Origin of the sequence: Marasmitruncus massiliensis, from assembly GCF_900186535.1 — a bacterium.
In the GTDB taxonomy this organism is placed as follows: Bacteria; Bacillota; Clostridia; order Oscillospirales; family Ruminococcaceae; genus Anaerotruncus; species Anaerotruncus massiliensis_A.
On record NZ_FYDE01000005.1, the window covers coordinates 1 to 57,671 of the forward strand.

The following is a 57,671-nucleotide window of genomic DNA, read 5'->3' on the forward strand; positions in this document are numbered from 1 at the left end:
TAGACCAGTGGCTCGTCCACTATAACACCCAACGACCTCACAGGGGTTACAGAAACCGTGGGAAACGCCCTTTTGATACCGTGTTGGAATTCGCTTCATCTGTTAGACATGACTCTTAGTTATACACACAGATGTCACACCCATATGGGAATTATGTCCCGGAGGGTGTTACTACCCCACCGGCAAATCTGAAAGACTGGATTTTACATGCCAAAATGAAAATCTGTGATACAGTTTTTTGGTTTGCAGATGAAATAGCAGAGCCGGTGGTTGATTAACGCTAAAGCTACAATACAACGCCGAGCCGACCTGTACGGTCCGCCCGGCGTTGTTAATTATCGGCTATTCTATATCCAGCAATCCTTACGCGAATGGTTTAAAAAAGGCATTCATTGATCGATGCGGGGAACGGTTTTATTTAAGCCGTTTCCCGCATAACTGTTGTAAAAATATCCTGCCGGGATATCCCACAACTAAGCGTTGTACCTCGGGGATTTCCCATATATATCCGCCTGATGCTTTAACCCAATCGTACTTTAACCACTGCTTTCACAATGGGTTCCCTGACCTCGTCAATAGCACGTTCCGGCATATGCCCGTCGTCTGGAAGGACAAGGGCAAACAGATCGCCGGTCAGCGTGATCGGCTCACATCCACCTTCAAAGTAATATACATCGTTTTCAGGGTGGGGATCGATCATTTTGAGATTATCGAGGGGGGCATAACAGAAATATTCTTTTCCACTTACCACCATTTGAATATCGGCATAGAGGTGATGGTTCTCCAGTTTACACTCCGCCAGAGGGAAAGAATCATAACGCTTCACAAGAATATATACATCATCCCCGTCAATCGGGTATTTGCCGGTTTCCATTTTGGAGATGTCGTTTTCCTGCAGATATTTCAGCCCGATTTCAAATCTTGCTCCCAGCCCATAATACAAATGGGCATTCTTTAAATGGTCAATAATCATCGTATTTGCTCCTTTTATCCAATTTGTGTACCGGTTAGCTTCTCATAGAATTTTGCAAGCGCACTGTGATCATCCTGCCCGCATCCATCCGCATGCAATGTTTGCAGCATTTCCATTACCGCCGCGGTCAGCGGTACCGGTGCTCCAACTTTATGGGCAGTTTCCAGAGCATTGGTCAGGTCCTTGATATGTAAATCCACCTTAAATCCAGGGATATAATTGTGTGCCAGCATCATGGGGCCTTTGGCGTTCATCACGGTAGAGCCGGCCAGCCCACCCTGAATGGCCTGCAGGACCAATGCCGGATCCACCTTGGCCTTCGCAGCCAACATCAACGCTTCCGCCAGGGCTGCGATGTTTAGCGCAACAATAACCTGATTGGAAAGTTTGGTCGTATTGCCGGCGCCGAGCCCTCCGCAATAAACGGCAGAGGCCCCCATTTTCAGCAAGATATCCTCCTTAACGCGATCAAACACGGCTTCATCACCGCCCACCATAATCGACAAGGTCCCGTCGATCGCTTTCGGCTCGCCCCCGGACACCGGCGCATCAATCATTTTAACACCCAATTTTTCGCACTCCGCTCCGATTTCCTGCGAAACCAGCGGCGCGATGGAAGACATATCAATCAAAATATCGCCTTCCTCAGCACCTTCCGATATCCCGTTTTCGCCGCAGACGACAGCCTTCACATGAGGCGAGTTTGGCAGCATTGTAATGATTGTCCGGCACTGTGCGGCAACATCTTTTGCCGAAGTTCCCGCTTTTGCTCCATCCGCAACCACGGCCGCCACATTTTCCTGCATAATATCAAACACAACAACCTCGTGGCCCGCTTTCAGCAGATTTCTTACCATTGGCTTGCCCATAATGCCCAGCCCAATAAAACCCAGCTTCATATTTTGTGCTCTCCTTTACGCAATTGACTTCAGGGATTAACAACGTTAATCACACTGCCGTTTATAAACGCCTTGAGGTTATCCACAGCCGTCCCCATCAGCCGGGCACGGGAGGCGTGAGGCGCCCAGGAAAGGTGGGGTGTTATGATGCAGTTTTCAATTCCTAACAGCGGGCTGTCCGCAGGCATGGGCTCAGTCATGATCACATCCAGACCGGCGCCGGCGACCTTGCCGTTTTTAAGCGCCTCCGCCAAATCCTCTTCAACCACCAGAGGGCCGCGGGAATTGTTGATGAGCATCACGCCGTCCTTCATCTTCGCAATTGACTCTTTATTGATCATTCCCTTATTGGCGGGTGTCTGCGGGCAATGGAGCACCACAACGTCGGATTGCGCCAGCAACTCATCCAAAGAGCAGTAACGCAATGTGGCGGATTCCACCGAAGGATCCTGACATTCGTCATAAGCCAGTACTTTCATGCCCAGAGCCTGGGCCAGCCTGGCGGTAGCCTTTCCGATACGCCCAAGGCCGATGATGCCCATGGTCATACCGTCCAGTTCAATCAGCGGATAATTCCAGAAGCAATAATCCCGGCACTTTATCCAATCTCCCTGCTGTACTGCCCGGTTATGTTCGCCCACATGGTGGCACAGCTCCAACAGCAGCGCAATCGCTGTCTGCGCAACGGCAGCGGTCCCGTAGATCGGAACATTGCATACAGGTATCCCCAGTTCTTTGGCGGCAGCCGTGTCCACCACATTGAAGCCGGTGGCCATCACGCCGATAAACCGGATATTGGGGGCCCTGGTTAATATTTCTTTTGTCAGCGGTGTTTTGTTTGTGTACACCGCCTCAGCATCTCCAATGCGTTCCAAAATCAGATCCGCCTGCGCCGGGTCGCTGGTGGTTCTGTCATATACCGTGACGTCGCCCAGCTCCTTCAGCGCATCCCAGCTCAAATCCCCGGGATTCAGCGTATATCCATCCAGTACAACAATCTTCATACTTTTCTCCTTTTCATTTCATACTTATATGTACTACGCCTGCGCCGTCTGCGGGCTATCCGAATGCAGCGCCGCCTGCGTCTCCTGTAACATCCGATCCTTTTCACTCAGCCAGTCCGGATGCTTTATGAGATTGCGCTTGTAAACGTATGTTGTTAAAATCGGGATACAGATGGCGGAGGTAATCATCGAGGCGGCAACGTAAGGGGTGGCCCTGGTGGCAACTTCCATGAGACTCGGGTCCACGGCAGCAATGGCCAGCGGTACGCCAACCGCATTTCCGGCTGTGCTGGAGCAGGCCGCACCCGCAACACCGGTACCGCCCGTAAGCCGGTCCGAAAAGATGTTCAGCGCGCCGCCGATTCCTACCGTAATAAGCCCCAGTACGATGCCCATCGGGCCTGCGGTCAGGATCATACCGAAGTTGAGCCGCGTACCCATGGCCAATGCCATAAATGGAATCATAATGCTTCCGCCGCTGGTAAGGAAATCACGCATATCGGGATCCAGATTTCCAAGGATCATTCCGACGATAATCGGAACGATAACGCCAACCAGTTCCATAAACGGGATGTTGGCAATTCCTGCGGTTCCCAGCGCGATCATGGTGAGGAATGGGCCGTCGTTGATTGATAAAACAGATATGGCGCCGATTTCCTCTTTGGAGCCGAATTCGGCTGTAAGCGCAGCAAATAAACCGCCATTGGTATTGGACACAGCCGAGACAATCGCCAGAGCAGACAGCCCCAATAAGCCGCTGGGGCCCATAAACCGGTCTACGAGAATGCCAAGCGCAACAGCAAAGGCGTATTTTGTCAGAGTGGTTACGGCACCAATTTTAAGCGCTTTCGGTGCAGATTTATAAGTCATACCGGCGCCCATACAAACAAGGAATGCACCAATGAAAACGTTGTGGTTATTCATAATTTCGGTTACAAATCCACCAATCTGAAATACCTGGGGGAAAAAAGTATTGATTGTTGCGGATATAAGCATTGGGACTACCATCATGCCGCCTGGAACTTTTTCAATTGTTTTCTTGATTCGCATGTTAAACCCTCCTGCTCAGTAATGATGTTGATAATTGTAAGGCCCCGGTGCACTCAAGGCCTCTCTAAAATATAAAGCAATTATGATGCCAAAGCATTTTTCTTAAAAATAACAGCCAGATAAGCAAAATTTAAACAAAAATGCTTATCTAGCTGTTCAGAAAATATACGCATGTGTAAATTATTTATCCATCTCCATATCGCAAACAGATAAATGTTTATTCAGGGTGACTCGTGTGATACCCAGCCGATGCGCTGTTTTTGTTTTGTTATAGCCCTCTTCCTTCAGTACGGCAAGGATGACGGAGCGGGATATTTCCTCCAGGGTGCCTTCCAACGGGAGAGAGTCATCCGCAGTTTCCTTATCGCGCATCTCCAGCTGAAGATGCGCAATGTCTTTCTCCCGGAAAATGCCATTTTCCGATGAGAGAACCATCTTCTGTACCGCATTTTCCAGCTGGCGCACATTGCCGGGCCAGTCATAGCCACATAAATGCCGCATGACATTATCCTCCATCTGCAGCGGGGGAAGGCAATATTTGCGGCAGCATTTTTTGGCGAAATGCCGTATCAGCAATGAGATGTCATCCCTCCGCTCCCTGAGGGGCGGGATGTTAATGTTGAGCACACTGATCCGGTAATACAAATCCTCGCGGAACAGGTTGGCATCAACTGCATGGAACAGCTTTTTGTTGGATGCCGCGATTATGCGGACATTTACCGGCACAATGCTGTCCCCACCCAGCCGCATCACCTCCCGCTCCTGCAAAACACGTAGAATTTTAGACTGTATGCTCATATCCATTTCGGTGATTTCATCCAAAAAGAGAGTGCCATTATGCGCAAGCTCAAACATCCCTTTCCGGCCCCCTTTTTTGGCGCCGGTAAACGCTCCCTCATCATAACCGAACAGCGTGCTCTCCAGCAGGCTGGGCGGAAGCGTAGCACAATTGATGGCGATAAACGGGCCGTTTTTTCTTTCGCTATGATTATGTATGGATTGGGCAAACAGCTCTTTGCCGGTACCGCTCTCCCCATAAATCAGTACTGTGATATCCACCCGTGCATATTTTTTAGAAAGGTTAATTGCATCCCGTATGGTCTCGCTGTTCCCTAAAATATCGTCAAACCGGTGTTTCGCCACCAGCCCGCGCTTGGAAAGCGTTTGGCGGATCTTCTGCTCCAGTTCCTGGATTTTAGTTACATCCTCACAGGTTATCGCTACGCCCTTGCATTTTTCCTCTACTATAATTGGGACAGTATTGGCCACAATCATAGTTCCTTGTACCCGCACAATCTGTTTTGATATGCTGCGGCCGCCACTAAGCACCGATTGAATATCAATATCCGGCAGGATGGTGTTCAGGTGTGCCCTCATTACATCCTGTGTGGATCTTTGCAACAGGCTTTCTGCAATGCGGTTAAACATCACAATCCGTGAATGCTCATCGGTGACGATAATCCCTTCATTCAGATGTTCCAAAATTGCATTGATGCGGGAGTTTTTTTCCCGCTCGTGCAAAATTGCGGAGCAAATCTTTTCCGCCTTATCGATACCCTCTTCAACCGATTCTATGCCGGACTTGATAAGTTCCACCGCCAGCCCCTTGCGCTTTGCAACCCGCACGGCCACCGTATCCCCCACAACGACATCAATATCCATTCCCCGGATATTGTCTATCTTTTCCTCAATTTCATGTTCAAAAGTAAAGGGAAAATAGCAAATATCCAGCCCCATGATCTCTTCAATGATCTTAACGCCGGAAATGACATTTTCCGCACCGATCACAGCAATCCGATTATTTTTGTATTTGTATACGGCCCTCAGGATATCGTAGGCGCATACCTCTACCTCGACGACCGGCAGCTTGAAGGATTTCCTGAGCAAGCGTGCTGTGCCGCCCCGGCATATGATTACCTCTTTGTTGGAAAGATCGCATTGTTCAATACGCCGTACCGCTTCATACAGCTCGCCCGATACAATTTCCATGTTTTCGCCCCGCTGCTCTGCCACCAGATGAGCAATCTCAGACATCTCTGTATAGGTAGCCACAAATAAAATTTTATTAAGCATGCTGCTCTCCCTTCCTCCGATGATAGGACATCCTTTCAATCTGCCGGATGGCAAATCTCTGCTGCCTGTTATCTTCTATCTGTATATCTGGAAAGAACTTAATATGATTAAGCATTTTCCCCATTAAATTCAAACATTTAATTGTATTTACGTGATATTATGTTAACATTACAAATTATATATTTCAATATAAATCCTCTAAAGCTATACTTTTTCTAAAAAAGAGCAGGTTTCTTTCCATATAGAAGTTGGTCGGCTTTCAAAGTTGAATTTTGATATTTATACTCTAAAAATTTATAGCAAAAGGGCATAAAAATCGCGGGCTTTCCGATAATGATTACCCGCCTTATTTTCGTAAGTAATCAAGTCTTGAATAAATACGATGTTAAATACTTGTCAAAATGACTTGACAGAAAGAAGAAATCGCGTTAAAATTCAAGTTAGCAATTGCTAACGCTAAATCAGGAGGCATTGTGCGTAAATTTTTATGGATAAACCCGGTCGCATCTGAAATGTATGGCACCCCAGAGTTAAAAGAAGAATTGGCGAAAAAAGGGTTTGAGATCGTCACCTGTCGGCAGGATCATATTGCTGCCGTAAAAAAGAAATATCGGCTCGCTATTGAAACGGCTCACACATGTGTCGCAGATATGAGATGTCCCATGGCTGTAAGCTACATAAAAAAAACCTATGCCCCTGACTTTTTGGAGTATCCCGATATCGAACCGATTCTAATGCATTGTGCGAGGGAGCTGCATGAAAGACTGTCTGGAAAGGGTTTTTTATACATTACCACACCCTGCACAGCACTGCGAGAACTTGGGAACAGTATCGGGCTGCCAAAGGTCAGGTTTTACACTTGGGCAGAGTTTGCACAGCTGGAAGGGATTCCACTGCGCAGAAAAATATTGGATATCAGTCCTATTCCGCCAGGTTTCTTTGCAGAATACGGAAAACAGGCAGGCGTGTTGGACAGCCGGGAAAAGATTGACCTTCACTTTTCCTCCCTGCCAAAGCCTACAGAAAAAAAGGTGCTGGAACTGCTGTACTGCCCCCGCGGCTGCCACAACGGCGACGGAGTATAGGGGGAAGAAATTATGAAGACTTTTTGGAAAGCGGTTTTACCTGTGGCGGTGTTGCTTTTACTATGGCAGGCGGCGTGCAACATGGAAATATGGAGCCAATATGTTTTACCCAGCCCGCAGCGGGTATTCCAATCGTTCGAAGCCATGCTGCGGGACGGAACGCTGTTCCGGCATATTCTTGTCAGCTTGTGGCGCGTGCTTTCCGGTTTTTCCATAGCGTTTGTGCTGGCGTTCCTGCTGGGAATTCTGGCCGGTGTACATCCCGCCTCTGCCCCGTTCTATAAGCACATCGTGGAATTTATGCGCAATGTGCCGCCCCTGAGCCTGATTGCGCTTTTGATCCTGTGGTTTGGCATTGGGGAAACCTCCAAACTGATTATCATTGTGCTGGCCTCGTTCTTTCCGATGTTTTTAAACATCAAAAAAGGGCTGGCTGCCTGCGACGTCAAGCTTCTGGAGGTGGGGCGTTCCCTTAATTTCTCTGAAACGCAGCTTTTTCTGAAAATCAGGCTGCCGAACGCCCTGCCGGACATTCTGGTTGGGATGCGCGTGGGACTTGGCTACAGTTGGCGCGCCATTATTGGCGCGGAGATGATCGCGGCCTCCAGCGGGCTCGGATACCTGATTCTGGATGCGCAGCAGATGTCCCGCTCCGATAAGGTGATCGTTGGGATTTTCGTCATCGGCCTTGTGGGGTTTCTATGTGACCGCCTGTTTTCCTATGCGATACAAAAGGTGCTGCATGGAGGTGTTGACGATAGCTGGAGTTAAGATCGAAACGCTGTGCAAAAATTATCAGGTGGCTGATAAACAGCTGCCGGTGCTCAACGGCCTGACAGCGGAATTTCCGGAGGAAAGCATTACCGTGATTCTCGGCAGGAGCGGCTGCGGCAAGACCACGCTGCTGCGGATTTTGGGCGGGTTGGAAGGATATGACAGCGGTTCTCTCACGGTGCCGCACCACAGCAAAATTGGCATGGTCTTTCAGGAGCCCCGGTTGATGCCATGGCTGACCGTCTGGAAAAACATTGTGTTCGGTCTGCCAAAAGGCCGCGTCTCCGAACAGGCGGTACGTGCACTGATCGAGACGGTAGGTTTATCGGGTTTTGAAAAAGCCTATCCCGCACAGTTGTCCGGCGGAATGCAGCAGCGGGCCGCTTTAGCGCGCGCACTGGCCTATGATCCCGAGCTTATCTTAATGGACGAGCCTTTCGCCGCGCTGGATTACTTTACGAGGGAAACCATGCAGAACGAATTGATCCGCATTTACTCCCTGCAAAAAAAGAGCGTTGTTTTTGTAACGCACAGCATCGACGAGGCGCTTCTGATCGGGCAAAAAATCTTCATTCTGGATCATGGCCGTGCAGAGCGGGAATTTTCCCTGTCCGGTTTTCCTTATCCAAGAGAGCTTCTTTCCCCCGAGTTAATCGGGATAAAGAAGGAGATTATAACCATTATGAAACAAAGGAGCAGTCTATGAAACGCATTTTATCCGTACTGATGTCCACCCTGATCGCCGCTTCCGTATTAACCGCTTGCACCGGTTCCGGCCAGCCGCAGACAGGAGGGGAATCTTCCTCCGCCGTGTCCGAAACTTCCGTACCGGAGACTTCCTCTTCTGAAGTCTCCCCGTCCGGGGATTCACAGGAGACTCCGCAGTTCACTGTGGATAAAATCGGCATCACCTATGTAAAATCCCCGCTCAATGTTCCCTCGATCGTGGAAAAGGAGAAAGGCATCTTCAGTGAAGCATTCTCCGAATACGGACTCCCGGTGGAATATTCCAATCTGACAACCGGCCCGGAACAGACACAGGCACTGGCCTCCGGAGATATTCAGTTTCTCTATGCGGTAGGAGCCACTTCCGTGATCCTGTCCGCAGCAAACGGCGCCGATATCAAGATTCTCAGCATGTACAGCCGTTCCCCGGAAGCCTTCCGTCTGTTTACCGGAAAAGATAGCGCCATCCAGTCTGCAGCGGACCTGAAAGGTAAAAAGATTGCCGGTCCAAAAGGCACTATCCTGCATGAACTTCTGGTCGCCTATCTGGCGACAGCCGGTTTGGCAGAAAGCGATGTAGAATTTGTTTCCATGGGAATTCCGGATGCACAGGCGGCACTGGTCGGCGGCGCAGTGGACTGCGCGCTTCTGGCAGGCCCGACAGCCTACAACATGGCAAAAGACGGTTATCAGATTGTCACGACCGGGGAAGGTCTTGTAGACGCAACTATTGTAGTTGCCGCCAGCGGTGAATTTTACGAAAAAAATCCGCTTCTGGTCAATCGCTTCATCGAAGCGCAGGCGCAAATCCAGCAATACATGAAGCAAAACCCGGAAGAAATTCTTGAAATGACCGCAAAGGAGACCGAACTGAGCATTGACGCGGTCAAAGAGATGTTCCCAATGTACGACTTCAGCACAGAAATTACAGATCAGGACATCGCATCTATGAAAAAGACCGAGCAATTTATGAGGGATAACGCAATGATCGAAAATGCGGTGGATATCGATAGCTTAATCCTGAAAGTAGAATAAGCAGGAGCGTGCAGGAAGAATAACCCTAAGGCATAGGTTCAATCCTGCCCACGCAATCACGAAGAAGTGGCTTAAACACTAGATTTAAGCCACTTCTTTGTTTTTTCTTGAGAATTTTAATCAGAATAAACATCAATACATTCCACAGCGGCTTTATGGGCGGGTCTGTTTTTTTATGCATGTGTTTGTTCATGGCGCAAAACTCCTGCCGTAAAGATAGATGAATAAACACGCACAAAAGATTGGATAGAGGGAAAGTGTGGAAAATAACAAAGGAATAAACCCTCTTAAAAACCGCCCTTTTCGTACGCTGACAATCATAAATACATAAGACCATATAATTGATATAAACGGATAAAGAATAATAACTGTAAAAATGCCCAATGAATTTATAATAGTAGCAAAATCCATATCAAATAGAACCATGGGAAAAACGAAACCACGGGAAACAGCAGCGGAATAAACCCTCTCAGGAACTGCTCTTTTCGTACGCTGACAATCATAAATACGTAAGACCATATGACCGAAATAAACAGATAAAGAACGATCATTTTAAAATTGCCTAGCGATTCTGATACAGTAATAAAAGCCATGCCGCAGAAAACCGAAAAAATGCTCTGCCATAAAACCGCTGTTTTCCACAGCGGTTTTATGGGCGGGGTTGTTTTTTCATGCATGTGTTTTTTCATGCATGTGTTTTTTCATGGCGCGAAACTCCTGCCGTAAAGATAGATGAATAAAAATCCAAAGAAAAGTGGATAGAGGGAAAGTGTAGAAAATAACAACGGGATGAGGCCTCTAAAATATTGTTTTTTACGTATGCTGATGATCATAAAGATAAAAGACCAGACAAAAGAGATTAACGTAAAAATTCCAGCTTCCGGCAATACTTGTGTAGAAAGCAAATGTGCACATGGTAAGGCAAGAATGCTCTGCCATAAAACCGCTGTTTTCCACAGCGGTTTTATGGGTGGGTCTGTTTTTTCATACATGTGTTTGTACATACAGCATTACCCCCTGCAGAATTCTATATTGATCTCTCGGATCGTCGTCAAAAGTACCGCTGAATTCCGGCTTTGAGGTCCCCGCTGTCCGCTGTGCGTAGCCGGCGCCCGCAAATAAGAAACTATCCGGAATTCCCAGATATTTTCCAAAATACCCGTACGTGATGTTTCCGAGCGCATCCTGATCCACAATTTCCCCGTCGAAAATAAAGCCGGAGTTATTTTTGTAGGGTTCACGGTTTTTTAAGTCCAGTTCGCCGCCGTTACTTACAATATCCTTGAAAAAGAAGATGTTTTTAGCCCAGTGCCTTTGGCTTTCCTCCCGGTATTTTTCTTCATACTCTTTCATGAGCTGCAGGATTTCCCCGGTTGTATCCCTGCCAATTTCATAATAGCTGTACGGCTTGAAAAAATCAACAGTAAATTGGGGCACCCCGTTAATCGGAGGATGCTCCATCATGATCTGGTACGCCTGCAGGATAATCGCATTGTACTGGCTGGAAAAATCCGCGCTGTCGCGTATTTTCCTTTCACTTGCAGGGAAAAAGCGGGCTAAATTTGCATTAAAACGGAAAATCCGATTATTTTTAGAACATAATTTATGTTAATATATGCTTTCAAAAAAGCATTCTGTGTATTTGACGTTACTTTCCTGTCTCCCGGGCTCTTTTGTATTCGCGGGGCGTAATCCCCATATACCGCTTAAACACTTCCGTATAGTAACTGGCACTTGTGAACCCTACGGAAAGTGCCGTTTCGGTTATGGTGCCGTCAGGTTTTTCCAGCAAGGCGATGCTTTGTTCAACCCGGTACCGCAGCAGATATTCAAAGGGTGTTTCACGCATGTAATCTTTAAACGAATGGCTGCATTCGCTTTTGGATACGTTCGCCGCCCGCGCCATGTCGTACAAGGTAATTTTTGACCGGTAGTTCCCATGGATATAGGACAGGATACTTTTCATCCTGTCATACTTTTCGGCATGGATGTCCGGACTCAGATGACAGTCTTTTTCATTGATATAAAAGAGTTTCCAAACGGAGAGAAGCAGTGCGGTAATCTCCAGTTCAAAGCCGAGCGGCCGCTCGCGATAAAGCAGCTCCATTCCCCGAATCTTCTCCAAAACCGTGCTCTGCCAATCGCCGTCATCGTGAAATAAAAAAGACGGTAACGACGGGTTCTCCAATATCGGATCAATATACCGCTTCCTGATGATGCCTTCCTCTCGCCCGAACATCGACGGGTCCAGCGTGATGGCAAAATACGAGCAGCTTTGATCGTCAATTGCCCATCCCATGTGCAAAGCGTTCGCATTTGAAAACAAGCACTCGCCGGCTGATACGATATAGTCTTTATGGTTCACCTGAATCTTGATCTTTCCGGAATACACATAGGCTAATTCGATCTCTTTGTGCCAATGGCAGGCAAACCGTTTCCCGTCGTAATAGAGGATATCTTCATAACCGATACTGAAAGGAAACTCCGCCGTTCCGTGCATTTTGACTTCCCGCTGGCTTTCATCCGTAACAATCTCCCGCTCCATTCCCGCGCCCCCAATTTTGCAAGATACTGATATAATAAAGCAAAAAATCGATATCACATAGCAGTTACCTGCATTATACTAGCATTAGGGCAGATGTCAACTGCCTGAACGGAAGCATTAGCGCAGAAGCGGCGGTAAAGGATGGTGTGACAACATGCTGCAATGTATTATTTTTGATATGGACGGTACAATTGCCGATACGCTGCCGTTATGCATCACCTGTTTTCGTAAGTCGATTGAAACCATCTCCAAAAAACGGCTGACAGACAAGGAAATTATCGATACATTCGGGCCTTCTGAAGAAGGAACCATTTCCGCATTGCTGCCTGATCACTTTGAGGAAGGCTTAAACCTCTATTTAAAGTATTATGGGGAACTCCACCCGGTGATGTGCCCCAGACCGTTTTATGGAATCGCCGCTTTGTTCTTTCTGATGAAGCGCGCTGGTGTCAGGATTGCGCTTGTAACCGGGAAAGGCGGAAAGTCCCTGAAGATTACTTTGCGGGTTTTAGGATTAGAGAACTGGTTTGACCTGATGGAAACCGGGAAACCGGAAGGCCCAAGCAAACCGGAAGGCATACAAAGGGTACTGGATGCGCTCAAAATCCTTCCAAGTGAGGCGGTATATATCGGAGACGCGCCCAGCGATATCCTTGCCGCACGAAAAGTTGACGTACCGGTCATTTCCGCCGCATGGGCAGGGACAGCCGACATTGAGGATTTGCGAAAGCAAAAACCCGATCAGATTTGCTTCACGGTAAGAGATTTGATCGTATATTTGCGTTCAGCTTACGGTCTTTGACAGGATGAAATCGCCTCTATTTGAGCCACCCGCCAGTCGGGTGGTTTTTCATATCTCCCGACCTATCCTGCGGGCTCCGTTCGCCTCTTTTTGTTTATTTCAGGCTTCTGTCGTCAGCAACAGGCCCTGCATTTCAGTATTTTAAATCGATAAGGAATTTTTTGTGTGAATTGCTTGTGTATGAAATGAAATTATGATAAAATATATTAAATTTTTTGTTCTCTTTGTGTGTTGTGTTTTACATGCAAATAGCGCAAAAATCAGCGAAAGTGCGTTTGAGGTAAGTCGAATTTTGAGGAGGAGTTGTATTGTTAAAGCAGATTAACAGCTGGATTAATTATGTCGATGGAATTGTTTGGGGCCTTCCGCTGATTTTATTGGTAATGGCAGTGGGCATCCTGTTAACCTTACGCACGGGTGTGCTTCAGGTGCGGCATCTTCCGAAAGCGCTGAAGTTCATGGTGAAAAACGAAGAGGGCGGAACCGGTGAAGTTACAAGCTTTGGAGCTTTGTGCACCGCCCTTTCTGCGACAATTGGAACAGGCAATATCGTCGGAGTCGCTACGGCACTTGTATCCGGCGGCCCCGGGGCATTGTTCTGGATGTGGATGGCCGCATTTTTTGGGATGGCTACAAAATATGCTGAAGGGCTTCTGGCGATCAAGTTTCGTAAAATCGAGCCGGACGGCCATGTTTTGGGCGGGCCATTCTATTACATTGAAAACGGCATGGGGAAAAACTGGAAATGGCTTGCGAAGCTGTTTGCCTTTTTGGGCGCTGCCGCCGGTCTGTTCGGTATTGGTACCTTCGTTCAGGTAAACGGCATTACCTCGTCTATTCAAAACTTTTTTGACGCCGGCAATGTAAATACAGTAAATTTGTTTGGACGTCCCTATTCCTGGGCTGTTATCATCGGAGGCTTAATCGTCACCCTGTGTGCCGGGCTGGTGATCATCGGCGGCATCAAAAGGATTGCAAGCGTCTCTCAGATCGTCGTGCCGTTTATGGCAATTATCTATGTCCTGATTTGCCTGATCATTTTAATCGGCAATCTCTCAAAAATCCCTGCTGCTATTGTTGAGATCTTTCAATCCGCATTTGGTCTCAGAGCGGTTGCCGGAGGAGCGCTTGGCACAATGCTTATAGCGATGCAAAAAGGTGTGGCAAGAGGTATTTTCTCAAACGAATCAGGGCTTGGAAGCGCTCCGATTGCCGCTGCGGCCGCGCAGACAAAGGAGCCCGTCAGACAGGGGCTTGTTTCAATGACCGGTACCTTTATTGATACCATCATCATCTGCACGATGACCGGTTTAAGCATTGTTCTGACCGGTACCTGGAATATTGGTTTGGAAGGTGTTTCCGTCACTACGGCGGCTTTTCAGCAGGGGCTTCCGTTTAACTCCAATATTTCTTCGTTTATTCTTATGATGTGCCTTGTCTTTTTCGCTTTCACCACAATTATCGGCTGGAACTACTATGGCGAACGCTGTCTTGAATACTTTGTGAACGGAAAACAGACTGCCATCCTTATTTACCGCTGGTTATACATTTTCGCTGTGTTTATCGGCCCTTACATGACAGTTGAGGCGGTTTGGAATATTTCCGATATTTTTAACGGAATGATGGCTTTCCCGAATCTGATTGCATTAATTGCTTTGAGCGGTGTTGTTGTCCGGGAAACCAAAGCATATTTCGAGCAGAATACAAAAATCTGACAGCCAAATCTTTTATCAAGTGCCCAGCCGTGACAGGGCAAAATAAAAGCCACAAGGTTTTAGCCTTGTGGCTGATTTTTTTGGCAGGGATCAGTGGGATCGGCCTGCCTGCCCGTTTTAAAGCTGCGATTCGTGTGGGGGTATTGCTCTATCATATAGTTAGCGAATAATGCGGATAACATTTTTGCGTGGTTCGGCGGGGCTCGTGTCTCCTGCTGCATACCCCATAACAACTGAACCATACACGATGTGATCTTCCGGGACATCCAAGTCTGTCAGAAGCTCACGGATTAACGGCATATGCGTAAGCCCCGGCAGTTGGTTCAGCCAACAGGAACCAATGCCAAGGGAGTGTGCCGCCAGCATCATATTGCCGATGGCCAAGGCTGAATCCGGCATTGCATTCCCGCTGTCCTTTAAATTGGTGACAATAATATAGGTAGGTGCATGATACAGGAAGTCTGCGTGCTCATCCTTTGCCTTTTCGATCAGGCTCGCTACATATGGGTGAGTTTCAGGTACCACAGGAATCGTTAAGAGGGTCCTGCGGATAGCCTCATTGACTTTTTTTATCACAGCTGCATTTTGTACCGCAGTAAATTTCCAGCTTTGCATTCCCATACCGTTAGGCGCATAGCTCCCTGCCGTAAGGATGGCGTTCAAGTCTTCACCAGGTATTTGTTCTTCTTTGAAGGCGCGTACGCTTCTCCTCGTTAAGATATTGTCAAGTACTGCATTCATAATTGTTCTCCTTTGCTTATTTTATCTTATTATTCAGCATGATTTCCCGCTATATTACTGATCCAATTCCAAAACTGCAGAAAGAGCAGAACAGTAGGATTTAAATGCAAAGGGCGTTATTACTTAAAACGACGACGCCCTTCCTGTTCACCGGCAGTTTCAATCCTTGTTTTTCATATAGTCAATGTACTCGTTTCCCCAAGCACCCAATACATCCAGTACAGATTGGAACTTTTCCCCTATTTCACTCAAAGAGTATTCGACTTTCGGTGGTATCTGCGCATATTCTTTTCGAATGATCAATCCTTCGTCTTCTAAAGTTTTCAACTGCCTGGACAGCGTGGTATGCGTCATTTCTTCCGGCATTTTTCGTTGCAGTTCATTAAACCTGACAGATCCCTGAGACAACAAATACAAAATATACAGCGACCATTTGCCGGTCAAAACCTTCTGCGATGTCACATAAGGACATAAACCAAATAATTCTTTCTTTGCCATACCGGTATCCTTTCTGATAGTGGTATTATAAATTATCGTACTTGAATATATTCTCTTACGATCTATAATAATACTGAAAATATTGTAACACATCATTCCGAAAGGAGCAACCGTCATGGAAGAAGTATTAAATTATCTGAAAGCCTGCGGAACTTTTTATCTGGCAACAAATCATGGTGATCAGCCTCATGTCCGCCCGTTTGGAGCCGTATGCGAACATAATGGCAGGCTGTATATTGTAACCAATAACCGGAAGAAAGTGTACAGGCAGATGCTGGACAATCCGAAAGTTGAAATCTGTGGAATGAATCAGGACACCTGGATCCGTGTTGAGGGCGAAGCGGTGCACGATGAATCGCGGGAAGCCCGTGCCAAAATGCTGGAAGATAACAAAGCCGCATTAAGCAGCATGTATTCAGCTGATGATGGATTGATGGAAGTGCTGTACTTGAAGAATGCAACAGCAACCATTTACTCATTTACGGCAGAGCCTAAAGTCGTTCGGTTCTAACACTGAAAACAGCTACAAAGTACTACCAAGAAGAAGGAATCCTTACGGAATGCCTCTGAAAAGAAATGGCGGCGTTGTATATACAATGCCGCCATTTCTTTTTGGTATACGCGGCAATCGCTGCCGCACATTCACTATGCATACTGCTGGCGGCAGTCCAGGACACCAAACTACGCCACTGCATGAATCACCATCAGTAATAGAAACAGCCAAATTGCGATCACAGGAACTGCATAATACCATTTCTTAGGCCTTTTGTCTTTCCATAAGCTTTCAGATTTCTGGCGGCAGCCCTCCATAACATCTTGAGGTATAAGAGAAACTGTCCATGCAATTAACGCCGGCAAGATCAAAACGTCGTCCAAATAGCCCAAAACCGGAATAAAATCAGGTATTAAATCGATCGGTGATAATGCGTAAGCTACTGTAACAAAGGCAACTATTTTTGCGGCGGCAGGCGTATCTTTTCTGCTTAAAGCTATAAAAATAGCCGGAATATCGGTCTTGAGTTTCCTGGCTCTTTCTTTTAAATTCACAAATATGTCCCCCGCTTTATATGAAATGATTTGACAAAGGCTCGTATGAAAATCCCGTCTATAAGTTTATCATGAATGAACTTCTTAATCCAGCTGTAAATTGCCTTTCAATTGGACCTGATTCAGCCGTAAAAAAAAGATGGATGAATCATGGGCTTATATTATATAACGCAGCCGTCATGCTGTAAAAGACAAAGCGCCGTCGGAAACCGACGGCGCTTTGTCTAAAACTGATTTTTTTTAACGGAAATCAGGGTTGCTGGAGAGTTACCTGATATCCGCCTTGCGGAGGAAATCCCAAAAGGGATCTTGCAAGCACATTTATCATCCACAGGTCAACACTTATCCTGATGGTAATTATATTTTAAAATATCGCTGTTGAAAACGAATTGATTCTTGATTGTTTTTAGATGTTTCTTTTGTGGAAATTATATGAAGATCGCCTTGTTACCGTGCTTTACCTGAAAAAAATCGGAGCTGTACTCTTTGCTGCTTTGTTTCGTTGACTTCCGGTATTGCTCCATTTATAATAGACATAGCTGGAAAATAACCATCCATTTTTTAACTGGATATATGATTGAATTTTTAGAATTTCCCAGTAGATAAAATGAACAGGAGGTTTCACTATGACCCCAACGATTCTTCTGGCAGCGAACGAAACAGATCCTTTCTCTGCCGAAACCGTACGCCAAAACCGCATCCGATTAACGAGGCGAATGTTCGATGAAGGCTGGCATGTTTTATCTGCCACGTCAAAAGAACAGCTTCTGGCAAAGATCACTGCCGATCAAGGCATTGCCGCCATTGTACTGGATGGAACCGGGCAGATAAATACCCAGCATTACAGCAATTCCAGGTTGATATCTTTGCGGAGCCTCACCGACGTGCCGATTCTGATCATCACTGATTCGTCCGATGAAAGAAGTGACCTGGATATCTTAAACAGCGGCATCGACGGATTTCTGCATCAGCCTGTCAGCGACTCCATGATCATTGCTTACATGAAGAACCTGCTGAAGCGGACAGGCGCCTTTGTACGTAAAAAGATTGAATATGGAGGCCTGTATATCAACCAATCCGAGCATACTGTCGAGGTGGACGGCACTCCTGTCATCCTGACCCCAAAAGAATTTGAACTGCTCTATTATTTCGCGCAAAATCCCAACCTTGCGCTGACGCGATATCAAATTTTGAAAAACGCATGGGGATCCAGCTATGACGGCAGTGAGCGTACCGTTGATAGTCATGTCAAATCACTGCGTGGAAAATTGGGGAAAGTAGGGAATCACATTCTTACCATTCGTTCTGTCGGATATAAATTTACTTATAACAAACCTGTAGAGGCCGAAAAATCAGTATGATTTCGGTTTCTTTTTTATATTCACAAATTTACAATAAAACCGGAACATAAACTCCACTAACAATTCATTGAAAACTCACTTATTTTTTATAAAATAAAGAAAATCCCACCTGTCAAACTGACAGATGGGATTTTTACGTAATGGGCCTGGAGCGAATCCATAAGGCCAGACAATCATTTATGATACAGGAGAGATTTTGACATGTCTACAATATTAGTTGTCGATGATAGCCCCAAAATACGCCGCTTGCTGGAAATATTCTTAAAAGCGGAAGGTTTTGAGGTTCTTTTGGCCGAGGACGGTTCCCAGGTTGCGTCTATTTTAGAAAACCACATTGTCAATCTGATGATTGCAGATATCATGATGCCAAACCTTGACGGATATCAGCTGATAAAAATGATACGGGAAAACCATAACGAAATTCCTGTATTGATCCTGACGGCTAAATGTACCTTCGCCGATAAGAAGCAGGGATTCGATTTCGGAGCCGATGATTATATGACCAAACCTGTTGATATTGAAGAGATGCTGCTGCGCATCAAAGCATTGCTCCGACGCAGCAGAATCTATGCGGAAAACAAAATTGTCATTGGGGACATTGTGGTAGACCAGAGCAAACTGGAAGTGCAGATGCCGGACATCTCTCTGGTCTTACCGCAGAAAGAATTTTATCTGTTATATAAGCTGCTTTCCTATCCGGGGAAAATATTCACACGTCAGGAATTGATGGATGAAATTTGGGGTATGGACAGCGAGTCAACACCCAGAACCGTTGATGTCCATATTAAACGCCTTCGGAAGCACTTTGAAAACGTAAAAAAATTCGAGATTGTCACTGTGCGCGGGATCGGCTATAAATGTATCATCCACACGGAGGAAATGAAATGAAGCGAAGCATCTATCTGGAGCTCGTACTGATGATGACTGTCATCATATTTTTTACGATAGCGATCCCTTCTATCGTGTTACAAAACAGGACGGACTTCGTTATAGAAAATTATCTCCAAGCTGAGGTAATCGATCATGCCAAGAACAGCATTTCCATTATGGAGGATTACGACCTGCCGCCGACCGCTTTTCTAAAAATGGTCGATTTTAATTTTATTCATTCAGAAATCAGGGAGGATATTACATCATTAAATCTCAGTAAGGAGAATTGGCAACAGCTAAGGGATGAACAAATTACGCTTTTGCGGGATCGAAATCCAAATTGCTTCACCGCCGTCGCCAATTATGAAACTTGTTATATGGTCATGCATTGGGATGCTTCCCCCCTTTCCAAGACGGTAAAGCGCCTGGGCTTTTTCTTTATCGGCTGCTCGCTGCTGCTCGGCTTTACCACTATCCTGATTGCAGGGCGCTACGCCACAAAGATATACCGGGATTTAAGGTCCGCTACCCAGAAGATTGCCGGGGGAGATTTTACCCAGATGCTGCCCGTGCGCCGGCATCCCGAAGAACTGGCCTCCCTGATTGACAGCTTCAACAAGATGACGGTTCAGCTGCAAAGTATAGAAATGCTGCGCAGCAGTTTCATATCCGACGTTTCCCACCAGTTCAAAACTCCTCTGACCGTCATTGAAGGGTTCGCCGGGCTGCTAAAGCATACCGGCGATGAATCGGTTCGGATTGAGTGTGCCGAAGCGATCTCCGGTGAAGTCCATCGCCTTTCCCAGCTGACCGACAGCATTCTCCTGCTTAATCGCCTGGACAACGGAACCTTTTCCCTGCAAATGGCTCCCGTATCGATCGACGAGCAAATACGCCTGGCACTGGCCCTGAATGAAGCAAAATGGAGTGCTAAAAATTTGGACATCCATGTTCGGTTAGAGAAATTTACCGCCAATGGAAACGATGCGCTGCTGTCACAGGTCTGGATGAATTTAATTGACAATGCGATCAAATTTTCACCCCCGAATGGCTCCATTTCAGTTACCCTGAAAAAAGTCGTCCCAAACCACTGCTCTGTCAGCGTTAACAACGGCGGCATCCCGATTCCGCGGAAAAAATTATTGCATATTTTTGAAAAATTTTTCAGGGCAGACAGTTCGGGGATAACGGAAGGCAGCGGGCTTGGCCTTTCGATCGTGCAGCGAGTAGTCCAACTGCATCACGGGTCGGTTGAGGTTACCAGCGACGCTGAAACAGGCACGACCTTCACCGTCTTCCTGTAAACGCCGCAAAATGCGTGAATATGGTTATTCTTGTTAGTTACACGAGAAATATATATTTTATACAAAAAAGGTTCACATTATTTTCACATTTGGGTCCCCAAAGTTAACCTTAGTGAAATATTCTTCCTCTATAATAAAAATATTGAAAATTATGGATAAATATTTGACTGTCAGGAGGAACTACCAAGTGGTTGTGACCGCTCTATTGGTAATTAAAGAAAACGAAGACCGAAGAAAGATTGCATCACAGCTGATCGACCGGGGGTTTCGGATTGCGGAGGCTCAGGATGCGGAAACGGCTGCAATCATATTAAGTGAGAACAGCAGCGTTATTTTGACGCTTGCCGAATTTTCCCTGGAAAAAGAGTGCGACTTTCCAATCTGCAAGACAGCCTGCGGCAGCAGTCATAAAACATTCGTCCTTTTATTCGGGTGCGAAACCGGTGAGGACGAGCTGCTTTGTTTCCGGCACGGAGCTGACGACTGCGTGCGGGAACCTTTTGACCAATCCCTGCTGCTCATGCGCATCGACAAGCTGACGCGTCCGGAAGGGGCCAACGAACAGGGCGACATCGTTTTGGGCGGGATACGGATCAGCCCCCGGGAGCATCTGGTGGAAATCGACAACCAGCCTGTGATGCTTACACAAAAGGAATTTGACCTCCTTTACTATTTCCTTGTGAACCGGAACCTTGCGCTTTCCCGTGAACAAATCCTGTTTTTTGTCTGGGATGCCGACTACGATGGCGGCGAGCGCATTGTTGACAGCTTTGTGAAATCCCTGCGCGATAAACTGGGACCCTACCGGAAAAACCTGTGTACTGTCCGTAATGTTGGGTATAAGTTCGAATGGCGCATCGCACAATCTGCATAATACCAAAAAGACTCATCAGAAGCGCCGCGGAAAGTTTTCCGCGGCGCTTCTAATTTTGTCAAATAAAGCAAATAGAAAAACCGCTCAGCTGTGGAGGCAGCTGAGCGGTTTTTATTATTTGGTTTTGCTAAAGGTTATTTAGTTACTTTTTTGAATGCAACAGCGCCGGCAGCAGCCAGAGAAACAGCCGCGGCTACAACAGCAACATTCACCATGTCAGAAGAACCGGTATTCGGGATTTCCTTGCCGGTGTCAACGGTAGAATCGGTATCGTCAACGTCTTCTTCGTCAACGTCGTCAGAAACAACATCGAGGTCCAGTTCGGTATCGGAAATCACATAAGTGCCCAGGGTACGGGTCTTGATGCTCCAGCCTTCGATTTCGGTGGTGCCATCATTGTCCTCGTCATAGGTGAACTTGTCAGTCACATCTACCAAGGTGCCGTCTTCCTGTTTCTCATAGATGAAGCAGTCTTCCGGATTGGGGGTGTAATCGTCGTCTTCATCCCACGGAATACCAAGGGTCAGGGTTGCGCGGGAAGTTGCCGGGATCGTGGAAGAACCAACGAAGTCAAAGAACCAGAGGTCAGCGTTTACGGGATCACCGTATTCAGAATAAACTTCGGAATCGGACTTGGTGGACAGACGCGCATAGAACTTGTTGGCATCATCATTCGCCTCAAAGAACAGTCCTGCACGGTCGTCGCCCCAGATCAGGGTATTATCCTCGTTGTCATCCGGGTCAAAGTAGACACGGTCGCCGCTGTCCGGGTTGTCATCATTGGATGCTTTGTCGTTATTGATCCAGAAGGTGTAGTCGATCTTGATTTCTTCCTTTTCACCCCATACCTGAGTCGTATCATTCAGCTTTTTCGAGCCGGATGCTTTTTGGAAATCAGCGGCTGAATCCTTTGCCTTAAAGGTCAGGGTACCGTTGGATTTGATATCGTTCACAGTGGTGGAATCGTTCAGGTCAATTTTCAGATAAGCTGTACGATCCATGTCGCCCAGCTTTTTGTCTTCAACAACTTCGACCTTCTTGACCATACTGCCGTTATCATCCTTGTCAACGTCGAACTTAAAGTAGTCTTCGTTGGTCAAGGATTCGAGAGAGATTTTATAGCTATCATTTGTGCCGCCAGTGGGTTCTGCATCAGTTTTAGCTTTCTCGACGTCCTCTAGAGATGCAGGATAGTAACCTTCAGAGTCTTTATAAGCGCCCTCTAATTTTACTTTAGTCAATTCTGTGACTGCCTTAGATGCGGCATCAGAAGCATTTACAACATAATAATTGGTTCCATCTTGAAGTGCATCGCTAGTAGGTGTTGCAACAGCACCAGAACCATCATCGGCGATTACTTCTGTATCATATGCGCTACCTGTTTTTATTAAAACCCATTTACCGATATCGCCTACTTCTAATGCCTTTTTCGTTGCATTAGCAGCGTCAGCAACGTCTTCCTTTGTCAAATCTGACTCGACTTTTTGAGTAGCTTTGACAACGCCAGTTCCAGCATCATTAAGGTAAGTCGCGTCCTTAATGGGTGTGTCTGTCGGAACTGAACCATTCGCTTTCAGATATTTTGCAATTTCCGCTTTGCCAATTGTACCGGCAGTACCATCAGCAATGATATCTCCGACGCCTGCGCCCAGCGGGATATACATGGTGATGCCCGGAACCACACCATCAATATTGATGCTGTCTCCGCCGTCTTTTAAAAAGCTAAATTTGACATCACCATAAACGTCGTCATCATCGTTTGAGCTGATGTCCTCACCGTCAGAGTCGTATACGTGTCCTGCCTGGGCTGGTGTTGCAACTGCAAGCGCAGGAACCGCCATTGTCGCCATCATCGCTCCGGCAAGAACCGCCGAAAGAATTTTTTTCATGGTTTCATAAACCTCCTTAAAAATTGGTTGATCATTTTTATGTCAGGGAGCATCCTCCAATGCCCCGGACTTTTGAGAAAAGAGCTGAAAACAGAAAGGGCGAGTGTGGAGAGTCACCCGCCGACTTTGTCAGAAAGAGATACGATTAGAAACGGCCGGTTCCGGGATTGGGTTTTTCCTCATCTTCCGGAGCGGGCTCCGCAATCTCTTCGTCCGGGCTGGAAGCGGGGGCTTCCGCAAAGATGTAGGTGCCGAGGGTGCGGGTCTTGATAGTGAACACTTCATCGCCGTCGTCGTTCTGTCCGGCAGTGAATTTATCGGTCACATCTACAAGGGAACCGTCAACGACTTCATAGACGACAACGTCTTCCGCTGGTACGGTCAGTTGATCCTCGTCCTCATCATAGAACGGGTTGTAGATGGTGAGCAGCGGACGGCTGGTCGCAGAAATGGTCGGATGGCCGACAAAATCAAAGATGTAAGCGTCCTGTCCGGCAAAGTTTTCTGCATAGTCGCTGTCACTCCACTTGGTGGACAGTTTCGGAAAATACTTGTTGACGTCAGAATCGCCCTCGAATTCGAGCTTTGCAATGTCGTCATTTTCATCCTGCCAGGTAATGGTGTTGTCTTCGTCTTTTTCCGGTTTCACAACAATGCCGTCTGTACCGGCGTCAAAGGATTCATCATCCGTGTGACGGGTTTCATTGCTGACATGAGCGGTAAAATCAATGGTGAATTTACTGCCCTTTGCAATCGTAACGGTTTCTCCTTCTTTAGCTTCCTTGCCGTCCTTGGTAAGGTCTTCTTTGGCGGTAAAAGTGATTTCCGGGCTGATCTTGAAGTCGTCATCGGTGTAGTCGTTGTTCAGCTCGACATGGATGGCGTTTTCGCGTTCATTAGGGAATATAGTAGTATCTTTCACAACATTTTTCTGCTGGAAAGAAATTTTGCTGATGATCTTGGTGTCGTCGTCACCTTTATCAAATTTTTTCTTGAACAGATCATCATCGCTCAACGCAGATGCATCCTTAAGGTTATCAGTTCCAAATACCTTATCCAAAAGTTTGTCCATTGGAATCCAGATATCTCCGGTCGGAGCAAACTCACCATCTGTAACTTGTTTCCCATCTGTGGTTGCCGCATCGACACCATCATCGTTGTAAACATAATCGCTCTCAAAGTCGATGGTATACTTTACATCAACTTCCTCAGCGGCAAACACGCCGAGGCCGCCCATGGTAGCCACACAGGTTCCTGCAAGAAGAGCTGCAATAACTTTCTTCATAGTCTTTTTCCACTCCTAAAAAATCATTTTTTCTCATAAAGAGCTTCTCTCCATCGGCTCCTTTTGATGTCCTAATTATAGATGCCCCAACTGGAAAAGTCAAGCACTTTTGTTACCGTTTTGTAACTATTTTTGTGTAATAGTTCAGATATATGCTTCTAATCAACGCTATATCGCCTTTATTTTTGTCAATATGCATAAACAATGTAAATTAGGTGATCAATTTGTGCTGTTCATATGAATACTTTATGAGTGGTTATTTCTGTATTTTCATTTATATTTTTTATTCATGATATATACATAAATCCATCGCATAAAATGAATAATAATTTTATAAATCCTGCATAATTGTATTGAAAACAGAAAAATAAAAAGGCGGAATTTCCCGCCTTTTTCAGACTAATTTCAGAACATTCGGTTATAGTAGTAGCAAGGCAAAAATCTTTTTCATCTTCTCTCCTCAACAAAAGCGCCGCCGGACATTCCGTCCGACGGCGCTTTCCTGATTACTAACAGCTTATCTGCCCGCCAATTCACTTGTCTGATGGAAGAGCATTGCGGCTCCGATAATCCCCGCCTGATTTCCCAACGTGCACGCTTCAATACGGGTAACACCTGCGTCACACCCGCCAAATGCCTGGGCATACGCTTTTTTGCGCAGAGGTTCGAGCAGCGCATCCCCCTCCTTGCTAATGCCGCCTCCCAAGCTAATCATTTCAGGCTGCAAGATATTGATGATATTGGCGACCCCACAAGCAAGATAATTAATATAGGTCTCCGCCACCTCGCCGGCCGCTGCGTCGCCGCGTCTCATGGCCTCAAAGGCCGTGCGCCCGTCAATTTTGCCGTTTTCAGCGGCAATCTTGCCCATCAGGCTCTCCGGGCAGCGGCCGATTGCCTCCTTTGTAAAAGCGATCAGCGCAGTGGCTGAGGCATATGCTTCCAGACAACCCCGCCGTCCACAGGTACATAAGCGTCCTCCCTGTTCGATCACCATATGCCCGAATTCGGCGGCCCCGTAGCGATGGCCGCTCCAGATCTGCGAATTCAGCACGACACCCGAACCGACGCCTGTTCCCAAGGTAAGAATGACCGCACTTTGCGCGCCCTTGGCGCTGCCCGCGCAGACCTCGCCCAGCGCCGCTACGTTTGCATCATTTCCCACCCGTACAGGCCGTTCTGTACGGCTTTGCAGGTAATCCCGCATAGGAAATTGGTGCCAAGCCAGGTTGTTGGAATATTCCACAATTCCGGACTGGGAGTTGACCGTTCCGGGACAGCCGATACCGATACCGGTTATATCATCCCAGCCTATTTTCGCCTGTTCAAGAGTTGCCGTGCACGCTTTCAGCATATCGTCGCAGACCTCTTCAGCCGGACGCGGCAACGCGGTCGGGCAATCGGACTGTGCCAGAATTCGGCAAACCTCATCAACGATGCCCGCTTTTATATTGGTTCCTCCGAGATCAATTCCGATATAATACTTCATAGCTGCCTCCTAAAGCGTTGTAAACAGAAATGAGCCCTGCCCTGATAGGGTAACTTCTGAAAGGCAGCTGGGGATGAACAGATTGCCGCCCTTGAATATCGTTCTTTCAGCCCCGTTATAACAAATCTTTGCGTCTCCATCGGTGCAAAGAATAAAAACAAAGCTGCCGCCATTCATTTTGCGGGTGTAACTGCCGTCAAGCTCCACTTTCTCCACATTAAAATAATCACACCGGGCCAGCCGCCGGACGTTGTAACCGGCGGTTCTCTCCAAAACCGCCGCATTTGGCGCGTCCGCGCTCGCAGGTCGCAGATCTGCCGCCTCCAGCGCTTTTTCCAGATGCAGCGCCCGCGGTTTTCCGTTTACATCCAGACGTCCATAATCATAGACCCGGTAGGTTGTATTGGAGTTCTGCTGGATTTCGGCAAGCAGAATGCCTGCTCCGATTGCGTGAATGGTTCCCGCGGGAATAAAAAAGACATCCCCCTTTTTCACAGGCATTTTCTGGAGGATTTCGGTGACCGTACCGTCCGAAAGCCTGCACCGCATCTCTTCCTTGGAAACAATATGCCTGCATCCGAAGTATAAAAATGCGCCGGGCTCCGCGCCGAGGATGTACCACATTTCGGTTTTGCCCAGCCCGTTTTCGTTGCGCCGCGCATAAGCGTCATCCGGATGCACCTGAATGGAAAGCGGTTGTTTGGCGTCAATCAATTTAACAAGCACCGGGAATTTTGTATGTATCGAACAGCGGCTGCCAAGTAATTCTGGAAACTGTTTTACAAACTCTGAAAATTTGGCGCCAGAGTATTCCCCATCCGCGATTATGCTGTCCCCGTCTGGATGCGCAGACAATTCCCAGCTTTCCGCAATCCGTCCCAGAGCAGTCTGCTTGTGAAACTCCTCTTTTAATTTCGTTCCACCCCAAAGATAGTCCTTAAACGCAGGGGTCAACCGAAAAGGCAGCATGACGTACCCTCCTTGCAGTTACGTTTTATATCTATAAAGCAAAGTCAGAATTCAAACAGTTCCGACTCCACATACTCACAGATAAAATGATAGATCATCAGGTGGTATTCCTGAATCCGGTAGGTTTCTTCCGCCGGAGCAATTACGTAGCAATCCGCAATCTGCACCAGCTTTCCGCCGCTCTTTCCCGAAAGCGCGGCACATTTTGCCCCTTTTGCCTTTGCCGCCATCAGGGCATACCATACATTTTTTGCATTGCCTGATGTGCTGATTCCCAATACGAAGTCCTCCGGTTTTGCGTATGCCGCCACCTGCTGGGCATAAATCAAATCCGCGTCCACATCATTTCCGAAAGCGGAGTTCAAGGCCGTGTGCGCGTTCAGGGAAATCGCGGGCAACCCCCGTTGCAATTTTACTGCAACTTCATGCCCTTCATTCCCAAACAAAGCCCGGAACCGGTCTTTCAAAGAATCTTCCAGCGGCCTTTTTAGCAAAAACCCCTTCATAAGTTCGCCTACGATATGATCGGAATCCGCGCAGCTGCCCCCATTCCCACAGACGAGAAGCTTGCCGCCGGCAGCATAAGTGTCAAGCAGTATCCCGCAAAGCATGAAAATGGATTGTTTGATTGGCTGAAGATCCGGATGCTGTTCAAAAAAGCGGCGAACCGCCTGTTCTGTTCTGTTTTTCATTCTTTTCCTCTCCAGATGCAATTTGTCCTCATAAAACGCGCTGGAAAAGCGAGCCGGAAATTTCCCGGTCATACCATGCCACCGTCAGCGCGGCAACATCCCCCACCGATTCCGACAATTGGCTGGGAACCACCTCACAGACGGCTCTGGCCGGTTTGAGCGTCTCACGGAGGATGATTTCCTCCGCCGCCGGCCACAGTTCCTCATAGCAGCGCGCAAAAATACTGCCGATCACGATTCTTTGGGGATTGAGCAGATCGATCAGAATCGACAGCCCTTTTCCCAACTGGGCGCCTGTCTGCTTCAAAATTTCTTTCGCCAGTGCATCCCCTGTTTTTGCAGCGAGCCCGATCTTTTCCGCAGTGAGGCTCTCCAGATCAGCAAGGCTTGGGCAGAGCTCCGGCGTTCTTCCCGCCTGCAATTCCTGCATCACAACCGCCTTCGCGAACTGCGCAATGCCTCCCCCGCTGCAAAACCCCTCGAAAGAGCCCATCTTTCCGTATCCAACGGGGCCGTAATCGGACAGCCGGATATGCCCGAGTTCCCCCGCCATATCGCTTGCGCCCGTATAAAGCCGGTTGTTCAGAATCAGTCCGGCGCCCAACCCAGTGCCAAACGTCAGAAAGAGCATGTCCGAACAGCCTTTTCCTGCCCCGAACCGCCATTCCGCAAGCGCGCAGGCATTTGCGTCGTTGCAAAGCGTCGTTTTCCATCCGGTCTGTTTCTCGAAATAATCCGTAACCGCGACATAGTTCCAGCCCGGCAGGTTTGGCGGAGAAAGAATGACCCCCGCCCTGCTGTCCAGCGGCCCTCCGCAGCTGATCCCTATTCGCTCCACCATTTTACCCGCATCCGGAAGCTGTTTCAGGGAAAGCAGGTCCCCGCACAGCGCGTCCAGCATTTCCGCGGGGGCATAGTCTTTGGTTTTTCTGGGAGGGCATCGGTGCAAGATCCGATACTCTTCGCCTGACACCTCACCAATACATACGGCACATTTTGTTCCGCCAATATCAATTCCGGCTGCCAGCATACAGTTTTCTCCTTATCACTGATGGTGTTCAGATTTGATAAAAGGTGGTTCCTACTCCACGTAGAAACCACCTTTGCGTGTTGAAAGCAAAAAGATCAGAGGGCATCCTTATTGATGACAGATACGCCTGTATCAATATTCTTCTCGCCTGTGTCTTCGCCCGAAAGCGCCTTCACAGCTGTTTTCATGCCTTCATAACCCATGACATCCGGGTTTTGCGCCATCGTGCAGAGCAGGTAGCCGTTTTTGATCAGATTGAGGATTGTATCGGATTTATCAAAACCAACGCCGACCACCGTTCCGCCGGCTTCCTGAATCGCATTGCCCGCACCGACAGTGGAACCTTCGTTGGCGCCAAAAACGCCGACACAGCCCTGTGTAATATAGTTCGCCGCGATATCCTTGGACTTTGCCGCGTCGCCTTCGCCGTACTGTGTTTCCAGAATTTCAAATTTACTGCCTTCAAAAGCGGCGCGGAAGCCTTCCTCACGCGCAACGGTGGAAGCAGTCGCCGCGTTGACGTTCACGATACCGATTTTCCCCTCGGTGATGCCGGCGGCTTCCAGCGCTTTGATCATTTCCTTACCCGCGGTTGTGCCTGCCGCTTTGTTATCGGTTGCCAGTGTCTGGATTGCCGGGAAATCGGCGGCGGAGTCAACATAAATAATCTTCACGCCCGCGTCCTCGGCCTCTTTCAGCGCGGCCGTCACAGCGTCCGGACCGTTCGCCGCTAAAAGAATAGCGTTTGCGCCGCCCGCTATCGCATTGTTGATGCATTCAATCTGCTTCACATCGTCTTTCACATCAGGAGCCAGCCAGGTATAATTCACATTGTAGTTCACATTGGCAAGCTCAGAGACTGCCTTTTTGCATCCGGCATCCACATTGACCCAATGCTGGTCCATCTGATCCATGGTGATCAGATAAACATTATAGGATTCAGCGGCAAACGTGGAAGATGCGGATTCCTCGGGGCTTTGCGCCGCTGAGGATGCTTCGGACGGCTGTGCGGCGGAAGAAGCCGCGGGCGCGGGGGTGCTGCCGCAGCCCGCCATTAAACCAAGCGTTAAAACGAGACCCAGTAAAGCCGAGACCAGTTTGCGTTTCATTTCAATTCCTCCTAATTAATTATCATCAAAGCTTACGCTTTAACTTCCATGTTTAAAAGGGCTTTCTTTTTCTTTTTTCTGGGTTTTCCGGTCCTGACGATGACGTCCAGCAGCACGGAGATGACAACGATTACGCCGATTACGATATTCCGGATGGCAACCGGCGCGCCCGCAAACTGCAGGCCATTTTGCAATACGCCCCAGATGGATGCGCCTACAACGGTGCCGATCAGAATGCCCTGCCCGCCGAGCGTGCTGACGCCGCCGATTACAGATGCGGCAACCGCATACATTTCATAGGTGTTGCCCGCGTCCATGGTCCCCATCCCGCTGGTCGCACAGATGATCAGCCCCACCACACAGGAGCAGATCGCACTGACGATATACGCGTTCGTTGTAGTGGATACGATGTTGATGCCGGACAGCCTTGACGCCTCCACATTGCTTCCGATTGCATAGATATGGCGGCCGGTTCTGGTTTTGCTCAGAAGGAAATCGAAGATCAGCCACAGGATTGCCGCAATCCAGATCGTATTAAAGACACCCAGCACCTTTCCGTAATAGAAAAAGTCCCGGAATCCCTGTGCCGCGTCCCCGATCGAGTCGGTATTATAGTTGTTGTTGACAATCTGGGCGATTCCCCGGGCAATGGTCATCGTGCCCAGCGTCGCAATAAAAGGGGGAAGCTTACAGTTTGCCACCAGCTGCCCATTGATGATCCCCACCAAGACGCAGCAGACCAGTGTAATAAGCACCGCGACCCACGGGTTCACGCCTTTTGTCATCAGCGTTGCGGAAATCATACAGCTCATGCCCACAACGGAACCGATGGAAAGGTCGATGTTCCCGGTTATCAGCACATAGGACTGCCCGATGCCGATCAGCAAAATCGGCGCGATCTGGCGCAGCAGGTTTGCCACGTTTTTATCCGAAAAAAATGTGGGGTTCAAAATACCAAAGACGATGCACAGAATGATAAGGCCGACCGTAACCGTAATAACCTGCCCCATGCCTCTGGCGGCAATCAGTCTTTTCAAAGGGTTCTGACGATAGTTCTGTTTCATATTCAACTCTCCCAAGGCAATTTTTATTCTTCAGAGACTGGCCGCCGGGTTCAGTTTCTGATCGAATTTGGTGGCACACTCCAGAATGCGGTTTTGGGTTGCCTCTTCAGCCATAAATTCGCCGGTAATCCTGCCGTCACACATAACAAGTATCCGGTCACTGATTCCCATGATCTCCGGCATTTCGGAAGAAACAAAAAACACGCCGATTCCGCTCTGCTTCAAACGGTTCATCAGATTGTAGATTTCCACCTTGGCGGCAACATCGATCCCGCGCGTCGGCTCGTCGAACATCACGACACGGGAATTGCGCGCCAGCCACTTGCCCACAACCACCTTCTGCTGGTTGCCGCCGGACAGGCTCCCCGCGTCTACTTCCGCGTTGGGCAGCCGGATGGTAAGCTCTTCTACCGTCTGATCCACCATTGCCGTTTCCTTTGCGCGGTTCACAACGCCCGCGCGTCCGCACAGAATGTCCAGATTGGGCAGCGCAATATTTTCGCGGATGCTCAGCTTCGTGCACAGGCCGTCTTTTTTCCGGTCCTCCGGTACAAGAACCAGCCCGTTTTTAATTGCATCCATGGGCTTCTGGATGGAAATGCTTTTTCCGTCCAGAATGATCTCCCCGCTTTCTTTTGGGTCGACGCCAAAAACCGCCCTTGTCATTTCGGTTCTTCCCGCGCCCATCAATCCTGCTATGCCGACAATTTCACCCTCATGCAATTCAAAGTTGATATTTCTGACCAGTTTCCCGGCATTGAGATTTTTTACCTCCAGTATTTTTCTCCCGCGCCTGCTCTCCACTTTCGGGAATTTTTCTTTAATTTCCCGGCCAACCATGTTGGAGATGATCTCCTGCATCGAGGTATCCGCAAAGTCCATGCTGGTCACATACCTGCCGTCGCGCATGATTGTAACGCGGTCGACAATATGCTGCAGTTCTTCCAGCCGGTGAGAAATATAAACAATTCCGCAGCCTTCCTCCCTCAGTTTGCGTATGATCGCAAACAGATCGTCAATTTCTTTCGAAGTCAGCGCTGAGGTGGGTTCATCCATGATCAGGATTCTGGCATTTGTGGAGAGGGCCTTGGCAATCTCCACCATCTGCTGTTTTGAAACAGCAAGGTCGCCGACGATGATCTCCGGCGAAATTGCGATATTCAGCCGGTCAAGAATCTTTTGTGCCTGGCTGTTCATTTCCTTGTTAGAGAGCACACCCGAACGTGTCATTTCACGCCCTAAAAAGATATTTTCCGCGACGGAAAGGTGCGCGCACATATTCAGTTCCTGATGAATGATCGCAACCCCCAACTCCTGCGCCTTTTTGGGGGTCAGATCGGTTACAGTTTCCCCAAAAATCGAAATGTCGCCGCTATCCCGTGTATAGACCCCGCTGAGCACCTTCATCAGCGTCGATTTTCCCGCCCCGTTTTCCCCAAGCAGTGCCATGACTTCGCCGGCTTTTAAGTTGAACGAAACATCGTCCAAAGCTTTGACGCCGGGAAATGATTTCTGAATATGTTCCATCTCAACGATATATTCGAGCATTCCGTTCACCCATCTTCATCATTTGCTACGCATCGATTACAGTTTTCAGTATAGCATTGGCGTCCCCAATGGGTAAGGGGGCAGGATTTGTACTTACAGGGGGTTTTTTTAGAACTTTTTATATCGTTCGTATATTATGCAATGAAAATGTTTATTGATTTTATTGCTTATGCCTAATTACATAAAAAAAGGCCGCCCTGTCTGAGGACAGCCTTTTGGCCTATACATTTTACTGATTCGTCCTAAAAAAGTGAAATTCTTCACTGTGATATTCCCTGCAAAGCCGGCCGTTTTCAATGACCATCAGCCGGTCGGCCACCACAAGGGAATCCGAAATACTGACCGCCAGAATCACCACGGCAATCTTTCTTTCCCGAAGCCGGTTGATCAGCCCGATCAGATGGTGCCGCAGGTACATGTCCGCTCCGGAAAAAGGCTGGACACACAAAACCACCTTGGGATGATAAAGATGCACTTTATAATAGACCAGGTTATATAGGGAAAACGGGGTCAGCTTCGTAATATCGTCCGCGTAAATATCTGTTCCGATCAGCGGTTCATATTCCTGTGCGACACTTTTGCGGATGCTCGGATTTGTCCATAAAAAGGGGCGCTTTTGATCCAGCAGGAAGCAAAGGTTGTCCAGGTAACTCATTTCCTGAAATAGCATGGCCCGAATGGGGTTTTCCTCGATAAAGCAGAGTTCCTTTTTCAGGCGGGAACCATTTTCCTTCCAGTCAGACCCATCCAGCAGGATTTTGCCGGAAAGCGGCAGCATTTCGTTGTTCATCAGGCGCAGGATATCTCCCAGCGCCGTGTTGTTCATATCGAGAAAGACGACACACTCGCCTTTTTCGACGGTAAAACTTATGTCTTTTATCGTTTCGGTAAAAACATGCTCGAATTTCAAAATCCCGTTTTTTCCGGATTTATGGATTGCAGGAGAATCGATCCGACTGAAGTCCAGGGTGTAATGGCTGATAATCTCGTCGTGAAAATTCGTTTGGTCCAGGACTTTCCGGACCTTCCCGTTCTCCATCAAAGAGACGTGGTCACAGATTTTAAACGCTTCCTCGTGATGGTTGCAGATATACAAAAAGGACAGACCCTGCGCGGCATAGTGCCGCAGAAGGTCATGAATGATTTTTAAATCCGAAGCGCTGATAAAGTTGCTGATATCGCGGATCACAATCAGCTTTGCGCCGGTCACGACCGCTTTGAGCAGTTCCACCACACACTTTTCAAAAAACGACAGATTGGCTACCAGCTCATTCGCGTCGATATGGACATTCAGCTCTTCCGTGAACCGGGCAAGCTGCTCCTCGAGAATTCCCGGATGGATCAGATATTGTTTGAACCCCCTGCGCAGGACAAAAATGTTGTCCGCGACCGTCAAGTCCTCAACGAGGCGGCTGCGCTGTTCGATGACGGAAACCCTGTTCACGCTCATGGAGCTGTGCTCATAATTGTTGACAAGATTCCCCTGAAAATAAACGTAGCCATAATGGATGGGGACATTCTGGCAAAGCAGGCGAATCAGGGCCTCCTGCCCCTGCGCGTTGATACATACGAGCCCCATGATTTCGCCCTGAAAAATGTGAAGGTTCAGCTGGTCAAGAAGAGTCACCCCGTCGGCGATCTGGGTAACGCGCTCCAATCGAATGATCTCGTTTTTCATTCAGACCCTCTTTTCCTCCCCCGCAATCAGGGGCAGCGTGATTTCAACATCCGTCCCCACATTGACGGTACTGTACAAAACGATGCCGTATTGTTCCCCGAACAGCAGCTTAATCCGGTTATTGACGTTGATGATCGCAATGCCGCCCTTCTTTTCGCCGTCCGGATTTACATATTCAAGGGACTGGATATTGAGCTTTTCATTCAGCTCCCGCAGCCTGCTTTCCTCCATGCCCATCCCGTCATCCGAAACCGTAATAATCAGGCGTTTAGGCGTGGTCTCAATCTTAATGCGGATATTACCCCGCCCGATTTTTCGCTCAATCCCATGAAAAATCGAATTCTCTACAATCGGCTGCAGCGTGAGCTTGGGCATCCGGTATTTTAATATCTCTTCGCGATCCTCACAGTCGTATACAATGCTCAGGTTCAGTCGTTCCCCGAAACGGTACTGCTGAATAATGTAATAGTTTTCGATATTGGTCAGCTCGTCCTCCAGCGTAACCAGGTTTTCGACGTTGGAAATCGTATAGCGGAAAAACGTCGCCAGAGCCTCCGTCATTTCCGCGACATTGTCCAGCCCTGCCGCGATCGCCTCGCCGCGGATTCCCTCCAGCGTATTGTATAAAAAATGCGGATTGATCTGGTTTTGCAGCGCAAGGTACTGCGCCTGCTTTCTGGTTGCGCTGATCAGCTCGTTGGTATTCAGGTGGGCTTTCAGCTTTTTCAATGTATTTTCCATTTTAGGGCTGAAAGGATAGCGCAGCTCATAGATTCCCTGCAGCGTATATCCGCTCGCAAAAAGCTGGAGCACCTTCTCCGTCTCCTGATAAGGCAGCCAGACCCAACGGTATCCGAAATACAGAAGCCCGGCCAGACACAAAAAGCCAAACAGCAGCAACACGATGTAGTCCTTAGATGAAACAGCTATCAAGAGTAATGCCAAAAGTAAAAGACAGATATAAGTAAACAGCAGCAACAAAAAGAGGGACACTCGCCGGGAAAGAAATCGGCTTTGGTATCTTTTCATAACATTCGTTCCGTTCTACGAATATAGCTTCCGAAACTCATTCGGTTTCAGGCCTGTAAATTTCTTAAAGCCCTGCGTGAAATGCTTGATATCGCTGTAACCGACCTGTTCACAGATGCTGGCAACGCTCAGGTTGGTTTCTTTAAACAACTCTTTCGCCTTGTTCATGCGCACCTCAGACAGATATTCCATAAAGTTCTGCCCGCTCTCCTTTTTAAAAAGCACGCTGAAATAGGAGGCGTTGAAGCCGGCGACGCCGCTCACTTCCTCAAGGCTGATCTGCTTGCTGTAATTTTGCTGGATGTACTGTTTTGCCAACCGAATCGGTTTCTTTTCCGCCTGCTTTTTGTCCTGAATAACGGTTCCCATGGATTCCTGAATAAAATTCAGCAGGCAGCCAAACAACTGCGGCACAGAGGAACAAAGGTCGGCGCGGCTGATAAATTTTTCGTGGAGGGTTTCTTCCCTCTCGTCCGAAAACTGATGGTTTTTCAGCAGTATCAGGTAGTTGAGGCAGGCGCTTGTGACAAGTTGGAAAACCTCCTGCCCTGAAATCTGAGGAATCTGCTGAATCTGCTTTTTCAGCGAATCCACCGCGGACGCCGCAGCATTAATGTCCAGAATTTCAAGCGCCGCTTCGATCTCCTTATTAAACTCCGCGAGCGGGGCACCGCCGACAGGCGGGCAAGCAGGTATTCCAGCCGTTTCGATCATCTTGCCGGTCCCTTCCACCAAACGCTGCGACACTGCCCATTCGGCAGCTTTCAGGGAATCTTCAAGCTGATTCAGATTCTCCACAGCTAACCCCAGGCCGATTGTAAGTTCCACCTTTCCAAAAACACTGTTTTGGACCAGCAATTCATCCATCACTGCTCTTAGCTGCCGCCTGAGCGTTTCTTTTGCGTCTTTACCATAATTTAAGATACAATAGGCCCTGCTTTCCTGAAAGCTGATTTCCAGATCAAAGCATTTTGCTTTCAGCAGTCCCTGCAAGATCTGCTTCATCTTATCTTCCAGAATCTTCATGCCGCTTTCATAGAGAATTCCATATTCGCAGTCGATTTTCACAAGAAAGACCTGAAAATAGCCGGGCTCAAAATGAAAGTGGTATTCATGGTTGAGCTTTTCCATTTGAAGACCATTTGAATTTCCGCCTCGCTGCAAAAGCAGGTTGGTCATCAGATTTGACCGCAGTCTGCTGATATCGCTTTGCAAGCGGATTTTGAGGCGTTCCTCCGCGGAAAGCTGCTGGGTCCGCTGTCTGTATTTTTCGCGCATCCTATGGAGTGTGTCCAGCAGCGCATCCTTCTTGATCGGTTTGAGCAAATAATCGCATACCCCATATTTGATCGCACTTTGGGCATATTCGAAGTGACGATAGCCGCTTACAATAATAAAGTCAATATCCTCTTTGATCTTCTTTCCGCGTCCGATCATCTCCAGGCCGTCATATCCCGGCATGCGTATATCGGTGATCATCAGGTCAGGACGCAGAGTTTCAATCATTTCCAGTGCTTCAATCCCGTTATGCGCAACGCCGACAATTTCCATCTCCAAAGATGCCCAATCAACAAGCCCGGAAATTAATTGGCATACCTTGGCCTCATCATCTGCTATCACAACTTTCATCATTGCAACATTCTCCATCTTCTCGAACTTCGGCAGGATAACGCCGCAGCCGCATACTGCCGAAACAAAGTAAAATTTGATTGTCTATTTATATAAGACTCTGAAATTATATTATATTGTTGATTTGGGAATGTCAACCAAAACATACTATAATATGTCAATTGTTTTTATTCTTTTTGATAATTTAATGGAAGCTGCACGGGAGAAACACAAGCAGAAGAAGTGATGAAAGCTACCAGAAAGGGCCCTGTCCGAAATCGAACAGGGCCCTTTTACATTTTTTATTTTATAATCAAACCTAATAATTTTGCTAATTCGGAAGCCTGAACGCTATTGACAATTGCTCCTTTTAATTCCTCGCCGGACACAAGGATTCCCTCTATTCGGCTTTTTGTAAAGTCAATATCCTTCAATAGCGTTTTAAAAAAATTGGTGCTGATCAGTTTGACACCGTCCAGTTCCAAATTAGATAGCTTGCATTCCGTCACACTTGCATGGCTGATATCACTGTTCACGACGCTTACATTTTTTATTTTGGCGGAATCCGTATTTGCATATTGAAAATTGCAATCCGAGACTGTAAGATTTTGTAAACTCGCGTACTGCAAGTTGACGCCCACCCCTTTGCAGGATACAAGCTCGCACCTGTTAAAATACCCTTCATCCATATCACTATTGGAAAAATCACAGGATCTCATCGTGACGTCAATAAAATCAGTCTTTGAAAAGGAACAGGTTATGAACCTGCAATTTTCAAAAGCAACTTCCTTAAAACACAATTTTGACAGGTCGGCATTTTCAAATGATACATCTTTTATTAATTTCGCGGCAATATCGGTTTCATCCATTTGGGATGCGCGGATAAATTGCAGCGGATCCTCTACAGGTTCTAATTCTTTTACGATGTTCGGTTTCAAGATTTTCATTTTGTTCTCCTGTGATGCCATGCTTTTTACGGCGGTTTTCTTCATCTGCAGCCGTCCCTCCATGCCGGTGACTGTAATCACGCGGCACGAGAACATACTTTCTCTTCAGCATTATATACCTCTCTGAACGTGTAAACAAGTCCTTTCATAAATTTTAAAAGATCAAGTGCACTCACTTGGATATTTTATGATAAAGAATTACCGGGCAGCATAAATGCTGCCCGGTAATTCTTTATAATGATTCCGTAAGAGATACATACTTTTTCTTATGCCCCGTAAATCAGATTGGGCACAACCAGACTGAGCGCCGGAAAAACGGTAATGAGAATCAAAACGACAAACAGCGCAAGCATAAATGCCCAGCACTCGCGCAGGAAGTCACTGATTTTACAATTCGTGATGCCGCAGGTAGTAAACATCATCGAACCAAACGGCGGGGTCAGACCGCCAAGCATGATATTAACGATACAGATCATGCCGAAGTGAACCGGATCGACACCCATTGAAGTGACGACGGGAACCAGCAGAGGCGCAATGATCATCAGAGCAGCTCCGCCCTCGAGGAACATGCCCATAATGAGCAGGATCACGTTGCAGAGCAGCAGCATGACGTAAACATTTGTTGTGAGTGAGGTTAGTGCGCGGGTAACCATCTGCGGAATGCCCTGCCAGGTAAGGTAATAGCCAAACACGCTGGCGGATACCATAATCATCACAACCGAAGCACTGCCGGAGATTGTCTCTTTCATAATGGGGATAAAATGTTCGCGGAAACTCAGCTTTTTATATATAAACTTACCGATTACAATTGTATACAGCACAGCTACAGCGCCGCCTTCTGACGGTGTGAACAAACCGATACGCATGCCAAGGATGATTGCGAACGGGAATGCCAGCCCCCAGAAAGAGATCAGCGCCTGCCTGCCAATTTCACCGATACTTGCACGTTTCGTGCGGGATGGCTGATAATTACGCTTTTTGGATATAATGGCTACCGCAATCATCAAAGACAAACTCATCAGGATGCCGGGCACATAGCCTGCCGCAAACACGCGGCCCAAAGAACAGCTTGCCAACAGGGCATACACAATCAAATTGACTCCCGGCGGGATAACCGGCGTCGCGGCGGACGATGCCGCGGTGATTGCAGCAGAAAACGCCCTCGAGTAACCGCGCTCCTCCATCTGCGGAACCAGCATCTTGCTCTGCATAGCGGCATCAGCGTTTGCGGAGCCGGAGCAGCCGCCCATCAGCATGCTCAGCAGAACATTGACCTGGGCCAGTCCGCCGCGCATGTGGCCGGTAAGCACTTCGGCGAACTCCATCATCTTTTCACTGATGCCGGAGTAATTCATGATGGAACCTGCCATAACAAAAAATGGAATTGCCAGCAGGGAGAACGATTGCGAACTTGTCAGCACCTTTTGCAGGATGAGATCCATCGGCGAAGTGGTGTCGATAAACATAAAATAGAAGAAGGTGGAACCCAGCAGCGAATAGACAATAGGGACGCCTGCAAAATACAGGACAAACACCAGCACAATGGGCAGATAAACAATAAAACCGGACATCACTTCACCTCCTCTTTCTTTTTATTAAGTTTTAAGAAAATTTCCTTGATATTCTGCACCATAAAGAGCACGGCCCATATCAGGGACAGACCGAAGCCTGCCGCCACAGGGAAAGTAGACCACAAAATCGTTTGCTGCAAAACGTTCGAAAGCTTGCCTGCGGAATTGACAGCATACAGAATGCTGTTATAAGTCAGCGCACCAAGAATCAGGATTACTGTGAGATCCATTAAAAACTGGACAACTGCACGCGACCTAGCCGGCAAGTGCTTAATGACGATATCCACACCTAAATGCGCCTTGTTCCGGAAAGTCACGGCGCCGCCAATAAAGATGGTCCATACAAAACAGGTCGTCGCAACCTCTTCCGACCAGGTCAGCGGGCTGTTGAGGAAGTATCGCATAAAAACGTTGATCAATACCAGCGATGTCGTGGCGATCAGCGCGGCACCTGTAATGATGGCGTCCAGATTCATTAAAATCAATTTAGGCCAATTTTTCTTCATAGTGTCAGCTCATTTCCAATTGAGTATCAAAATTTTTCACTTACGCGTTCTTGCGGATCTTAGCCAGTTCGGCCAGCAGCGCGTCATGAATCCCCTCGGTGCAGCCGGAATCTTTCACGAGCCAATCGTAAACCGGTTCGCAGGCTTTGGCGAATGCATCCGCGTCGACTTCGTTGAATGTAACACCTTCGCTCTCCAGTTTGGAGACGGTGGCATCATAGCTGGCCTCGACGGCTTCACGGCACTCTTTTGCGCCGTACGCAAATTCCTCGTCGATTACTTTACGATACTCCTCGGGGATGCTGTTATAAACATTGGAGTTGATATAAACACCGCGGACAGCGATGAAATGGCGGGTCAGGGCAACTCTCTTGCAGACCTCCCATGCTCCGGTATCCTGCAGAGTGGATTCCGAGCCCTCGAAGCCTTCCACCACGCCGGACTGGATCGCTGAGATACACTCGGTGAAGGACATCGGAGTTGCAACGCCGCCCATAGCGTTTACGGTATTGATAAACAGCGGGCTCTCGGTACTGCGCAGCTTGGTTCCCTTGAGATCTGCCGGCGTCTTGATATCCTTGTTAGTGCACAGGCTGCGGAAGCCGAACTCATAATTCATCGAAAGGATGTGGATACCCTTTTCCTCCGCTTTGGCTATCATATCCTTCACAAGATCGGTTTCGACCATCGCTTCCCACTCATCATAGCTCTGATAGAGGCATGGGCCGACCAGTGCGGCAAAATCCGGGACGTAGGCACCCAGATAGGAAGGTTCTTCGACCGAAATAAAATTAGCGCCGCGCTCAACCTGTTCGAGGGCATCCTCGTAAACAGAAAGCTGGCCCTGACCGTAAACTTCCACGGTCACATGTCCATTTGTCTTTTCAGTAATGCGCTTGCCGATTAGCTCCATGGATTTGTAAATCTGCTCGTCCGGCTGGAAAACATGGCTTAACTTCAGGGTGATCTTGTAATCATCACCGGCTGCCGCAGAAGCGGCGCTGCCGGAAGCTTTGGGAGCCGGACTGGTACCTGCCGCGGAACCGCAGCCTACCAGCAGGGCAGCGCCCAGAACAAATGCAACGGTACATTTGATAGCTTTTGCAAGTTTTTTCATGTGATCGTCCCTTCCTTATTCTGTTTCGGCTTTTTGCATACGTCTTTCGGAGATACCTGCGCATCTCCCAGAATTCGACATGCGGAAAACGCAAAAAAAACAAAACGCATCAGCAGGGCATACAAGTGCCATGCCCCCTTTTGCATTTTGCTCGTCTCACGCTCTAAAGCAAACTCCGCATTGATCGTTTTCTGTTATTACGGTTATCATAACACAGTATTTTCCATTACGCAATATATTTTTGTCTGTTTTCCATATTTTGTTTTTGTTGCACAATTTTTTTTTATACATTTTCACTTTTCATTATAAACAGTTCATAATGCACTCATGATTTATTCACGATTTGAGCTGACACATAAAGCAACGAGCATGCAGAACTTCCGGGCTCCGCGCGTTCTTTTGGCAGAAAGGGAAAATGAAATAGGAGCGGATTCATGACAGTTCCAGCAGCATCCGGCCCATCTCGCCAAGAGAGGCATAGACACCATCCGGCTGCACCCTGCTAAGGGGGATATCCTCCGGTTTTGTCTCGCCGGTCAGCACCAGCAGGCCTTTGGCGCCGTTGTTCACGCCGGTTGCCACGTCGGTATAGATGCGGTCACCCACAAAAGCGACCCGCTCGCGCTTTTCGCCGGTTTTGTCCAGCACCATGTCCACCGTCTCGCCAAACGGCTTGCCGAGATATTTGGGCTGCTTGCCGGTGGAAAGCGAAATTGCCGCGCAGAATGCACCGCAGTCCGGGATAAACCCGCCCTCGACGGGGCAGTTGATGTCCAAATGGGTAGCAAGGAAGAGCGCGCCGTTGCGAATATAGGTGCAGGCACGCTCCAGCTTTTCGTAGGTAAGAGTCGTGTCAAACGCCACGACAACAAGATCGGGCATGTCCTTGGTAAGCTTAATCCCGCCTGCGCGAAAACTCTCCGCCAGCGGTTGGGTACCGACAAGGTAAACGGTCTTATCCGGGTGATTGGAATTGAGGTAGCGAATGGTGACATCACCCGACGTCATAATCTGGTCGCGGGTGATGCGGCAGTTCATTTTCGCCAGCTTTTGGATATAGATTTCAGGCGATTTTGAAGAGTTGTTTGTAAAGAAGAGATAATCCCGTCCGGTCTTTCTGACCGCGTCAAGAAATTCCAGCGAGCCGTCCAGAATCCTGTCGCCAAGATAAAAAGTGCCGTCCATGTCCAATACAAAAAGCCGGGTCTCCTGCAAGAGCTCATGTTGTTTGTCCAATCGTTGTTCCTCCCTGCGGGCATCGCCCTGTTAAAGTTCTTCCACAAAGCGCACGCACTCCATGGCACGGATATTATCGAAAATCACAGGACGCTTATAGCGTTCCTCTACCTCAATGGTGGCAATGGCATTCGGGCCCTCGCCCTTGATCTTGCTTTTTCCCAGTTCAAAGCTGGCGATGCGGATATTCTGCTTTCGCATTTCGTCGATGAAAAGGGTCACATTCTTATTATTCTCAAATTCCAGATAAAGGTCAAATACTTTTGAGCGCTTGTGGATCTGTTCGTCCACCTTGGAAAGTACCTTCAGGGTAATAATGACAAGCATAAGGGTGATAAATGCGCCCTCGATAAAGCCAATTCCAACGGCAAGGCCAAGGCAGGCGCAGGCCCACAGGCCTGCGGCGGTCGTCAAGCCGCGCACCTGGTTGCGGCCGGTGACGATGATGGTGCCGACGCCGAGAAAGCCGACACCGCTGATGACCTGTGCGCCAAGCCGGGCAATGTCCATATTGCCCGCAAAGTTCATATGGATGTACTGCCCGGTAAGCATGACAAGTGCGGAGCCCAGACAGACGAGCGTATGCGTTTTGATTCCCGCGCCTCTGCGCTTAATGCCACGATCGATGCCGATGACGAAGCCGATGGCCAACGCAGAGACCAGCCGCAGGGTAATCGCTCCGGTATTCCATTCGGCGGCAACCTCCATAAATTCTTTCCATGGCATGGCAATTCCTCCGCTTCTGCTTGGTTATTCCTTTCGGTTACTTGCAAAAGAGCAGGGCAAACACACGGAAACTCCCGTTCGTGTTTGCCCTGCTCTTACTCTAAGGCTGTCATTCAATTGGAAGCAGACCCACAATCTGCCTTTCGCTGGCTTTATGCTAACACACGAGTATGGGATTGTCAAATGCCAATTTGTAATATCAAAACAATATATGCAGTCCGGCGGCGAGAGGTCCGAAAACTGCGGTTTCTTTTCAGCCGTTCGTTCTTGTGGCACAAACACCGCATGAAATGCCCCGCGCGCTGTGTGTGCACAAACGAACAGGTCTTCGGCAATTTGTACAGAATCCCAAAATCCAAACACCGTTTGTGTGCCATTTGGAGATTTTTAAATGAAGTGTTGATTTTCACCCCCATGCATGGTAAGGTAATAAATGTAAATCGTCTGCTGAAGTTCTCACGCAATAGTCGGTTTTTAAGTTTCAGTTTCAATATGGAAAACCCAGAGTAGAGAGAATGGGTTAAACGGAATCACTGGTCCGTTTAATCGGGTTACTCTTTTTTATTTTGTCTTTTTACCAGGTCAGCGCTTTATCTTGAGAAAGCGGCGGCATGCGTCGTGCAGTAAAGGAGATCTTTTGGGTTTGGATCAGCATTTTTACGATACCGTTGCAGCAAATCCGGTCATCGCGGCCGTAAAGGATTTCGAGGGTCTGGAGCACTGTCTGGCCGAGGAGGATATCCAGGTGGTATTCGTTCTGTTCGGTGATATCTGTAATATCAGTGAAATCATCGAACGGATTAAAACCGCCGGCAAAATGGCCTTGGTGCATGTGGATCTCATCACCGGCCTTTCCAACAAGGAAGTTGCCGTCGACTTTATCCAGCGCAATACTTTGGCCGATGGAATTATTTCCACGCGGCAAAGCTTTATCCGCCGGGCAAGGGATCTCCATCTGTATACGATTCTGCGCGTTTTTGTCATTGATTCGATTGCGCTTTCGAGCCTTGAAAAGCTTGAATCTGTCCGGCCGGACTTCATCGAAATCCTGCCGGGCGTCATGCCCAAGACCATTCGCAAGGTCTGTGCCATAACTTCCATCCCGGTGCTGGCAGGAGGCCTGATCGCGGACAAAGAGGATGTTATGAACGCCCTTGAAGCGGGCGCAACCGCTATTTCCACGACAAATCAGCAGGTCTGGCAGATGTAACCATATTCTAAATCCGATATTTATGATTCCTGACTCTCATTCAGAGTATGAGAAAGCTGTGAGTCAGGCAGTCCCGTTTTTACGCTTTTTGGAGCGTTTAACGGGGGTGCCTGGCTCTTTTTTTATAAAACAGCGATACATTCCATCCTGAAAACTACTGTAAGGAGTGACAGTCTGTGTACGACATTGTAATCATCGGCGCCGGCGTCACCGGCTGTTCCGTCGCGCGCGAGCTTTCCCGCTACAAGGCGAAGGTCTGCGTGGTGGAAAAGTGCGAGGACGTTTGCTGCGGTACCTCCAAGGCAAACAGCGCCATTGTGCATGCAGGCTACGACGCTGCGGCCGGCAGCCTCATGGCAAAACTTAACGTTGAGGGCAACCGGCTGATGGGGTCCCTCAGTGAGGAACTGGATTTTTCCTTCCGGCGCAACGGCTCACTGGTTGTCTGCATGAGCGAGGCCGACATGCCCGGACTCAACAGGCTTTACCAAAACGGTCTGGAAAACGGTGTGGAGCGGCTGCGTATCCTCAGTCAGGAAGAACTGCGTGCCATGGAGCCGAACATCAGCCCGGATGCAGTGGCCGCCCTCTACGCGCCTACCGGCGGAATCGTCTGCCCGTTCGGCTTGACCATTGCGCTGGCCGAGAATGCATATACCAACGGTGTGGAATTCAAATTTGATACCGAGGTTTCCGGCCTGAGCCCTACCGCCGGGGGATGGAGCATCGAAACAAACCGCGGCAGGATCGAAACAAAGTATGCGGTCAATGCCGCCGGTGTTTACGCCGACGTGTTCCATAATATGGTCTCCGCAAAAAAGATTCACATCACCCCGCGCCGCGGAGATTACTGCCTGCTCGACAAATCCACCGGTGGTTTCGTGGAAAAGACCATCTTCCAGCTGCCCGGCAGATACGGCAAGGGTGTGCTGGTCAGCCCCACGGTACACGGCAACCTCATTGTCGGCCCCACCGCCATCGACATTGAAGACCGCGAGGGTACCAACACCACCGCAGGGGGCATCAACGAACTGATCGGCAAAGCGGGCGCCACCGTCAGGAACCTGCCCATCCGGCAGGTCATCACGAGCTTCGCGGGCCTGCGTGCCCACGAAGACGGGCACGAATTTATTATAGGCGAAGCGGAGGATGCGCCTCGTTTCATCGATTGCGCCGGTATTGAGTCCCCCGGCCTCTCCTCCGCCCCCGCCATCGGTATCATGGTCGGCAACCTGCTGCGCGACCGGCTGCGCCTCGGACCAAACCCGGACTTTAGCGGAAAACGCAAGGGCGTATTGAACCCCAAAACGCTCTCAAAAGAGGAACATACAAAGCTCATTCAGGAGCATCCAGCTTACGGCAATATCATCTGCCGCTGTGAGAACGTAACTGAGGGCGAAATTCTGGATGCGATCCACCGTCCGCTCGGCGCAAAGAGCCTTGACGGTGTGAAGCGCCGCATCCGCGCCGGAATGGGCCGCTGTCAGGCAGGCTTCTGCAGCCCGCGCACCCTGGAAATTCTGGCCCGCGAGCTTAACCTGCCGCAGGGTGAGATAACCAAATGCGGCGGCGCTTCGCGGCTCATTGTTGGTACCATCAAAGACCGGGTGTAAGAGGGGTAATGTGATTATGACAAACTACGACATCGTTATCATCGGCGGCGGCCCCGCGGGCCTCGCAGCCGCTGTTTCCGCCTATGACGCGGGTACGCGCAGCATTCTGATCCTCGAGCGTGACACACAACTCGGCGGCATCCTGAACCAGTGTATTCACAACGGCTTCGGTCTGCACACCTTTCACGAAGAACTGACCGGGCCTGAATATGCGGACCGCTTTGTACGGCAGGTTCTTGACCGGGAAATTGTGTATAAACTATCCACGATGGTCATGGACATCAGCGGACAGAAGATCGTCACCGCCATGAACCGTGAAGACGGTCTCTTTGAAATTCAGGCGAAGTCCATTATTCTGGCTATGGGCTGCCGTGAGCGCAGCCGCGGCGCGCTCAATATTCCGGGCTACCGCCCCGCCGGAATCTATTCCGCCGGCACTGCCCAGCGTCTTGTAAACATGGAGGGCTTTATGCCCGGCCGCCGGGTCGTTATCCTCGGCTCCGGGGACATCGGCCTCATTATGGCACGCCGCATGACCCTTGAGGGCGCGAAGGTTCTCGTTGTAGCCGAGCTCATGCCCTATTCAGGCGGCCTTAAACGCAACATTGTGCAGTGTCTTAACGATTTTGACATTCCGCTTAAGCTCAGCCACACCGTGGTGGACATTGAAGGCAAGGAGCGTGTCTCCGGAATCACCCTTGCGGAGGTGGACAGCGGCTGCAAGCCTATTCCGGGCACCGAAGAGCACTACGACTGCGATACCCTTCTGCTCTCCTGTGGCCTTATCCCCGAGAACGAGCTTTCCCGCGAAATGGGGGTATCCCTGAACCCGGTAACGAACGGCCCGGTGGTCAACGAAAGTCTTGAAACGAACATCCCGGGCGTGTTTGCGGCCGGAAACGTACTGCATGTCCATGATCTGGTTGACTTTGTTTCAGAGGAAGCGGCCGCCGCCGGACGCAACGCTTCGGCATATGTTTCGGAAGGCGGATTTGAGGCGGCACGCCATGAAGTACCCATTGTCTGCGAGGGCGGGCCGCGCTATACAGTACCCGGCACCATTGACCCCGCTCATATGCCCGACCGGCTGACCGTCCGCTTCCGGGTAGGCAGTGTGATTAAGAATCATTTTGTCAGTGTTTATTTTGGCGATAAGCAGGTGCTTCACCGCAAGCGCCCCGTCATGGCGCCGGGTGAGATGGAAGAACTATACCTGAGCAAAAAAATGTTCGACGAACGCCCCGGTCTTGACAAGATCACCATCCGGATAGAGGAGGCATAAAGTATGAAAATACGGAATTTCATCTGTATCGGCTGCCCTCTCGGCTGCCCTTTGCAGGTCACGATAGATGATGCCGGCACCGTTGCCAGGGTTTCGGGACACACCTGCCCGCGCGGCGAGGCGTATGCCCGCAAAGAGGCTACAAATCCCACCCGCATCGTCACCAGTACCGTGTGGGTTAGGGGGAGTAAAAGCCATGCTGTCACCGTTTCGGTCAAAACTGCGTCGGATATCCCCAAGGGCAAAATTTTTGACTGTATCAAAGACATCAAAGATGTCACCATTTCCGCCCCCGTTCGGATCGGCGATATTGTAAAAACCAATGTAGACGGTACCGGCGTGGATATGATCGCCACTAAAAATGTTTTTTAGAATTCTCTTCCCGGCCGCTCTGAATCAACCGGCATTTCATCCGACCAAACGGGGAATTCCAGAATAAACGGCCGGCAAGTTTCCCAGAACTCTGCGTTTCACATAAGATTCTCCAACAAAAAAGATGCCGAATGATTTCGGCATCTTTTTGATAGGATCATATAAAGTTCTGTCAGATTTTATTGATTCGGTTACGCAGATTTTGCAGTGTATGCTTCAGCCGCTCATACCGTTCCAGCGAAATGTTTCCGTAGAAGGGCGGCAGAGCCTTTCCAACGCTGATACCGCGCAGTGAAAGTCCCAGTTTCAGCAGCGGCAGGTTTCCATATTCGGTAGCCTCAGCCAATTCATTCACCATCTGCTGGAGCTGCTCAGCAGTATCCCATTGCTGATTTCGCGATGCTTGAGCCAGCCTGACAAACAGTTCCGGCAACACATTGGCATTCCCTGAAATACTTCCCCCTGCCCCCAGCGCAAAAGCCTGTTTGATCAGGTCATCGCTTCCAACCAGAACCCGTCTGTTATTTCCGATCACTTCCAGATAGCGCTGCGTCAATGTGATGTCTCCCTGGCTGTCTTTAATCCCTGCGAAATTGGGATATTTACATAATGTCTGCACGACCCCAAGTGAAATGGAATTGCGGGCAAAGGCAGGGATGTTATAAAGGAACAGCCGTGAATCGGGTTTCAGCTCCTGGAGGATCGTCCGGTAATAGCAGAGCAGATCCGCATCACTGAATGGAAAATAATAAGGAGGGATCGCGCTTAAAAACGTGGCGCCCTGTTCCTGGACTTCCCGGACGAGCGAGCAGCATTCCTCCACCGGCAGCATCCCGACATGCACCATAACGGGGATGCGATTGTCTGCGGCTTTCAGAACCGCTTTTAACATTCCTATCTTCTGCTGCTTATTCAGCAGCATACTCTCTCCTGTCGTGCCAAGCGTATACAGACCATTGACACCCGCATTGACAAAGTAATCTACTAATTCATAAACAGTTTTTTCGTTAATATCGCCATATTCGTCAACCGGCGTCACCATTGCCGGAAAAATTCCTTCTATTTGCTTGACAGTGTCATCCAACTCATTTCCCTCATTTGATGACGCAGGCGCCCCTATTGTAGGCCAATAACGGGCGCCCACATCTAGTTTAAAATTTTACGCAGACCTCTTTGATATTGTCGTAATCCAGTTCCATTCCAAGCCCCGGCTTGTTGGGAAGCTCCAAATAACCGTTTTTCGGCTGAGGAGCATCCTTGAATACCATTGCCGACACGTCCTCAAACATAAACAGACGTTCCAAGAACGGCGCGTTCGGGGCGGCAGACATCAGATGCATATGCATATATTCCATACCGTGCGGCGCAAAGGCCAGGTTCCAGGCCTGCGTCATGCCGATAATTTTCAAAATTTCCGTAAAACCGCCGCAACGTGTCACATCACACTGGACATAATCCACCGCATTCGCAAGGATCAGGTCACGGATTCCGAATTTTGTATATTCATGCTCACCGGTGGCAAGCGGGATATCAGTGCTCTGTTTAAAGTGGGCGAGCCCTGGGATATCGTCCGCAAAGACCGGTTCCTCAAACAGCAGAATATCCAAATCACGCAAGCGGTTTGCCACCTGCACGGCGGTTGCGGAACGCCAGACATTGTTGGCATCCAGCATCAGGCCAATATCCGGGCCGATCGCGTCACGCACGGCGCGAATACGGCGTACATCCTCATTCGGATTATTGCCGCCCTCGACGCCGACTTTGAGTTTGATCTTCGTATAGCCGCGGCGGACCATCTCCCTGGCTTCCTCCACCAGTTCTTCAAGCGAGTAAGAGGTCCAGCCGCCCGACGCATAAATCGGGATCTGCGTTTTGACACCGCCAAGCAGCTTATAAAGAGGCATATTCAAAAGCTTGCCTTTCAGATCCCACATGGCAATATCCACTGTGCTGTATCCGCAGAAAGCCAGCCCCTTGCGGCCTACTCCGCGGATATAATGGAAGCATTCTTCCCAGATTGCTTCCGTTTCAAACGGACTGCGTCCAATCAGTTTGGGTTTGAGCGCTTTCAGGATGAACTCCCGGATAGCTTCGCCGCCAACCTCGTGATAGGTGAGACCAAAACCGTGCAGGCCGTTATCGGTTGTTATATCCGTGATGCAGTATCCGATGGTTTCAACATTACGGGTGGAATCCGCAAAATTGCCTTTTATCGCCTTTTCCACCAAATAAACTTGTACGTCTACTATTTTTGCGTCGTAACTCATACGCTGCCTCCTAATAAAAGATTGGGGATCATAAGCGTTAATGCCGGGACAAAAGTTACCAAGGCCAGAACAAGCAGGCACACGCCTACAAACGGCCATATCTGTTTGAATAATGCCGTCAGTTTGATTTCTCCCACATTGGCGGTAACAAAGAGTGTCATTCCAACCGGCGGGGTGATCAGCCCGACTGTCAGGTTAATGCAGACCAGCAACCCGAAATGCAGCGGATCAATGCCATAGGCAAGAGCGACAGGAAGCAGAATCGGCACCATAATCAGCAGCGCCGGTGACTGGTCAAGGATCATGCCGATCAGCAGCAGCAGAATATTCACAAAGATCAAGAATACGGTTGGGCTGTGAATATAATTCATACAGAACGCAATAATCTGCTGTGGAATCTGCAATGTTGTAATGGCCCAGCCCATTGCAGAGGCAACCGCGATGATGAACAAAACGTTTGCGGTCGTTTTTGCGGTACGGATACAGCAGTTAAAGAGTTCTTTCCAGCTCAATGTCTTCATCATCAGCCCGGCAACCAACATCGCGTACAAAACGGCAACCGCACCGGACTCCGTCGCTGTAAAAACACCGGATGCGATACCGCCCAGAATAATGACCGGCAGCAGCAGGGAAGGCAGCGTTTCAACTGTTGATTTGAGGATTTCTTTCATAGGGGTGCGCTGCATCCTTTTCGGATGGTTGTAGCGTTTCGCCATAAAATAGCAGATCACCATTTCTGACAAGCCAAGCAACACGCCCGGCAAGAACCCGCCAAGAAACATTTTGGATACCGAAACATTGCCTGCCACTACCGCATAGATGATCATAATGCTCGAGGGAGGAATAATCGGCCCGATAATAGCGGAGGCTGCTGTGACTGCCGCGGCATAATCACGAGGATAGCCCGCTTTGTCCATCATATCAATTTCAATACGGCCAAGACCGCTGGCGTCAGCGGTCGCTGAGCCGGAAATCCCCGCAAAAAACATACTTCCCAGAATATTCACATGCGCAAGCCCGCCGGTGACATGCCCGACAAGACAATCACAAAAATGGACGATCTTCTCGGTCAGGCCGCCGCTGGCCATAATTTCGCTCGCCAGAATATACAGCGGAATACAGAGATAGGTGAAATTATCCATGCCTGAAAACAATTTTTGCGGGATAATCAGCATGCTCCCGCCCAGAGCCGCAAAAGACGATATTGTGATAAAGCCCATCGCAAACCCGATCGGCACACCTATCAAAACCACAAGCAGGAAGCCGATTAAAAGTAATAACGCCATTTGGTTCCCTCCTAATTGATTGTACAATTTGTTTTCAGTCTGAATCAGAAATCAATTTGCCTGATTCAGACCATTGTCTTCCGGCCGCTTTACACCCGCTTCAAACGGTTTGAGCTTGCCGCACAGCACTCCCAGCCATTCGGTAATCATTTCATAGGTCATTAGCAGGCATCCTGTGACCGGCGCGCTGTATAGATACAATCCGGGAACCCTGAGAGTAGCCGATTTAAAGATCATATTGTTTTTGGTAACAATCACGCCATAGACCAGCGCGACAATTAAAAAAACGCTCATCAGCAGGCGGGTCAGGCTATAGAGCCACAGTTTTGATTTGGGGCCCAGCCGGTCATAAATAAAATTGACCGAGGCCTGCGAACCTTCTTTCAGGCAGATTCCCAGGCATAAATAGGCAGACCAGATCAATGCGTAACGCGCAAACTCCTCAGTAAATGGAAAAGAGAAAGAAACAAATTTAACAATTACAAAACGATATAACACCTGAAACAGCAACGCTGCCGTGCAAAGCGCGATTAATAATCCCGCGATCGCCTGCAACAGCTTTGCGACTGCGTTCGAAAGCTTATCCATCGCTGCGTACAATCTGCCGATAGCCGCCATAATGAGTCCTCCTATTGGGATTTCCCTCCGGGCAGACCTGCCCGGAGGGAGTTAATTCTGCTATTCTTTTCTATAATGCTGGCTTTATTATTTGCCTCTGTACGCTTCAATTGCGCTGACAAGGTCGTCCATAGCCTGGTCGCCGAGAGTGCTTCTGATGTAAGCCTGGCAAGGCTCCAAAACTGTTTTATGCCAAGCGTCCAGTTCCTCAGCGGTCGGCTCATAAACGCTCATGCCTTTGTCTTTCAGAATCTGAATGCCTTCGGTATTCTTTGTTGCAACAACCTTCTGCGCTTCCACCATCGCTGCGGCGGCCCCGGCATCAATCACACCCTGAAGGTCTTCGGAAAGAGAGGTATAGAACTTATCGTTCATGATATACGCCATGATGCCTGCCATATGTTCATCGAGCACCAGATACTTCTGGACCTCATAAGTCTTGTCCTGGATGATATTCAGAATCGGGTTTTCCTGACCGTCAACAACGTGGTTCTGCATTGCGACATACATTTCGGAGCCAGGCATAGGAACCGCCTTTGCGCCGAGAGCTTCCACCATTTTAATGGAAACCGGGTTTTCCATGACGCGGAACGTAACGCCTTTCGCATCTTCCACGGTTTTCAGTTCCTTATTGCTTGTGGTAAAGTTACGGAATCCCTTTGAATGCATGTTCAGAACATTGACACCTGTTTCTTCGCGAACCAGTGTTCTGAAGGAGGTTCCCCAGTCGCCGTTAATCACCTCGTCGCATTCTTCAACAGAGTTGAAAATACCGGGCGTGGAAAGGACCTGTGCTTCCTCGTAAATATTGTTAATCAGGGAAGCATCGATAATGGACATCTCGATGCTGCCGCCCACAACGCCCTGCAGAGTTTCCGCCGCGCTGCCAAGCTGGCCGGAAGGATAAAGGTCTACCTTGATTGCGCCTTTGGAATTTTCCTCGACATACTGTTTGAAAACTTCCGCATACATAATGTCCGGGCTGTCAGTCGCCGGAAGGCTTCCGGGCGTATACGCCAGTTTAATGGTATACACCTTGTCGGGGGCGGCAGATGCGGCTTCCGAGGAAGCTGCCGCGGAGGAAGCAGCAGAGGATGCGCCGGAAGCCGCAGGCGCGCTGCTTGAAGCCGACGAACCGCATCCGGAGAATGCTGCCAGCCCCATCGCTGCACACATTGCAAATGCTAAAACTTTTTTCATAATTTTACTCTCCCTATTCTTAAAATATAAATGCTCCACAGTGAAGCATTGGGAACGTGTTCATTATAGATGAACAATGTTCATCTATGCAACGTTTTTTTAAATGCAAAGCACTGAGCTTTGCATTTTCGTTTATTCAGATTCTCAGGCTGATCTCATCCGCGCTGCGCTGCAGCATTTCCAAATAAGTCGGTATTTTTTCATCTTCCAACCGGGGCGACGGGGCGGAAATGCTCATTGCCAAATGAATCTGTCCCTTGCTGTTGCGCAGAGGCACCGACATGCAGCGAATCCCGTACTCATGCTCCACATTATCCATCGCATAACCGTGTTCCCGTACCCAGCGGAGTTCTTCACGGAACTTTGCTTCGTCGGTAATCGTATGGGTAGTATGGGCCTCCACTCCTTTACGGAAAGCTTTCTCAAAATAAGCTTCTATGTATTCCGGTGAAGAATGCGACAGCAATACTTTGCCAATTGCCGTGCTGTGAATATCCGTGCGGTAACCGGCTATTGAACGGGTGGAATAGGCACGCGGGGCCGCAGTTGCAATATAAATGACTTCATAATCGGAAAGGCGGGCCAGATGCACGGACTCTCCGATATTGTTGCTCACCTGTTCCATATATCCCCTGATGATTTCATAGCTGTTGTTGGAGCTCAAATAGATGTTTCCCATCTCCAGAGTCTTGATGCCTAAACTGTATTTTCCATTCGCAGGATTTTTTTGTAAGATATCACACATTTCAAGCGTCGACAAAATATTATAAACGGTGCTTTTTAATGTATTGGATTTTTTGGAAAGCTCTGATATGCCCCACTCAGGATGCTTCGCATCAAAATAGGAGAGCAATTGCATTGCTTTATAAAGGGATTTCACTAAAACTTCAGCCATGTTATCACCTGTTTATTGAACAGTTTTTATTATTAATGAATCTTATGCATTTATTATAAACGCATCATCGCACTTTGTATATGCATTTTCCGACTAAAGATTTCCGATGGATTTTGTAAAATGTATAAAAATAATTGACTTCGTTCATCGATAACATACAATTGATCAATAATGATAAACGAAATCGTTAAATTTTTCATTTTTAAAGTAGGGGCAGCCCCTCTGATTGCGGTTCATTTCTTACATTGACAGTCGATTCGTATGGAAAAGAGCGTTTTGCCGATATTCCTTAATTCTTTTGAACAAAGTACTTTGGCTGACACCGCACTGATAAGCGAATTCATTAATTTTGATCTCTTTCCTGCTCCATTGATCATACAGCAGAGTAAAATTTTCCGGCATGGGCTTATATTTGCCACCCCAGCGAACGCCTCTGGCCTTTGCAGCCGCAATGCCTTCTGCCTGACGTCTCCGAATATTTTCACGCTCATTTTCTGATACAAAAGAAAGCAGTTGCAATACGATGTCACTGATAAATGTCCCCAAAAGATCCTTGCTGTTGGTTGTATCGAGCAACGGCATATCAATAATTTTGATATCCGCGCCTTTTTCTTTCGTAATGATTCTCCATTGCTCCATAATGTCCTTATAATTTCTGCCAAGCCGGTCGATGCTTTTTACGATCAGCAGATCTCCCTTTTTAAGCCTCTTAAGCAGCTTTTTATAAGCGGGGCGATTAAAGTCTTTGCCGGACTGTTTATCTATGTAGCAATTATTTCTGGGAATATTCCTTTCCCGCATTGCGATTAACTGCCTGTCTTCGTTTTGATCTTTCGTAGAAACCCGTATATATCCGTATGTATTATGCATGTTTCCTCCTGAATTCTGATATGGGATTTAATTTTCTTTTCGGCATTATGAAGATCTTTTGAAAGTATTCTCAAAATACTTTATCAGGAAATTGTTTCCATAGTTTAAAAAGCCTTTACACAGTCTGTGTAAAGGCTTTTCCGTAAACAATCGTATAATCCTGCTCACATAATGATTTGGTGGATTAGATAACCCTAATTCACAGAGGCAACAATCAATCTTTCATAAAATTTTAAAAACGAGCTATTTCATTACGCTTAATTCATATTTCTCACCCTCAGAAACATTGCCATAATTTGGGGTTGACGGAGCCGAAGTTTCGGCCGCATTTATGCTGTTCCGGAGTTTAAACCCACTTATCAATTGCTTCAGCACCTGCGCCTGACCGCTCAGTTCTTCACTTGCCGCGGCACTTTCCTCCGCTGTGGCGGAGTTCGTCTGAATAACTCCGGAAATCTGGTCTACTCCCGTGGTCGTTTGAACAACCGCTGTGGCCTGATCGTTTGAAGCTGTGGCAATCTCATTCATGATATGTGCCAGACTGTCGGCCTTCTCGACAATCCCGTTTAACGACTTCGCGGTTTTATCTGCCATTTCCATGCCGTTTGAGACCGCCTTAATGGCGTTTTCGATAAGAGTCGTTGTGTCTTTTGCCGCTTCGGCACTTTTCCCCGCCAAATTCCTCACTTCATCTGCAACAACGGCAAACCCCTTTCCTGCCGCTCCGGCGCGGGCCGCTTCGACCGCTGCGTTCAGCGCAAGAATATTGGTTTGGAAAGCGATGTCATCAATTGTTTTAATAATTTTGCTGATCTGATTGGATGTCTGGGAAATTTGATCCATGGCGGATACCAGGTTTTCCATCTGCTGATTGCCGAGCGTAATTTCATGTGTTGTTTCGCTTACCATCAGGTCGGCCTGCTGGGCATTTTGCGCGTTACGCTTCACCTGCTCCGATATTTCGGCAATGCCCGCAGACAGTTCTTCAATCGAACTGGCCTGCTCCGTTGCACCCTGGCTTAAAGCCTGTGCCCCGCTGGAAACCTGCTCTGATCCGCTTGCAACCTGCTCTGACGATGTATTGATTTGAATCAGTGTCTTATTAAGGGACTCCAGTATATGAATCATGGATTCTTTTATTGCAGCGAAGTCCCCGATATAATCCAGATCTATCGAAACAGTCATATCTCCCTGCGCCATTTTTCCCAAAACATGATCAATGTTGTTTACATAGCTGCGCAGGTTATCCATCATCGTTCTCATGCTATCTGCAAGCGTACCCAATTCATCTTTGGAGACATAGGAAATCATGGCGCTCAAGTCGCCTTTAGACATCTTGTCCGCCGCTGCTTCAATTTCAAAGACGGGCTTTGTAATACTTTTGATAATATAAATACAGAATAATAAAATCATAATGGCAGACAGCAGCGTAAATACAGCCAACATTAAGAAAGCTCTTTTCTGTGCGGTTACACCTTGATTATAAAAGTCCTGGGCGTTGTTTTCGGCAGTATCGCCGACCTGTGTCAAAAGATCCCTTGCCTTTTGCGTGATTGCGGAATATTGCTCATTGTAAAGCTTGACAGCGCCCTCATTGTCCCCCTTAAGAGATAATTCATATAATTTCTCTCTGACAGGTGCGCCCTGTGCTAAAGTACTTTCAAACTCTTCAATCAGTTTTTGATCACCGGTGTAGCTTGATTTCAGCGTACTTACATTTTCATTCAGGGCATTAATTGTTGTCGTACACTGGTCGATATACTGCTGGCTTTCCTTGGTGTTTTCGGTTGTGCAGGACAAGACGATATACTTTTCCATTTCCTGAAACCCGCGCCGCATATCCATAGCCTGTTTTGCCGCGACAAACGGGCCATTATAAAAGGTTGTAAAGTTTGAGGAAAGTGTGTTCATCCCGAGTATCCCGGTAATCACTGTGGCAGCGAAAAAAAGAAAGATTACTCCAAAAGCAACGGTCAGCTTTTTACTTATTTTAAAATTCTTCATTCATGGTTTCCTTTCTTGACGATCGCCATAAAATCATTTTCATGAAACAGCTGAGAAGTGTTTAGCAAAAGGATCAATTTATTCAGCAGCATGCCAACCCCCACTAAGTATTGATTATCAGAAACAATTTTGGGCGGTACGGATACATTCTCCAACGGAATATCGGCCACTTCATCAACTTCTTCTACAATCAGGCCAAATAACATGTTCTCAACACTTACCACAATAATGCAGGTTCGATCCCGATAAATGATTTCCGATCTGTTGAATTTTTGGCTTACGTCAATCACCGGAATCACATCACCGCGCAAATGAATAATGCCTTTCACATATGCGGGCAAATCCGGAATCGGCGTGATTTTCTGTATCCCAATTATTTGGACTACATCTTCAATCGGCAATCCAAATAACTGTTCGCCCAGTTTAAATGTCAGGTAGCGCTCATTTAAAGAATCCAAAGTATCACGCAAATTTGTCTACTCTCCTTCACTCTTTTATTGAATGGAACCCCTCTTTATCACCCCGTTCTTTTTTGCACCGTTATCTATCGAAGTACACTAGACTAAAAAATTTTAATTTCAATTTATTCAAGAATTTTGCGGCTATTTTTTGTGCTTTATTGATCAAATGCGAACCAGTTTCTTGTGAATTATCACAACAAAAAAAGGACTCTACCAAAGTGTACTTTGATAGAGTCCTTTTTTAATATAACAAACATTTCCATAAATTACAACATATTTCGACAAAATAAGACCAATCAACCGATTGTGACGACTTTTAAAAGTTGGCGGTTACGCAGCCTGTGAGCTGAATTGGCGGGAGGCCGGGGGATCATTCAGTTTCGCCCTTCCCGTATCTAACGCAGGATTTTCCTATCGAAACCCCCTCACACGCCAAAAGAAGTATGAGGGGTTGAGGGCGCTACAGAAAAAGCACAAGCGGTAGTTCCACAAATAAAACATGCCCTGCATTCATTGCCTTGTTCATTTTTTAATACTTAAATTTCTCAATCAGGTGCTTCAGCGTTTCTGACTGGTTTGTGAGTTCTTCGCTTGCGGCCGCGCTCTCCTCCGCTGTTGCGGAGTTGGTCTGGGTAACGCTGGATATCTGCGACATGCCGCTTTCGACAGCCGAGATCGATTGCGCCTGCTGTTTTGAAGCGGCGGTGATGTTGTCTATCAGGAT

At 48.2% G+C, this 57,671-nt stretch carries 54 protein-coding genes (1 of these 54 running past the window's edge); 15 read left to right on the forward strand and 39 right to left on the reverse strand.

The window, feature by feature from the left end; translation table 11 throughout:
- Positions 1 to 520: 520 nt before the first annotated feature.
- From C1A10_RS08065 to C1A10_RS08085, 5 genes are all read right to left on the reverse strand, one after another.
- The gene (locus C1A10_RS08065; RefSeq protein ID WP_101909798.1) at positions 521 to 973 is read right to left on the reverse strand and encodes a NanQ anomerase/TabA/YiaL family protein; all 453 of its coding nucleotides are present in this window, start codon (positions 971 to 973) and stop codon (positions 521 to 523) included.
- Between the two features lie 14 nt (positions 974 to 987).
- Positions 988 to 1,872, reverse strand: coding sequence for a 2-hydroxy-3-oxopropionate reductase (gene garR / locus C1A10_RS08070; RefSeq protein ID WP_101909799.1), 885 nt, complete (start codon positions 1,870 to 1,872; stop codon positions 988 to 990).
- A 29-nt stretch (positions 1,873 to 1,901) separates the two neighbouring features.
- Entirely contained in the window at positions 1,902 to 2,876 is a 975-nt protein-coding gene (locus tag C1A10_RS08075) for a D-2-hydroxyacid dehydrogenase (RefSeq protein WP_101909800.1), read from the reverse strand.
- A gap of 33 nt (positions 2,877 to 2,909) precedes the next feature.
- Entirely contained in the window at positions 2,910 to 3,926 is a 1,017-nt protein-coding gene (locus C1A10_RS08080) for a 2-keto-3-deoxygluconate permease (protein ID WP_101909801.1), read from the reverse strand.
- Positions 3,927 to 4,106: 180 nt separating this feature from the next.
- Positions 4,107 to 5,999 (reverse strand): sigma 54-interacting transcriptional regulator, encoded by a 1,893-nt coding sequence (locus tag C1A10_RS08085; RefSeq protein WP_101909802.1) that lies wholly within the window; start codon positions 5,997 to 5,999, stop codon positions 4,107 to 4,109.
- A gap of 473 nt (positions 6,000 to 6,472) precedes the next feature.
- Here C1A10_RS08085 and C1A10_RS08090 point away from each other — a divergent pair, with 473 nt between their 5' ends.
- From C1A10_RS08090 to C1A10_RS08105, 4 genes are read left to right on the forward strand one after another with little or no spacing between them, the layout of a single operon-like run.
- A complete protein-coding gene (locus tag C1A10_RS08090; RefSeq protein ID WP_101909803.1) occupies positions 6,473 to 7,084 on the forward strand; it encodes a hypothetical protein in 612 nt (203 codons plus the stop codon).
- 12 nt (positions 7,085 to 7,096) lie between these two features.
- A complete protein-coding gene (locus tag C1A10_RS08095) occupies positions 7,097 to 7,855 on the forward strand; it encodes an ABC transporter permease (RefSeq protein ID WP_101909804.1) in 759 nt (252 codons plus the stop codon).
- Positions 7,827 to 8,564, forward strand: a complete 738-nt coding sequence (locus C1A10_RS08100; protein WP_101909805.1) for an ABC transporter ATP-binding protein — start codon at positions 7,827 to 7,829, stop codon at positions 8,562 to 8,564. The genes C1A10_RS08095 and C1A10_RS08100 overlap by 29 nt, the downstream gene beginning before the upstream one ends.
- A complete protein-coding gene (locus tag C1A10_RS08105; RefSeq protein ID WP_180951057.1) occupies positions 8,561 to 9,619 on the forward strand; it encodes an ABC transporter substrate-binding protein in 1,059 nt (352 codons plus the stop codon). The genes C1A10_RS08100 and C1A10_RS08105 overlap by 4 nt, the downstream gene beginning before the upstream one ends.
- A 701-nt stretch (positions 9,620 to 10,320) precedes the next feature.
- Here C1A10_RS08105 and C1A10_RS08115 read toward each other — a convergent pair.
- The 3 genes from C1A10_RS08115 to C1A10_RS08125 form a co-directional block, all read right to left on the reverse strand.
- Complete coding sequence (locus C1A10_RS08115; protein WP_101909807.1) at positions 10,321 to 10,623, reverse strand: hypothetical protein; 303 nt, start codon at positions 10,621 to 10,623, stop codon at positions 10,321 to 10,323.
- Complete coding sequence (locus C1A10_RS08120) at positions 10,604 to 11,083, reverse strand: polymorphic toxin type 44 domain-containing protein (protein ID WP_145997713.1); 480 nt, start codon at positions 11,081 to 11,083, stop codon at positions 10,604 to 10,606. The genes C1A10_RS08115 and C1A10_RS08120 overlap by 20 nt, the downstream gene beginning before the upstream one ends.
- Positions 11,084 to 11,267: 184 nt before the next feature.
- Positions 11,268 to 12,164, reverse strand: coding sequence for an AraC family transcriptional regulator (locus C1A10_RS08125; RefSeq protein WP_101909808.1), 897 nt, complete (start codon positions 12,162 to 12,164; stop codon positions 11,268 to 11,270).
- 154 nt (positions 12,165 to 12,318) lie between these two features.
- On the opposite strand from C1A10_RS08125, the gene C1A10_RS08130 reads away from it, so the two are divergent.
- Positions 12,319 to 12,966: an HAD family hydrolase gene (locus C1A10_RS08130; RefSeq protein WP_101909809.1), complete on the forward strand. Its 648-nt coding sequence runs from the start codon at positions 12,319 to 12,321 to the stop codon at positions 12,964 to 12,966.
- Between the two features lie 308 nt (positions 12,967 to 13,274).
- A complete protein-coding gene (locus C1A10_RS08135; protein WP_101909810.1) occupies positions 13,275 to 14,681 on the forward strand; it encodes an alanine/glycine:cation symporter family protein in 1,407 nt (468 codons plus the stop codon).
- Positions 14,682 to 14,840: 159 nt separating this feature from the next.
- Here C1A10_RS08135 and C1A10_RS08140 read toward each other — a convergent pair whose 3' ends face one another.
- Together C1A10_RS08140 and C1A10_RS08145 are read right to left on the reverse strand one after the other, a co-directional pair.
- Positions 14,841 to 15,422: a nitroreductase family protein gene (locus tag C1A10_RS08140; RefSeq protein WP_101909811.1), complete on the reverse strand. Its 582-nt coding sequence runs from the start codon at positions 15,420 to 15,422 to the stop codon at positions 14,841 to 14,843.
- Between the two features lie 159 nt (positions 15,423 to 15,581).
- Positions 15,582 to 15,920: a winged helix-turn-helix transcriptional regulator gene (locus tag C1A10_RS08145; protein WP_101911601.1), complete on the reverse strand. Its 339-nt coding sequence runs from the start codon at positions 15,918 to 15,920 to the stop codon at positions 15,582 to 15,584.
- Positions 15,921 to 16,035: 115 nt separating this feature from the next.
- Between C1A10_RS08145 and C1A10_RS08150 the strand changes: the two genes are divergently transcribed.
- Entirely contained in the window at positions 16,036 to 16,431 is a 396-nt protein-coding gene (locus tag C1A10_RS08150; protein ID WP_101909812.1) for a pyridoxamine 5'-phosphate oxidase family protein, read from the forward strand.
- A 170-nt stretch (positions 16,432 to 16,601) separates the two neighbouring features.
- On the opposite strand, the gene C1A10_RS08155 is transcribed toward C1A10_RS08150, so the two are convergent.
- Positions 16,602 to 16,967: a YkvA family protein gene (locus C1A10_RS08155; RefSeq protein ID WP_101909813.1), complete on the reverse strand. Its 366-nt coding sequence runs from the start codon at positions 16,965 to 16,967 to the stop codon at positions 16,602 to 16,604.
- Between the two features lie 626 nt (positions 16,968 to 17,593).
- Between C1A10_RS08155 and C1A10_RS08160 the strand changes: the two genes are divergently transcribed.
- The 4 genes from C1A10_RS08160 (at position 17,594) to C1A10_RS08175 (ending at position 21,376) form a co-directional block, all read left to right on the forward strand.
- Complete coding sequence (locus C1A10_RS08160) at positions 17,594 to 18,328, forward strand: response regulator transcription factor (protein WP_101909814.1); 735 nt, start codon at positions 17,594 to 17,596, stop codon at positions 18,326 to 18,328.
- Between the two features lie 201 nt (positions 18,329 to 18,529).
- On the forward strand, positions 18,530 to 19,216 hold the full coding sequence (locus C1A10_RS08165) for a response regulator transcription factor (RefSeq protein WP_101909815.1): 687 nt from the start codon (positions 18,530 to 18,532) through the stop codon (positions 19,214 to 19,216).
- Entirely contained in the window at positions 19,213 to 20,502 is a 1,290-nt protein-coding gene (locus tag C1A10_RS08170; protein ID WP_180951058.1) for a HAMP domain-containing sensor histidine kinase, read from the forward strand. The genes C1A10_RS08165 and C1A10_RS08170 overlap by 4 nt, the downstream gene beginning before the upstream one ends.
- A 187-nt stretch (positions 20,503 to 20,689) precedes the next feature.
- Positions 20,690 to 21,376: a response regulator transcription factor gene (locus C1A10_RS08175; protein ID WP_180951059.1), complete on the forward strand. Its 687-nt coding sequence runs from the start codon at positions 20,690 to 20,692 to the stop codon at positions 21,374 to 21,376.
- A gap of 134 nt (positions 21,377 to 21,510) precedes the next feature.
- Here the strand turns inward: C1A10_RS08175 and C1A10_RS08180 are convergent, their stop codons facing one another.
- From C1A10_RS08180 to C1A10_RS08265, 18 genes are all read right to left on the reverse strand, one after another.
- Positions 21,511 to 23,265, reverse strand: a complete 1,755-nt coding sequence (locus C1A10_RS08180; protein ID WP_101909818.1) for a hypothetical protein — start codon at positions 23,263 to 23,265, stop codon at positions 21,511 to 21,513.
- A gap of 145 nt (positions 23,266 to 23,410) precedes the next feature.
- Positions 23,411 to 24,550, reverse strand: coding sequence for a hypothetical protein (locus tag C1A10_RS08185; protein ID WP_101909819.1), 1,140 nt, complete (start codon positions 24,548 to 24,550; stop codon positions 23,411 to 23,413).
- A 517-nt stretch (positions 24,551 to 25,067) separates the two neighbouring features.
- On the reverse strand, positions 25,068 to 26,039 hold the full coding sequence (locus C1A10_RS08190) for an ROK family protein (protein WP_101909820.1): 972 nt from the start codon (positions 26,037 to 26,039) through the stop codon (positions 25,068 to 25,070).
- A gap of 9 nt (positions 26,040 to 26,048) precedes the next feature.
- The gene (locus C1A10_RS08195) at positions 26,049 to 27,008 is read right to left on the reverse strand and encodes a type I phosphomannose isomerase catalytic subunit (protein WP_101909821.1); all 960 of its coding nucleotides are present in this window, start codon (positions 27,006 to 27,008) and stop codon (positions 26,049 to 26,051) included.
- A gap of 44 nt (positions 27,009 to 27,052) precedes the next feature.
- Positions 27,053 to 27,700, reverse strand: a complete 648-nt coding sequence (locus tag C1A10_RS08200; protein ID WP_101911602.1) for a D-sedoheptulose-7-phosphate isomerase — start codon at positions 27,698 to 27,700, stop codon at positions 27,053 to 27,055.
- Positions 27,701 to 27,728: 28 nt separating this feature from the next.
- Positions 27,729 to 28,730, reverse strand: a complete 1,002-nt coding sequence (locus tag C1A10_RS08205; RefSeq protein ID WP_101909822.1) for an ROK family protein — start codon at positions 28,728 to 28,730, stop codon at positions 27,729 to 27,731.
- Positions 28,731 to 28,825: 95 nt separating this feature from the next.
- Entirely contained in the window at positions 28,826 to 29,839 is a 1,014-nt protein-coding gene (locus C1A10_RS08210; protein ID WP_101909823.1) for an ABC transporter substrate-binding protein, read from the reverse strand.
- A 32-nt stretch (positions 29,840 to 29,871) separates the two neighbouring features.
- Complete coding sequence (locus C1A10_RS08215; protein ID WP_101909824.1) at positions 29,872 to 30,903, reverse strand: ABC transporter permease; 1,032 nt, start codon at positions 30,901 to 30,903, stop codon at positions 29,872 to 29,874.
- A gap of 30 nt (positions 30,904 to 30,933) precedes the next feature.
- On the reverse strand, positions 30,934 to 32,451 hold the full coding sequence (locus C1A10_RS08220) for a sugar ABC transporter ATP-binding protein (RefSeq protein ID WP_101909825.1): 1,518 nt from the start codon (positions 32,449 to 32,451) through the stop codon (positions 30,934 to 30,936).
- Positions 32,452 to 32,680: 229 nt separating this feature from the next.
- On the reverse strand, positions 32,681 to 34,129 hold the full coding sequence (locus tag C1A10_RS08225) for an ATP-binding cassette domain-containing protein (RefSeq protein ID WP_101909826.1): 1,449 nt from the start codon (positions 34,127 to 34,129) through the stop codon (positions 32,681 to 32,683).
- Positions 34,130 to 35,032 carry a sensor histidine kinase gene (locus tag C1A10_RS08230; protein WP_242968885.1) on the reverse strand — a complete coding sequence of 301 codons (903 nt, stop codon included), beginning with the start codon at positions 35,030 to 35,032 and terminating at the stop codon, positions 34,130 to 34,132.
- A gap of 141 nt (positions 35,033 to 35,173) precedes the next feature.
- Positions 35,174 to 36,790 carry a response regulator transcription factor gene (locus tag C1A10_RS08235; protein ID WP_101909828.1) on the reverse strand — a complete coding sequence of 539 codons (1,617 nt, stop codon included), beginning with the start codon at positions 36,788 to 36,790 and terminating at the stop codon, positions 35,174 to 35,176.
- A gap of 278 nt (positions 36,791 to 37,068) precedes the next feature.
- Positions 37,069 to 37,758 carry a pentapeptide repeat-containing protein gene (locus C1A10_RS08240; RefSeq protein WP_180951060.1) on the reverse strand — a complete coding sequence of 230 codons (690 nt, stop codon included), beginning with the start codon at positions 37,756 to 37,758 and terminating at the stop codon, positions 37,069 to 37,071.
- Between the two features lie 221 nt (positions 37,759 to 37,979).
- Positions 37,980 to 39,284 (reverse strand): TRAP transporter large permease, encoded by a 1,305-nt coding sequence (locus C1A10_RS08245; RefSeq protein ID WP_242968886.1) that lies wholly within the window; start codon positions 39,282 to 39,284, stop codon positions 37,980 to 37,982.
- Positions 39,284 to 39,790, reverse strand: coding sequence for a TRAP transporter small permease (locus C1A10_RS08250; RefSeq protein ID WP_101909830.1), 507 nt, complete (start codon positions 39,788 to 39,790; stop codon positions 39,284 to 39,286). The genes C1A10_RS08245 and C1A10_RS08250 overlap by 1 nt, the downstream gene beginning before the upstream one ends.
- 40 nt (positions 39,791 to 39,830) lie before the next feature.
- A complete protein-coding gene (locus tag C1A10_RS08255; protein ID WP_101909831.1) occupies positions 39,831 to 40,907 on the reverse strand; it encodes a C4-dicarboxylate TRAP transporter substrate-binding protein in 1,077 nt (358 codons plus the stop codon).
- Between the two features lie 432 nt (positions 40,908 to 41,339).
- The gene (locus C1A10_RS08260; protein WP_341456901.1) at positions 41,340 to 42,143 is read right to left on the reverse strand and encodes an HAD-IIA family hydrolase; all 804 of its coding nucleotides are present in this window, start codon (positions 42,141 to 42,143) and stop codon (positions 41,340 to 41,342) included.
- A gap of 30 nt (positions 42,144 to 42,173) precedes the next feature.
- Entirely contained in the window at positions 42,174 to 42,869 is a 696-nt protein-coding gene (locus tag C1A10_RS08265) for an MgtC/SapB family protein (protein ID WP_101909832.1), read from the reverse strand.
- A gap of 643 nt (positions 42,870 to 43,512) precedes the next feature.
- Between C1A10_RS08265 and C1A10_RS08270 the strand changes: the two genes are divergently transcribed.
- The 4 genes from C1A10_RS08270 (at position 43,513) to C1A10_RS08285 (ending at position 47,346) form a co-directional block, all read left to right on the forward strand.
- Complete coding sequence (locus tag C1A10_RS08270) at positions 43,513 to 44,079, forward strand: glycerol-3-phosphate responsive antiterminator (protein ID WP_101909833.1); 567 nt, start codon at positions 43,513 to 43,515, stop codon at positions 44,077 to 44,079.
- A 176-nt stretch (positions 44,080 to 44,255) separates the two neighbouring features.
- Positions 44,256 to 45,692, forward strand: coding sequence for an NAD(P)/FAD-dependent oxidoreductase (locus C1A10_RS08275; protein ID WP_101909834.1), 1,437 nt, complete (start codon positions 44,256 to 44,258; stop codon positions 45,690 to 45,692).
- A gap of 16 nt (positions 45,693 to 45,708) precedes the next feature.
- Positions 45,709 to 46,974: an NAD(P)/FAD-dependent oxidoreductase gene (locus C1A10_RS08280; RefSeq protein WP_101911605.1), complete on the forward strand. Its 1,266-nt coding sequence runs from the start codon at positions 45,709 to 45,711 to the stop codon at positions 46,972 to 46,974.
- Between the two features lie 3 nt (positions 46,975 to 46,977).
- Positions 46,978 to 47,346, forward strand: coding sequence for a DUF1667 domain-containing protein (locus C1A10_RS08285; protein WP_101909835.1), 369 nt, complete (start codon positions 46,978 to 46,980; stop codon positions 47,344 to 47,346).
- Between the two features lie 172 nt (positions 47,347 to 47,518).
- On the opposite strand, the gene C1A10_RS08290 is transcribed toward C1A10_RS08285, so the two are convergent.
- The 10 genes from C1A10_RS08290 to C1A10_RS08335 form a co-directional block, all read right to left on the reverse strand.
- On the reverse strand, positions 47,519 to 48,430 hold the full coding sequence (locus tag C1A10_RS08290; protein WP_101909836.1) for a dihydrodipicolinate synthase family protein: 912 nt from the start codon (positions 48,428 to 48,430) through the stop codon (positions 47,519 to 47,521).
- Between the two features lie 67 nt (positions 48,431 to 48,497).
- A complete protein-coding gene (locus C1A10_RS08295) occupies positions 48,498 to 49,613 on the reverse strand; it encodes a mandelate racemase/muconate lactonizing enzyme family protein (protein ID WP_101909837.1) in 1,116 nt (371 codons plus the stop codon).
- Positions 49,610 to 50,899 (reverse strand): TRAP transporter large permease, encoded by a 1,290-nt coding sequence (locus C1A10_RS08300; protein WP_101909838.1) that lies wholly within the window; start codon positions 50,897 to 50,899, stop codon positions 49,610 to 49,612. Before C1A10_RS08300 ends, C1A10_RS08295 begins: the two co-directional genes overlap by 4 nt.
- A 51-nt stretch (positions 50,900 to 50,950) precedes the next feature.
- A complete protein-coding gene (locus C1A10_RS08305) occupies positions 50,951 to 51,517 on the reverse strand; it encodes a TRAP transporter small permease (RefSeq protein ID WP_101909839.1) in 567 nt (188 codons plus the stop codon).
- Between the two features lie 87 nt (positions 51,518 to 51,604).
- Positions 51,605 to 52,717, reverse strand: coding sequence for a TRAP transporter substrate-binding protein (locus tag C1A10_RS08310; RefSeq protein WP_101909840.1), 1,113 nt, complete (start codon positions 52,715 to 52,717; stop codon positions 51,605 to 51,607).
- Between the two features lie 136 nt (positions 52,718 to 52,853).
- Positions 52,854 to 53,612 (reverse strand): IclR family transcriptional regulator, encoded by a 759-nt coding sequence (locus C1A10_RS08315; RefSeq protein WP_101909841.1) that lies wholly within the window; start codon positions 53,610 to 53,612, stop codon positions 52,854 to 52,856.
- A gap of 240 nt (positions 53,613 to 53,852) precedes the next feature.
- Positions 53,853 to 54,482: a recombinase family protein gene (locus tag C1A10_RS08320; RefSeq protein WP_101909842.1), complete on the reverse strand. Its 630-nt coding sequence runs from the start codon at positions 54,480 to 54,482 to the stop codon at positions 53,853 to 53,855.
- A 243-nt stretch (positions 54,483 to 54,725) separates the two neighbouring features.
- A complete protein-coding gene (locus C1A10_RS08325) occupies positions 54,726 to 56,486 on the reverse strand; it encodes a methyl-accepting chemotaxis protein (protein WP_101909843.1) in 1,761 nt (586 codons plus the stop codon).
- A complete protein-coding gene (locus C1A10_RS08330) occupies positions 56,483 to 56,956 on the reverse strand; it encodes a chemotaxis protein CheW (protein ID WP_101909844.1) in 474 nt (157 codons plus the stop codon). Before C1A10_RS08330 ends, C1A10_RS08325 begins: the two co-directional genes overlap by 4 nt.
- 520 nt (positions 56,957 to 57,476) lie before the next feature.
- Positions 57,477 to 57,671: the 3' end of a methyl-accepting chemotaxis protein gene (locus C1A10_RS08335; protein ID WP_101909845.1), read on the reverse strand. Its footprint extends 1,731 nt past the window's final position; the window shows 195 of its 1,926 coding nt (coding positions 1,732–1,926); its start codon lies beyond the right edge, outside the window; the stop codon is at positions 57,477 to 57,479.

What these genes read in the sequence shown, in the direction of transcription:
- C1A10_RS08180 (WP_101909818.1), bottom strand. Translation starts at nt 23,265, where the DNA reads ATGAAAAAAATTCTTTCGGCGGTTCTTGCCGGAGCGATGATGGCGACA.
- garR (WP_101909799.1), bottom strand. Translation starts at nt 1,872, where the DNA reads ATGAAGCTGGGTTTTATTGGGCTGGGCATTATGGGCAAGCCAATGGTA.
- C1A10_RS08065 (WP_101909798.1), bottom strand. Translation starts at nt 973, where the DNA reads ATGATTATTGACCATTTAAAGAATGCCCATTTGTATTATGGGCTGGGA.
- C1A10_RS08185 (WP_101909819.1), bottom strand. Translation starts at nt 24,550, where the DNA reads ATGAAGAAAGTTATTGCAGCTCTTCTTGCAGGAACCTGTGTGGCTACC.
- C1A10_RS08145 (WP_101911601.1), bottom strand. Translation starts at nt 15,920, where the DNA reads ATGGCAAAGAAAGAATTATTTGGTTTATGTCCTTATGTGACATCGCAG.
- C1A10_RS08095 (WP_101909804.1), top strand. Translation starts at nt 7,097, where the DNA reads ATGAAGACTTTTTGGAAAGCGGTTTTACCTGTGGCGGTGTTGCTTTTA.
- C1A10_RS08115 (WP_101909807.1), bottom strand. Translation starts at nt 10,623, where the DNA reads ATGTACAAACACATGTATGAAAAAACAGACCCACCCATAAAACCGCTG.
- C1A10_RS08325 (WP_101909843.1), bottom strand. Translation starts at nt 56,486, where the DNA reads ATGAAGAATTTTAAAATAAGTAAAAAGCTGACCGTTGCTTTTGGAGTA.
- C1A10_RS08285 (WP_101909835.1), top strand. Translation starts at nt 46,978, where the DNA reads ATGAAAATACGGAATTTCATCTGTATCGGCTGCCCTCTCGGCTGCCCT.
- C1A10_RS08310 (WP_101909840.1), bottom strand. Translation starts at nt 52,717, where the DNA reads ATGAAAAAAGTTTTAGCATTTGCAATGTGTGCAGCGATGGGGCTGGCA.
- C1A10_RS08245 (WP_242968886.1), bottom strand. Translation starts at nt 39,284, where the DNA reads ATGTCCGGTTTTATTGTTTATCTGCCCATTGTGCTGGTGTTTGTCCTG.
- C1A10_RS08205 (WP_101909822.1), bottom strand. Translation starts at nt 28,730, where the DNA reads ATGCTGGCAGCCGGAATTGATATTGGCGGAACAAAATGTGCCGTATGT.
- C1A10_RS08200 (WP_101911602.1), bottom strand. Translation starts at nt 27,700, where the DNA reads ATGAAAAACAGAACAGAACAGGCGGTTCGCCGCTTTTTTGAACAGCAT.
- C1A10_RS08190 (WP_101909820.1), bottom strand. Translation starts at nt 26,039, where the DNA reads ATGAAGTATTATATCGGAATTGATCTCGGAGGAACCAATATAAAAGCG.
- C1A10_RS08255 (WP_101909831.1), bottom strand. Translation starts at nt 40,907, where the DNA reads ATGAAAAAACTTGCAAAAGCTATCAAATGTACCGTTGCATTTGTTCTG.
- C1A10_RS08225 (WP_101909826.1), bottom strand. Translation starts at nt 34,129, where the DNA reads ATGAAAAACGAGATCATTCGATTGGAGCGCGTTACCCAGATCGCCGAC.
- C1A10_RS08280 (WP_101911605.1), top strand. Translation starts at nt 45,709, where the DNA reads ATGACAAACTACGACATCGTTATCATCGGCGGCGGCCCCGCGGGCCTC.
- C1A10_RS08250 (WP_101909830.1), bottom strand. Translation starts at nt 39,790, where the DNA reads ATGAAGAAAAATTGGCCTAAATTGATTTTAATGAATCTGGACGCCATC.
- C1A10_RS08300 (WP_101909838.1), bottom strand. Translation starts at nt 50,899, where the DNA reads ATGGCGTTATTACTTTTAATCGGCTTCCTGCTTGTGGTTTTGATAGGT.
- C1A10_RS08210 (WP_101909823.1), bottom strand. Translation starts at nt 29,839, where the DNA reads ATGAAACGCAAACTGGTCTCGGCTTTACTGGGTCTCGTTTTAACGCTT.
- C1A10_RS08215 (WP_101909824.1), bottom strand. Translation starts at nt 30,903, where the DNA reads ATGAAACAGAACTATCGTCAGAACCCTTTGAAAAGACTGATTGCCGCC.
- C1A10_RS08140 (WP_101909811.1), bottom strand. Translation starts at nt 15,422, where the DNA reads ATGAATGCAGTACTTGACAATATCTTAACGAGGAGAAGCGTACGCGCC.
- C1A10_RS08265 (WP_101909832.1), bottom strand. Translation starts at nt 42,869, where the DNA reads ATGCCATGGAAAGAATTTATGGAGGTTGCCGCCGAATGGAATACCGGA.
- C1A10_RS08130 (WP_101909809.1), top strand. Translation starts at nt 12,319, where the DNA reads ATGCTGCAATGTATTATTTTTGATATGGACGGTACAATTGCCGATACG.
- C1A10_RS08100 (WP_101909805.1), top strand. Translation starts at nt 7,827, where the DNA reads ATGGAGGTGTTGACGATAGCTGGAGTTAAGATCGAAACGCTGTGCAAA.
- C1A10_RS08170 (WP_180951058.1), top strand. Translation starts at nt 19,213, where the DNA reads ATGAAGCGAAGCATCTATCTGGAGCTCGTACTGATGATGACTGTCATC.
- C1A10_RS08105 (WP_180951057.1), top strand. Translation starts at nt 8,561, where the DNA reads ATGAAACGCATTTTATCCGTACTGATGTCCACCCTGATCGCCGCTTCC.
- C1A10_RS08220 (WP_101909825.1), bottom strand. Translation starts at nt 32,451, where the DNA reads ATGCTCGAATATATCGTTGAGATGGAACATATTCAGAAATCATTTCCC.
- C1A10_RS08150 (WP_101909812.1), top strand. Translation starts at nt 16,036, where the DNA reads ATGGAAGAAGTATTAAATTATCTGAAAGCCTGCGGAACTTTTTATCTG.
- C1A10_RS08305 (WP_101909839.1), bottom strand. Translation starts at nt 51,517, where the DNA reads ATGGCGGCTATCGGCAGATTGTACGCAGCGATGGATAAGCTTTCGAAC.
- C1A10_RS08240 (WP_180951060.1), bottom strand. Translation starts at nt 37,758, where the DNA reads ATGAAGAAAACCGCCGTAAAAAGCATGGCATCACAGGAGAACAAAATG.
- C1A10_RS08315 (WP_101909841.1), bottom strand. Translation starts at nt 53,612, where the DNA reads ATGGCTGAAGTTTTAGTGAAATCCCTTTATAAAGCAATGCAATTGCTC.
- C1A10_RS08085 (WP_101909802.1), bottom strand. Translation starts at nt 5,999, where the DNA reads ATGCTTAATAAAATTTTATTTGTGGCTACCTATACAGAGATGTCTGAG.
- C1A10_RS08165 (WP_101909815.1), top strand. Translation starts at nt 18,530, where the DNA reads ATGTCTACAATATTAGTTGTCGATGATAGCCCCAAAATACGCCGCTTG.
- C1A10_RS08320 (WP_101909842.1), bottom strand. Translation starts at nt 54,482, where the DNA reads ATGCATAATACATACGGATATATACGGGTTTCTACGAAAGATCAAAAC.
- C1A10_RS08195 (WP_101909821.1), bottom strand. Translation starts at nt 27,008, where the DNA reads ATGCTGCCTTTTCGGTTGACCCCTGCGTTTAAGGACTATCTTTGGGGT.
- C1A10_RS08295 (WP_101909837.1), bottom strand. Translation starts at nt 49,613, where the DNA reads ATGAGTTACGACGCAAAAATAGTAGACGTACAAGTTTATTTGGTGGAA.
- C1A10_RS08160 (WP_101909814.1), top strand. Translation starts at nt 17,594, where the DNA reads ATGACCCCAACGATTCTTCTGGCAGCGAACGAAACAGATCCTTTCTCT.
- C1A10_RS08125 (WP_101909808.1), bottom strand. Translation starts at nt 12,164, where the DNA reads ATGGAGCGGGAGATTGTTACGGATGAAAGCCAGCGGGAAGTCAAAATG.
- C1A10_RS08075 (WP_101909800.1), bottom strand. Translation starts at nt 2,876, where the DNA reads ATGAAGATTGTTGTACTGGATGGATATACGCTGAATCCCGGGGATTTG.
- C1A10_RS08235 (WP_101909828.1), bottom strand. Translation starts at nt 36,790, where the DNA reads ATGATGAAAGTTGTGATAGCAGATGATGAGGCCAAGGTATGCCAATTA.
- C1A10_RS08120 (WP_145997713.1), bottom strand. Translation starts at nt 11,083, where the DNA reads ATGATGGAGCATCCTCCGATTAACGGGGTGCCCCAATTTACTGTTGAT.
- C1A10_RS08080 (WP_101909801.1), bottom strand. Translation starts at nt 3,926, where the DNA reads ATGCGAATCAAGAAAACAATTGAAAAAGTTCCAGGCGGCATGATGGTA.